This window comes from Streptomyces sp. NPDC043952 (assembly GCF_056435325.1).
In genome coordinates, this window is sequence record NZ_JBWKES010000026.1 from 2,969 (window position 1) to 58,373 (window position 55,405).

Sequence of the window (55,405 nt, forward strand, 5' to 3'; positions counted from 1 at the left end):
AACCATCCGAGAACCGCGAGGCGTCACACGCGGCATGCCAGACGCGCCAGCCGACAGCGACCCCACACCAGCCGCACGCGGAGACGCGGACACCGCAGCCATCCGGGAACCGTGGGCGGTCGTACCCGGAGTGGTGGACGCGGCGGCCACCCCGGTACGGCCGTCGCCCGTACCGGAAGTCGCGGACGCGGCGGGCGCCCGAGTGCCCTCACCGGTCGTACCCGAAGTCACGGACGCCCCGGCCCTCCTGGGCCCGCCACCGCTTGTACCCGGAGTCGCGGAGGCGGCGGGCACCCGGCTGCCTTCGCCGGAGGTGCCCGGAGTCGCGGACGCGGTGGGCGCCCGACCGCCCTCGCCGGTCGGGCCCGGAATGGTGGGCCGATCGGCGGCCCGGTTTCCGCTCCCGGTCGCAGCGCCGGGCGCAGCGGTCACCCGTCCGTCCGCCCCGTGTCCCCCGTGTCCAGCGGTCGCGGCGGGGTGTGGGCCGGTGTCCGGTTTGTCGCCGGGGTGGGGGGCCGTGGCCCGTTTCGCGGACCTCGGGCTGCGCTCCCGCTGTCCCTTGCCGCTCCCGTCCGCACGGCCCCCGTGTCCTTCGTCCCGCCCGTCATCGCGCCCCCGCCGCGGTGCCACCCGCCCGGTGTCGATGAGCGCTCCCCCGATCTCGCCCGTCGCCGTGCCCGACCGGCTTGCCCGTGGGCTGGGGTCCCCGGTGTCCGGCCGGGGCGAGGGGGGCAGGCCGGTGTGTCCCGGATCGGGGGGCGAGGTGGCGGAGACGGGCGGCGGGGCCACGAGACGGTCGCGGCGGACGTCGGGCCCGATCCGGCGCTGGATCCAGGTGTTCGTCCCGGCGTCCAGCAGGATGAGGCTTGACACCGCCTGGGGCGCCGGGGTCACCACGATGACCTGGGCCGGCCGGTAACCCGACCAGCCGGTGCCGCGCGCGCCGACCCCGCCGCGGGCCTCCTCGGGCGGGCGCAGCGGGTTGCCGCAGGCGCACCGCACCCGCGGCAGGCCCCGGTCGTCGACCAGCACCGCGGTGCCGGCCTGGAGCACGGCCTGGTACCCGTTCGTCCGCCCGTCGCGGTAGCCGTAGGTGGTGACGCGGGTGTCGGCGCGCAGCAGGACCGGGGTCAGGGCGCGCAGATAGCCGGGCAGATCCGTACGGGGGGCACCGGCCGCGTGGGCGAACGCGTCCGAGCGGGCGGGGTCCGCGGTCAGGTCGCCGATCTGCCGTTCGACATCGCACTCGGCGACGCGGACGCGACCGCTGTAGAGGCCGGGGGTGCCGCCGGACAGGACGCGGGCCGCCGACAGGGGGGCCACGGCGAGACCCGCGGGCGGCGCGCTGACGTCGGCGGTGCGCACGGTGGCGGACGGCCGGGGCATGCCGAGGCCCGTGCGGCCGGTCGCCGTGGAGGCGGTGAAGGGGCTGGGCCCCTGCTCGGCGGCGGGCTGGAGGAAGACCTCCTCGCCCAGTTGAGCCTCTTTGACGGCGGCGCCCGCACACCCGGTGAGGAGCAGCGCCACCGACAGCAGCACGCAGGCCATGACCATCGATCCGGTGGGTATGCGCACCGTGCACTCCGCATCACTGTGGGTGAATTATCCCTATTATTTGCGTTGTCCCCGTTTCGCTGGCAACTCGGGGGGATCGGCGCGAGGGAGACGAACGGTCGTGGACTGGTTCACCGCACCCGACTACTGGCTGAGCCGGCTGGTCCTCCAGCGGGCGCTGGCCGCCGTGTACCTCGTCGCGTTCCTCGCGGCCGCCCTCCAGTTCCGGGCGCTGCTGGGCGAGCGCGGCATGCTGCCGATCCCGCGTTACGTGGCACGGGTCCGCTTCCGGCGGGCGCCGAGCCTGTTCCAGCTGCACTACTCCGACCGGTTCTTCTCGGCCATGGCGTGGACGGGGTGCGCGGTCTCGGTGGCGCTGCTCGCCGGGGCGGACGCGCTGCTGCCGCTGTGGGCGGCGATCGTGCTGTGGCTGGTGCCGTGGGCGCTGTACCTGTCGATCGTGAACGTGGGCCAGACCTGGTACGCGTTCGGCTGGGAGTCGCTGCTGCTGGAGACCGGTTTCCTCGCCGCCTTCCTCGGCAACGACGAGGTGGCGCCGCCGGTGCTGGTGCTGTTCCTGCTGCGCTGGATCCTGTTCCGGGTGGAGTTCGGCGCCGGGCTGATCAAGCTGCGCGGCGACGCGTGCTGGCGCAAGTTGACCTGCCTCTACTACCACCACGAGACCCAGCCGATGCCGGGCCCGCTGAGCTGGTTCTTCCACCATCTGCCCAAGCCGCTGCACCGGGTGGAGGTCGCCGCCAACCATGTCACCCAACTCGTGGTGCCGTTCCTGCTGTTCACGCCGCAGCCGATCGCCTCGGCGGCCGCCGCGCTGATGATCGTGACCCAGCTGTGGCTGGTGCTCTCCGGCAACTTCTCCTGGCTGAACTGGATCACCATCGTGCTGGCGGTCTCCGCGCTGCGGCTCCCGGCGACGGCACCCGCCCTGCCGGCCGCGCCCCTGTGGTACGAGATCGTGGTGTCGGCGCTGGCCGCGCTGCTGCTGTTCCTCAGCTACCACCCGGTGGTGAACATGGTCTCCCGGCGCCAGGTGATGAACCGCTCCTTCGACCCGCTCCACTTGGTCAACACCTACGGCGCGTTCGGCAGTGTCAGCCGGGTGCGCTACGAGGTGGTCGTGGAGGGCACCCTGGACGAGGTGGCGCGGGAGGACTCGGACTGGCGGGAGTACGAGTTCAAGGGCAAACCCGGTCAACTGCGCCACTGGCCGCGCCAGTTCGCGCCGTACCATCTGCGCCTGGACTGGCTGATGTGGTTCGCCGCGCTGTCGCCCGCGTACGCCGGGGAGTGGTTCGGCGGCCTGGTGGAACGCCTCCTGGAGAACGACCGCGCCACCCTGCGCCTGCTGCGCCGCTCCCCCTTCCCGCCGGACACCCCGCCCCGCTACGTCCGCGCCCGCCTCTTCCGCTACCGCTACACCAGCTGGCGGGAGTTGCGGGAGACGGGGGCGTGCTGGGACCGGACGTTCGTACGCGAGTACCTGCCGCCGACCCGGCTGGCCGCGACGGCGGAGAGTCCGTGAACCGCTCACTCGCCCATAGGTACGGCTCGGGGTTCAGGGCCTGCGCAGTCGCAGCGTCATCAGTTCGAACGGGCGCAGCCGTACGGTGATCCGCTCGTCCTCGCGGACCGGTTGCGGGGCGTCCGCGAGCGGGCGTTCCAGGAGGTCGGTCACCGTGAGGCCGCTGAACGGGAAGCCGGCCGTCAGGGTGGGTCGGGCCCGGCCGCCGTGGGCCTCGTGGAAGCGGATCACCACATCGCCGCTGCCGTCGTCGGCGAGCTTGACCGCCGTGACGACCACCGCGTCGTGGTCCACGGTGACCAGCGGGGCGATGTCGCGGGCGCCGGTCGTCCGGCGTTCGGGCAGATTGATCCGCCAGCCCTCGCGAACGGCGTCGGCGATCTTCGCGCCGGGGACGAGGGCGTGCCGGAAGCGGTGGACGCCCTGGTCGGTCGCCGGGTCGGGGAAGCGCGGGGCGCGCAGCAGGGAGGCGCGGACCGTGGTGGTCGTAGCCCGGTCGCCGTCGGTCCGTACGGTGCGGGTGACGTCGTGTCCGTACGTCGAGTCGTTGACGAGGGCCACACCCCAGCCGGGCTCCTCCAGGTGGACGAAGCGGTGGTTGCAGGCCTCGAACTTGGCGGCCTCCCATGAGGTGTTGGTGTGCGTGGGGCGGTGGACGTGCCCGAACTGGGTCTCGGACGCGTACCGTTCGGCGTGCAGGTCGAGCGGGAAGGCCAGCTTCAGGATCTTCTCCGTCTCGCGCCAGTCCACCTCCGTGTCGATCACCAGCCGCCGCTCCCCCGGCGGCAGCGAGAACACCTGGGTGGCACGGGAGTCGCCGAAGACGCGGACGATCCGTACCGAGGCGCCGTCCTCGCCGATCCCGATCTCCTCGGCGTCGGTGAGATCGGTGACGGTGTTGCGGTAGAAGGAGTCCACGTCCCACGCGTCCCACATGTTCGGCAAGTCCGGGTGGAGTTGGAGGAGGCCGGCCGCCGTGCCGGGGGCGACGGTCTCGCGGTCGGCGGCGAGGTCGCGGGCACAGACGACGAGGCCGCGGGTGTCGATCTCGATGTGCAGCAGCCCGTTGTCGAGCATGTACCCGCCCGCCGCGCGGGGTTCGGGCCCCGTCCCCGGCCCCGTGGCGGGCCGGGTGCCGGCGCCGCCGGCCGGTACCCCGTCGTGTGCGTGCGGCGCCGAATTGAACACCAGTTCGCGGTTCCCGTCTCCTGCCAGCGCCCGCTGCGCCCCGGCGATGATCGCCTCCAGTTCCCCGGCGATCCGCGCGTAGGTCGCCCGTGCCTCCCGGTGCACCCAGGCGATGGAGGAGCCGGGCAGGATGTCGTGGAACTGGTGCAGCAGGACGGTCTTCCAGATCCGGTCCAACCCCTCGTAGGGGTAAGGGTGTCCGGTGCGCACGGCCGCCGTCGCCGCCCACAGCTCGGCCTCGCGCAGCAGGTGTTCGCTGCGCCGGTTGCCCCGCTTGGTCGCGGCCTGGCTGGTGAGGGTGGCGCGGTGCAGTTCCAGGTACAACTCGCCGACGCATACGGGCGGTTCGGGGTATTCGCCCGCCGCCTGCGCGAAGAAGGCGGCCGGGGTCTCCCAGACCACGGTGGGCGAGCCCTCCAGATCGCGCAGCCGGGCCGCCCTGCCGGCCATCTCGCGGGTGGTGCCGCCGCCCCCGTCGCCGTAGCCGGTGGGCGCGAGGGAGCGCCGGGCGCGGCCCTTTTCCCGGAACGTGCGGGCGGTGTGGGCGAGTTCGGCGCCGTGCAGGGCGCAGTTGTAGGTGTCGACGGGCGGGAAGTGGGTGAGGATCCGGGTGCCGTCGATGCCCTCCCAGTGGAAGGTGTGGTGCGGGAAGGTGTTCGTCCTCGACCAGGAGATCTTCTGGGTCAGCAGCCACTTGGCGCCCGCCGCCCGGATGATCTGCGGCAGGCCGGCCGCGAAGCCGAAGGTGTCGGGCAGCCACACCTCCTCGTTCTCGATGCCGAACTCCTGGAGGAAGAACCGCTTTCCGTGCACGAACTGCCGGGCCATCGCCTCCGAGCCGGGCATGTTGGTGTCCGACTCCACCCACATCCCGCCGGCCGGCACGAACCGTCCCTTCGCCACCGCCTCGCGCACCCGGTCCCACACCTCGGGCCGGTGCTCCTTCAGCCAGGCCCACTGCTGGGCCTGCGACATGGCGAACACGAACTCCGGCTCGGTCTCGATCAGCGCGGTCATGCTGGCCGCCGTACGGGCCACCTTGCGCACCGTCTCGCGCAGCGGCCACAGCCACGCCGTGTCGATGTGCGCGTGCCCGACGGCGCTGATCCGGTGGGCGGAAGGGGCGGCGGGCGCGGACAGGACGGCGGTCAGCCGGTCGCGGGCGCGGGCGGCGGTGCCGTTCACGTCCTGGAGGTCGAGGGCGTCCAGGGCCCGTTCGACGGCGCGCAGGATGTCGTACCGGCGCGCGGAGTCGGCCGGCAGCTCGGCCATCAGTTCGCCGAGCACCTCCAGGTCGAGGACCAGTTGCCAGACGGTCTCGTCGAAGACGGCGAGGTCCATGCGGGTGAGCGTGTACTGCGGCGCGCTGCCGGCGGTGTCCTTGTCGCCGAGGGGGGTGGGGCCCGGCCCGAAGACGAGCGGGTTGGCGGCGGCCTCGATGTGCAGCCGCACCCGCTCGCCGCCCGCGACGGGGGCCCCGATCCGCACCCACTGGTTGCGCGGGTTCAGGCCCTTCACCGGGGTGCCGTCGGGCCGGTAGACCAGGCCCTCGCACTGGAATCCGGGCAGGTCCTGCTCGAAGCCGAGGTCGAGCAGGACCTCGACGGTCCGGCCCGCCCAGCCCTCGGGCACGGTCCCGGTCACCCGGAACCAGCTGGTCCCCCAGGGGGCGCCCCACCGGGTGCCCACCCCGACCGGCTCCGGCTCGGCGGCCAGCCCCTCGGCGACCGGCACGGGCTCGCCGGGCGCGTGCCACACCGCGACCTGGAGGGGAACGGACTCGGGATACACGGCGGGGCGGACGCGCTCGGCCAGGACGCGGCGCAGGCGGTCTTCCACCAGAGTGCGGTCGTCATGCATGCGGGATGCTTCCTGCTGGGTTCCGGCGTTCAGGCTCACGTGGACGGTTCGTCGGGCTCGCTCTCGGACGCGCTGAGGAACGCATTCCCCTGTGCCGGCCGCCGGACCCTCGACGTACCGGACTCGACGGGGCACAGTTCTCCCTGCCCCTGTGTGTACCGGCGAGTAGCCGACGAGTGACCGAAGGAGTGCCGTGGGGAACTGGGCCGGGCGGAGCGCCGCCGACATAGCCGCCGCCGTGCGGGAGAAGCGGGTGACGCCACGGGAGGTGGTGGCGGAGCACCTGGCGCGGATCGAGCGGTACGACGGGCGGATCGAGGCGTTCCGCACCGTACGGGCGCGGGCGGCGCTCGCCGAGGCGGACGAGGTGGGCGCGCGCGCCGAGCTGGCCGGGCTGCCGCTGGCGGGCGTGCCGGTGGCGGTGAAGGACAACCTGGCGGTGCGCGGCGAGGCCCACCGCGACGGCTCCGCCGCGACCCCGGACGCCCCGGCGGCCGAGGACCATGTCACGGTGGCGCGCCTGCGGGCGGCGGGCGCGGTGGTGGTGGGCCTGACGAACGTGCCCGAGCTGTGTGTCTTCGGCACCACCGAGGGCCCGTACGGCGCCTCGCGCAACCCCTGGGACACCACGCGGACGGCGGGCGGCTCCTCCGGGGGCAGCGCCGCCGCCGTGGCCGCGGGGTTCGTGCCGCTCGCGCTCGGCAACGACGGCATGGGCTCGCTGCGCATCCCGGCGGCGAACTGCGGCCTCGTCACCCTGAAGCCGGGGTCCGGGGTGGTGCCGGCGGGGATCGGCAACGGGGACTGGTTCGGCATGTCGGAGAACGGCCCGCTGGCCACCACCGTCGGGGATCTGCGGCTGATGCTGGGCGTGCTGGCCGGCCGGGACTTTCCGGCCGCCGCGGAGCCCGCGCGGCGCACCATCGCGGTGGCCCTGCGCAATCCGCTGCCCGTGGCGGGCGTCGGCCGGCCGTACGCGGGCGCGGTCCGGCAGGCGGCGGGGGCGCTGGCGCGGGCGGGCCACCGGGTGCGCCGGGCGGAACCGCCGTACCCCCTGACGATGGGCGTGAGCGCGCTCAAGCACTGGACGGCGGGTACGGCGGTGGACGCCGAGGGCCTGGACGCGGCGCGGCTGGCCCGGCGCACCCGCGTGCACGCGGCGATCGGGCGGCGCTTCGTCGGCCCGGTGCGCACCGGCACCGAACGGGAGCGGCTGCGCGCCCGGTTGACCCCCTTCCTCACCGAGCACGACGTGCTGCTCACCCCGGCGCTGGCCCGCCGCTCCCCCGCCGCCGGGCCCTGGCACCAACGCGGCTGGCTGCGCAACGTCCTCGCCAACGCGGCGTACTCGCCCTTCACCCCGCCCTGGAACCTGACCGGCTGGCCCGCGATGTCCGTCCCGGTCGGCGCCCTCCCCTCGGGCGCTCCCGCCGCCGTGCAACTGGTGGGCCGCCCCGGCACGGAGGCCGTGCTGCTGGAACTGGCGGAGGAACTGGAGCGCTTGCTCCCCTGGCGCCGTACGGCTCCGCTGGGCTCCTGACGCACCACGGCGGTGCCCGGTGCGGGCACCGCCGTCCGCTCTCGGGAGCGGGGTCAGTCCACGCTCGGCAGGATGTGGGGTTCGGCCAGGTCCTCCTCGTAGCCCGCGAGGCGGATGGGGGCGGACCGGGCCCACACGTCGAGGCTGCCGAGTTCTCCGGGCCGGCGGCCCGGACGGTCCAGGTTCTCTTCGGGGCGTTGCTCGCGTTTCGTCTTCTCCGGTGTCACCGCGCACTCCTTATGTGTCGGGTCACCCTCGGGGCGTACCGGACAATCTGCGCTCCGGCGCTCGCCGCCCGCTCGGGTCTGGAGGGAAGGCCAGTTCGGGCGCGGTGGCGCCGGTACTTCGAGTGGAGCGGGCCGATGATCGCCGGCACGCTCCCGAACGGGACGAAACGGGTGTGGGTAGGACCCCTTTTCGCTGTCCGTCCACCCCAGATTAACCAAATGAGCGGACTGCCGCTCGATAGGGAGTGCAAACAAGGGGTAACTATCGCGTTTCGATGAGCAACCCAACACCGTCCAATATGCAGCTATACATAACAAAGCGCCTCGCGGAGACGCCGGTCGACAGCTGGTCGATATCACCCGTTCGGTCTACGCAACGCAGCTCGCGACGCAGCTCGCGACGCAGTTCAAGTGCCGTTGGCCGGGCCGCAAGCTCACCATGGTCTGCTTGGCGCCCGACACGGCCCTGGCGCGGAAGGACGGACGCATGGAGCTGCGCAGCGTGGAGGAGCTGATGGACCTGCTGCACGCCGGGCGGCCCCAGCACGCGCTGCGGACCGCCGCACTGCTGCGCCGCGGCCGACCGGCCGACAAGGAGCTCCAGGTGGCGGGGCTGGTCCAGGGCATCGGACCGCTGCTCGCGCCGGGCGACGAGGCGGACTCGGCCCGCCGCGCCGCCGCGGCGGTACGGCCGCTGCTCGGGGAACGGGTGTACCGGCTGGTGCGCGGGGACGCGGGCGCCGAGGAGGACGTCCTGCGGCTGCGTCTGGCCCGCGAGGAGGGCCGCACCGCGGGCTTCGGCGCCGGGGTGCTGGAGGACTGGCGCACGGTCCTGGAGCTGGTCGCCGCCCGCCACTGCCGGCTCGACGCGGTCGACTGACCTCCGGGGCGGAACCCGGAGGTCAGCGCGCGGCGCCGGTCACCACTTGCCGGGCGCGTAGTCCTTGAGGAAGACGCCGTACACGTCGTCGCCCTCCTCGCCGCGCACGATCGGGTCGTAGACGCGGGCCGCGCCGTCGACCAGGTCGAGGGGCGCGTGGAAACCGGCCTCGGCCAGGCGCAGCTTGTCGTAGTGCGGGCGCTCGTCGGTGATCCAGCCGGTGTCCACGGAGGTCATCAGGATGCCGTCGGTGTCGAACATCTCCTGGGCGCTGGTCCGCGTCACCATGTTCATGGCCGCCTTCGCCGCGTTGGTGTTCGGGTGCCCGGCGCCCTTGTAGCCGCGGCTGAACACTCCTTCCATCGCCGAGACGTTGACGACGTACGACCGTCCGCGCGCCGCCTTGCGGGCCGCTTCGGCCATCGCCGGGCGGAGCTTGCTGATCAGGATGAACGGCGCCGTGTAGTTGCACAGCTGGGTCTCCAGCAGCTCCACCGGGGAGATCTGCTCGATGGACTGCACCCAGGTGTTGGTGTCCACGACGTCCGGGACGAGGCCGCCCGCGTCGATCGCGGTGCCGTCCAGGTGCCGGGCGACGCTGGCGTTGCCCGCGACCAGCGCGAGGTCGGCGACCTGCTGCGCGTCCAGGCCCGGCCGCGCCTCCAGGGCGCCAACGCCGGTGGGCAGCGCGGCGATGCCGTCCACGGCACCGGAGTTGAAGGCGCCGATCACCTCGTGGGCGGGCAGCTCACCGGCGGGCAGCGGGGCGCTCTCGCCCTCGACCAGCGCGGCGTACGCCGAGGGCAGCCGGCGTACCGTCTGCGTCGCGTTGTTGATCAGGATGTCCAGCGGGCCCGCCTCGGCGACCCGCTCGGCCAGGGTCACCGCCTGCGCCGGGTCGCGCAGGTCGATGCCGACGACCTCCAGGCGGTGCAGCCAGTCCGCGGAGTCCTCCATCGCCTTGAAGCGGCGGATGGCGTCCTTGGGGAACCGGGTGGTGATCGTCGTGTGCGCGCCGTCCCGCAGCAGCCGCAGCGCGATGTACATGCCGATCTTGGCACGGCCGCCGGTGAGCAGGGCGCGCTTGCCGGTGAGGTCGGCGCGGGCGTCCCGCTTGGCGCGGTTCAGGGCGGCGCACTGGGGGCAGAGCTGGTGGTAGAAGTAGTCGACCTCGACGTAGCGGGTCTTGCAGGTGTAGCAGGAGCGCGGGCGCTGGAGTATGCCCGCGATGCGGCCGGGCTCGACCTTCGAGGAGGGCAGGATGCCCTCGGTCTCGTCGTCGATGCGCTCGGCGGAGCCGGTGGCCGTGGCCTCGGTGACCGCGCGGTCGTGCGCGGTCTTGGCGGCCCGGCGCTCCTGGCGGCGGCGCTGCTTGACCGTCCGGTAGATGTGCGAGGTGGCCCGGCGCACCCGGATCGCGTCGGGGTGGTCGACGTCGATGGTGTCGAGCTCCTCCAGCACGCTCAGGCAGACGGCCAGGCGCTCGGGGTCGATCCCCGGACCGTGGACGACCTCTTCCGCGGCCATGGGGTCGGTGGCCCTGGGGCCGTCTTCTGTCACCGTCATCGCGCTGCCGTTTCCCTGATCCCGCGCAGCGCTCCGATTCGCGCCACCTTTCGAACGCGGAATTTTACGGAGCGGCGGCCCCGTGAGCCAAACCCGAGTCGATCACGGACGCTCCGCCGCGACCACGGACGCCCCACGGGCACCGCCAGTCCCGTGAAAACGGCTCCCGCCCGCCGCGGCGCCGCCCTTCGCCGCCGTTCCCTTGGCCGCCGCTTCCTTGTCCGCCGCCTCCCCGGCCGCCGAGTCCCCGGCCGCGGCCTTCCTGGGCGGCGTTTTCCCGGCCGCGGAGGACTCCGGGGCCCGGAGCGGGTGGGCGAGGCGCGGGCGGAGGCGCGGGCCGCCCGCGAGGCGGGCCTGGCCTCTTCCGGGCGGCCACCGCGGTCTTCCCGGCCGCCGTAGCCTTCCCGGTCGCCGCCTTCTTCGCCGGCGTCTTGTTGGCCGCCGTCTTCCTCGCCACCGGGTGGGCGGCGGCCTCCTCGGCCCCGCCCGTCTGCTCCAGGACCGGCTTCACGGCGGCTCCCTTCCCGGCCGCGGCCTCGGGTGGCTTCCGTGTCGTGACGGTCAGCACGCGCAGGCCGCCAGCAGCGCCGCCACCTCCGCCGACACCGCGTGCGCGAACCGGTCGAGGTCCGGGACGGCCGCCGCGTCCGCGACCAGGCCGTAGTGCACCCGCCCCCGGTACGTCGAGATGGCGACCGCCAGCGACTGGCCGGGCGCGAGCGGGGCCAGCGGGTAGACCTCGGCCAGCTGGTGGCCGCCGAGCCGCAGCCCGACGCCGGGCAGCGGCACGCTGGTGACCAGGATGTCGAACCACAGCCGCGCGGCCTGCCCGACGAGCGGTCCGCCGAGCCGGTGGCCGAGCGCGGGCACGTGGTCGGCGAGCAGCGCGACCGCGCCGGCGCCCCGGTCGGGGCCCGCGTCCTTGTTGCGGACCATCGCGGTGCGCACGGCGGCGAGCCGGCCGAGCGGGTCGGGCTCGTCCACGGGGAGCCGTATCAGATAGCCGGAGAGCCGGTTGCCGGGTGGCTGGGCGGTGCGCGGGCGGCGCCGGGAGACGGGGATCAGGGCGCGCGGCGCCACCCCGGTGCTGCCGTCGCCGCGTTCGTCGAGCCAGCGGCGCAGCGCCCCGGCGACGACCGCGATGAGGACGTCGTTGACGGTGCCGCCGGCCGTCTTGCGCACCCGGTGCACATCGTCGATGTCCAGGACGACACCGGCGGTGCGGCGGGTGCCGCTGGGCGGGGAGGCGAGCGCGGTGCTGGGGCGCATCCGCAGGGTGGACAGGGCGAGCGAGGCGCCGATGTCCAGGGCTCGGCCCACCTCCGAGAAAGCGCCTTTGACCAGGCCGGGGAGCAGGCCGGGCAGCTCGCGCACGTCCGGCAGGGCGCGGCGGGGCGGCTCGGCGGGGCGGGGCGGCCGCTCGGGCATGTCCACCGGATCGAGGACGCCCGCGGCGAGCTTGAGCGCGCGCAGCCCGTCGGCGAGGGCGTGGTGGAACTTGAACAGCACGGCGAAGGAGACCCCGTCCTCGCCGGGCAGCACATGCGCCTCCCAGGGCGGCCGGTCACGCTCCAGCGGGCGTTCCATCAGCCGCCCGGCGGCCGCGTGGAATTCGCCGGTCGGGGCGTGCAGCCGTACGTGGTTCAGCGGGTCGAAGTCCGGGTCCGCCTCGCGGGCGGCGCCGCCGAAGGCGAGCGGTCCCCAGACGTCGCGGATGCGCAGGCGGAGTCCGGGGACGGCGGCGGCGCGGGCGGCGAGCAGGTCGGCGGCGTGGGCGCCGGCGGTGGGCGAGTGCGCGGCGAAGACGCCGAGCGCGCCCAGGTGCATGGGGTGCCGGTCGGACTCGATGTTCCAGAAGGCCAGGTCCAGGGGAGCGAGCAGATCGGAGGTCACGGGCTTGCCTCGCGCGTCGGCGGAAGGGAACCTCAGTCAATCCCCGTCCGCCGATTACGGTCAAGTTCGATCGATATACGCTCAGTTAACAACGGATAAAGTCCCGCCCCGCCGAACGGGGCGGGACTCAGGAGACATCTGAGGTCACTTCAGTACCGGGGGCGCCGCCTGGGCCGACGTACCCCACCCTGACGGGCGCGGGCCGACCGTGAACGCCAGCGAGCGCAGGGAGCGCAGCGCACGCGTCGTCAGATACGTCCGCCCGTGGGCCCTGCCGTCGACGCGCACGCCCTGCACATAGCGGTCGGCGGCCGAGGTGCCCGGCGCGGTGACGGTCAGTGTGCCGCTCGGCCAGTAGTGGCGGTCCAGGGCGAGGTCGACGCGGTCGAACACCGGCGTGGACAGGCCCCAGGTGTCGTAGCCGGGCTGGATCGGGAACAGCCCGATGGACGACAGCACGTTCCAGGCGGACATGGTGCCGAGGTCGTCGTTGCCGGTCATGCCGGTGGGGCCGTCGGTGAACAGGGTCAGGGCCGCGTGCACCACGTCGGTGGTCTTCCAGGGCTGGCCGGTGGCGAGGTAGGTGTAGGGCGCGATGAGGTCGGGCTCGTTCATCGGGTTGTAGACGGCCGCGTTGTAGTAGGCGTACGGGTCGCCGTGCACCCACACCTCGCGGGCCGTGCGGGCCGGGTCGGCGAGCAGCCGGTCGTAGGCGAAGAAGGAGTCGAGCCGGGCGTTGGCGGCGCGCTTGCCGCCGATCAGCCGGACCATGCCGGCCAGGTCCTGCGGGACCAGCCACTGGTACTGCCAGGCCGTGCCCTCGTGGAAGCCGGTGCCGAGCGCCGGGTCGGGGGAGCCGGTGAAGGCGCCGGAGAAGTCGCGGGCCCGGAAGAAGCCGGTCGAGGGGTCGAAGATGGTCCGGTAGTCACGCGAGCGGGCCGCGTACCGGGCGGCGTCCGCGTCATGCCCGAGGCCACGGGCCATCTGGGCGAGCATGGCGTCGGCGAGGGCGTACTCCAGGGTGACCGAGGCGCCGTGGTGGTAGTCGGAGTCGCCCATCTTGGCGAGTGGCCGGTCCTTGTCGAAGGGGGCGAAGCCGTTCTTGACGTACTCGGCGTTGGCCTCCCGCCCGATCCCCGGATTGGCGGCGGGCGGCACCCCGTCCGCGTTCTTGCGCAGCGCCCGGTAGGCCCGCTCCTCGAACCCCTTCAGCAAGCCCATCTGATAGGCCGTGGTCAGGAACGGGGTGACCGGGTCGCCGCTCATCACGTTCGTCTCGACCGGCCCGTAGCCCCACTTGGGCAGCCAGCCGCCGTCCTCGTCGATCGCCACCACCGAGCGGGCCATGTCCCGCGCCTCGCGCGGCGCGAGCAGGGCGAGCAGCTGGGCCTGGGTGCGGTAGGTGTCCCACAGCGACCAGTTCTGGTAGTACGTGAACCCGCGCGCCCGGTGCACCCGCCGGTCCCAGCCGAAGTAGCGGCCGTCGGCGTCGCCGCCGATGTTGGGCGCGAGGTAGGACCGGTACAGCGAGGAGTAGAACGTACGGCGCAGGGTGTCGCCGCCGCCTTGCACCCGCACCGCCGCGAGGCGCGCCTCCCACCGCTCGCGGGCCGCCCGGCGCACGGCGTCGAAGGACCGGCCGCCCTCGGCCCGCAGATTGCCCGCCGCGCCGTCCGGGCCGACGTACGACAGCGCGGTGGTCGCCTCGACCGTCCGGTCCCCGGTGGTGTCGAAGCGGACGTAGGCACCGCCGCGTCCGCTGCGCGAGCCCGCGGTGACGGTGGCGCCGTCCCAGGTGCCGTAGGCGGTGAAGGGCCGGCTGAAACGGGTGATCGTGTAGACCGTGTACGGACCGGTGTCCCGGCAGAAGCCGTGCCCGGTGATCTCGGTGCGCACGGTGCGGTCGTCGAGGATCTCCACCTTGCTGCCGCTCGTCTTGTGCAGCGACTGGGCCGCGTTCAGCAGGACGTTGGCCTTGGTGGTGGCGGGGAAGGTGTAGCGCTGCACCCCGGTGCGGGCGGAGGCGGTCAGTTCGGCGCGGATGCCGGAGGCGAGGCCGACGCGGTAGTAGCCGGGGCTCGCCGCCTCGTCGGCGTGCGAGAACGCGGTCGCGTACGTGGCGTCGTCGGTCTGTGCGACATCGCCGGTGGTGGGCAGCACGGGCAGGTCGCCGCCGATCCGGCAGCCCACGCCCGACAGGTGGACCAGCGAGAAGCCGCGGATCCGGCTCTGGGTGTAGTCGTAACCGGTGTTGTGCCCGGTGTCGGGCGAGAGCTGCACCATGCCGAAGGGCACGGCGGCGCCGGGGAAGGTGTTGCCCTCGTCCTGGCTCCCGATGAAGGGGTTAACCAGGTCGGTGAGGTGGCCGTCGGTCCGCTCGGTTGCTCCCGCGGCGGGGGTGGCGACCAGCGCGGACGCCGCCATCACCCAGGCCAGGCACAGCCGTGTGCGCCGGGTCCCTCTCATGTCGGATGACCTCCGGAGGTTCGACATCGTTGCCTGCATCGTGGCGGCCGGATGCCGGGAAACCGGGCATTGCGCGACGGGAGGGGGTAAACGCGTCGCGGAGATTGTTATGTGACGGAGTGTAAGAAAGCCGGGCTCGGCGGGGCGGCATCCCGGCGCGGACGGGTCAGCGAGCGGTCCCTTCTCCCTTGCCCGGTACGGCGGTTGGGGAGCGGGGTGCGGCCGGGGGCCGGGGGAAGCAGCAGTCGCCGCACACGCCGCCGCCGGGGACCCGGTAGTACAGGCAGCAGCTGCGGCGGCGGAAGGCGGAGCCGGTGCGGGTGCCGGTGGCCCGCAGCAGGGGGTGGCCGAAGAGTTCACCGGTGAGCGCGCGGGTGCGGGCCACCGCGTCGGAACGGCCGCGGGCGCGGGCCCAGCGCTCCAGTTCCCGTGCGGCTCCGGCGAGCGCGGAGCCCGCGTTGCCCCACAGCAGCCCGGCCGCGATCCCGTAATGGTCTCTCAGGGTCTCCCCCAGGGGCTCCAGATGGCCGCCCAGCACGGCGGCGGCGAGCGCGCCCGCGTCGCCGGGCCCCGGCCGGACTTCGGCGAGCCACAGGTCGTCGGGCGCGGACGCCTCGATGTCCCAGCGCAGCAGGCTCGGGCGCAGGTCGGGCAGCCGGCCGTACAGGACGGCGCAGCCGAGCGCGGCCGACCAGAGCCGGGCGGCCAGGCCCTGCTGGGCGAGGGAGGCGGCGACACGGGGTTCGGGGGTGCCAAGGCGGCGGGCGACGAGGGCCACGCGTGCGGTCAGGGGCCCGTCGGGGCCGTCCGGCGCGTAGGCCGCCGCGAGGGTCGGGAGCCCGGAAGGGTCCCCCTCCGGGGCCGTGCGCAGGGCGAAGAAGGGACCCGGCGGGCGCAGGGCGGCGAGTTCGGGGTCGAGGTCCACGAGGACACTCGTACCAGGCCCGTTCGCACCCCGGACGGCCGGGGCTCCCCCTGGGGTAACCCACCTCAGGGATGATCACCGTACCGGTGTACTCCATCGGCAGTAGGACGCATTGCGTGCTCAGGGACGACGACGGAAACGGCGCGGGCGGGCAGAGTGTGGACCATGGAAGCCGACCGTAGACGGCACCGGGCCCGCGCCCTGTGCCGCACGCACAGGAGACGCCGATGAGCGTGAGAGGCCGATGAGCGGAAGACGCCGATGAGCGCCCTCGCGCTGTCCGTGTTGCTGTCGCTCGTCTCCGCGCTGGGCTACGCGGGCGGCGCGATCGTGCAGGAGCGGGTCGCCGTGTCCTCCCCCGGCAGCGCGTATCTGCCGCTGCGCAGGGCCGGTTGGTGGGGCGCGCTCGCGCTCAACGGCCTCGGCGGGCTGCTGCACGTGGTGGCGCTGGCCTACGGACCGCTGAGCATCGTCCAGCCGCTCGGCGCGCTGACCATCGTCTTCGCCCTGCCGCTGGCCGCGCTGTGCGTCGGCCGCCGGGCCGGGGCGACCGCCTGGCGGGGCGCCGTGATGGCCACCGTCGGGCTCGCGGGGCTGCTGTCCCTGGTCGGCTCCTCCCACGACCACGCGCTCGACGCCCCGCAGCGGCTGGCCGCCGCGGTGGTCACCGGCGGCGCGGTGCTGGCGCTGATGTGCGCGGGCCGGGCCGCCCACCGGCATCCCGCGGTGCGCAGCGTGCTGCTCGCCACGGCGTCCGGCATCGCGTTCGGCATGTCCTCGGTGTTCACCAAGTCCGCCACGGTCGGCTGGGACGGCGGCCCCGGCTCCTCCGGCACCCTGTTCTCGCTGGCGCTGATCGCCGTCTTCTCGGTCGCCGGCGTCCTGCTCTCCCAGGCCTCCTACGGGGGCGGCGGCCTGGCCGCGCCGCTCGCCACCCTGACCGTCGTCAACCCGGTGCTGGCCGCCGCGGTCGGCATCCTCATGTTCGGCGAGACCTTCCGCCACGGCACGACGGGCACCCTGCTCGCCCTGGGCTGCGGGGTGCTGGCGGCGGGCGGGCTGATCATGCTGACGACGGAGCGGATGGAGGAGACGGGGACGGCGGCCCCGGAGCCTTCGGCCACCGGCACGGTGATCGCCTCGGTACCGCGGCAGCGGGTCGACGGGGAGGACGTACGGGTCCCCGCGGACGCGGACGGACGAGTGCCCGCGGAGCCGGGCGAACCGCTCGGGGAACCGGACCTGCGGGAGACGATCCACCACCGGCGGCGGCCGCAGGTCAGATCCTGACGCCGTGGGCCCGCAGGTAGGCGAGCGGGTCGACGTCCGTGCCGAAGCCGGGTCCCGTGCGCACCTCGAAGTGCAGATGGGGCCCGGTGACATTGCCGGTGGCCCCGGAGCGGGCGATGCGCGCGCCGGCGGCGACGTGCTGCCCGATCCGCACGGAGATGGCCGACAGGTGGCCGTACTGGGTGTAGTGCCCGTCGGCGTGCCGGAGCACCACCTGGTAGCCGTACGACCCGCCCCAGCCCGCCGCCACGACTTCCCCGGCCTCGGCCGCGTGCACGGCGGTTCCGGTCGGCACGAGGAAGTCGACGCCGGTGTGGTAGCCCTTCGACCAGTAGGGGCCGGGCACGCGGTACCCGGTGCCGATGGCCGCGTGGACGGGGGCGACGACGCCGTGAGCGCTCGCCCCGGTCTTGGCACTCTTGGCACTCTTGGCGTTCTTCGGGCTCGTGGTGCTCCTGGTCTGGTGGTGGACCTTCGGCTTCGCCGGGTGCGAAGTCGGCTTGTTCTTCGCGGAGTTGGCGGGTCCGGCTGGCGCCTTCGCGGGGTGCAGGGCGAGTCGCTCGCCCGGCAGGATCAGGTCGGGGTCGTCGCCGACGGTGGCGCGGTTGCCCGCGTAGAGCGCGCGCCAGCCGCCCCGGACGTGGTGCTCGCCGGCGATGCCCGAGAGGGTGTCGCCGTGGACCACCGTGTACATCGTGGTACGGCCGGCCCGTGACTGGGGAGTGGTCCCCGGGCGCACGTCACGGGCGGCGGCGTCGAGCGCCTTTCCGGGAACGGGGTCGCGGGTGCCGTCCTGGGAGCCCGTGCGGGAGCCGGTCTCGGCGCCGGTACCGGTGCCGGTGTGGGTGGCCGCCCCGGTGGCCGTTCCCGTGGCTGTCCCCGCGGCGAACAGCGGGAGCGCGAGGCCCGCGCCGCCAGCCGTGACCGTGAGCGAGACGCGGTTGATCCTGTTCGGCTGATACCGGCGGTGCCGGCCACTCAGGGCCATACGCGAGGTCCCCTCATGCGTCAGGAGGGGCAAAACTATGCGCCGCGAACATGCCATGACAAGACGGCGTTTCGGCCGTCGGGGGACGTCAACCGGCCATGATCGTACGGCCGTTGGGCAGAAGCCCACCGGGGCTGCGCGGCCGGGTTCCGCGCCCCGGACCCGAGGATGGCGAGTCTGATGTGCGCTCGCCCAGGGGTCACGTCAGGATGGGCGGGGACCCGTACCCGACGGGGGACGTACTCACCAGGCGATCAGGGAGCAGGCGGTATGAGCACTTCAGCGCAGATCGGCGTCACCGGCCTCGCGGTCATGGGCCGCAATCTCGCCCGGAACTTCGCGCGCAACGGCTACACGGTCGCGTTGCACAACCGCACGGCGTCGCGGACGCGGGATCTGGTGAAGGAGTTCGGGCAGGAGGGCGACTTCATCGCGACCGAGAGCGCCGAGGAGTTCGTGGCCGCTCTGGAACGACCGCGCCGCCTGATGATCATGGTCAAGGCCGGTGACCCCACGGACGCGGTGATCAAGGAGTTCGCGCCGCTCCTTGAGCCCGGCGACATGATCATCGACGGCGGCAACGCGCACTTCGCGGACACCCGGCGCCGGGAACGCGAGCTGCGCGAGCAGGGCATCCACTTCGTCGGCACCGGCATCTCCGGCGGCGAGGAGGGCGCGCTGCACGGGCCGAGCATCATGCCGGGCGGCTCGAAGGAGTCGTACGCCTCGCTGGGCCCGATGCTGGAGAAGATCTCCGCGAAGGCGAAGGACGGCGCGCCCTGTGTGACCCATGTGGGGGCGGACGGCGCCGGGCACTTCGTGAAGATGGTGCACAACGGCATCGAGTACGCCGACATGCAGCTCATCGGCGAGGCGTACCAGTTGCTGCGGGACGTGGCGGGCTACACGCCGGCGGAGATCGCGGACATCTTCCGCACCTGGAACACCGGGCGGCTCGACTCGTACCTGATCGAGATCACCGCCGAGGTGCTGTCCCACGTGGACGCGGCGACCGGGAAGCCGTTCGTGGACGTGGTGGTGGACCAAGCCGAGCAGAAGGGCACCGGCCGCTGGACCGTTCAGATCGCGCTGGACCTCGGGGTACCGGTCTCCGGCATCGCGGAGGCCGTCTTCGCCCGCTCCCTGTCCGGCCACGCCGCGCTGCGGGCGGCCTCCCGCCATCTCGCCGGTCCGCGGCCGGCGCCGCTGAGCGGGGCGGAGGCGGGGGCCTTCGCGGACCGGGTGGAACAGGCGCTGTACGCCTCCAAGATCGTGTCGTACACGCAGGGCTTCCACGAGATCGCGGCGGGCGGCGAGGAGTACGGCTGGGACATCGATCAGGGCGCCGTCTCCGCCATCTGGCGCGCCGGCTGCATCATCCGGGCGGCGTTCCTCGACCGGATCCGCGCCGCGTACGACGCCCGCCCCGATCTGCCGAGCCTGCTGTCCGACGAGACCTTCGCCCGCGAGATCGCGGCGGCCCAGGACGACTGGCGCGAGGTGCTGGCCACGGCGGTCCGGCAAGGGGTCCCGACGCCGGGCTTCGCGGCGGCGCTGTCCTACTACGACGGGCTGCGCGCCCCCCGGCTGCCCGCGGCGCTCACGCAGGGGCAGCGGGACTTCTTCGGTGCGCACACGTATCGGAGGACGGACCGGGAGGGGGCGTTCCACACGCTGTGGGGCGGGGATCGGAGTGAGGTTTCGGCGTAGGGGGTTCGCGGGGGTGGGGGCCGCCGGGGTGATGGGGGCCGGGGTGGCCCGTAAGGGGTGGGGCGCCCCTTAAGGGGTGGGGTGCCCCTTAAGGGCTGGAGTTCGCCCTTAGGGGGTGGGACTTGCCCTTAGGGGGCGGGGCTTGCCCTTAGGGGGCGGGGCTTGCCCTTAGGGGTGGGGCTCGCCCTTAGGGGTGCGGGGGGTGGTTGCGAGGTGTGCCCAAGGGGGTGCGGGGAGCTGTGGTTGCGCGGCTGTGAGGTGGTGGCGTGGCTGGTCGCGCAGTTCCCCGCACCCCCTCGGGGCGCGTTGTCGCCGGGCCTTGTCAGGAGGTCAGGGGTGGGCCCGGTTCGGGGGACGGTACGGGTTCGGGGCCCGGCGGGATCGGCGAGGGGGACGGTTCCGGAGGGCCGGGGGCGGGTGGGGTCGGGCCGGGTCCCGGCGGCTGGGGGGTCGGCTGCGGGCCAGGACCCGGTGGCTGCGGGGTCGGCGTCGGCTCAGGGCCGGGTCCGGGTCCGGGGGCGGGGCCCGGCTCCGGGGGCGGTACCGGGGTGGGGTACGGGTCCGGGGTCGGGGTGGGGCCGGGGGCCGGTGGGGCGGGGTCGGGGTGCGGGTTGGTCATCGCGTCCTCCGCGCGGTCGTCGGTGTCACTGGACGTCGCCTCTGGACTACTCCCGCCTACCCGACCACCGCCAGGCCACTCACCCGAGGACGGCGGCCGGGTGGGCCGACCGGGTTCAGGCCGGCACGGACCGCGGGCTGCGCCGCTGCTCGGTACCGGGGACCGGCTCGGACGGATCGGCACCGAGGGCCACGATCCGGTTGTCCGCGTCGACATGCACCACCCGCGGCGCCATCTCCCGCGCCTCGGCGTCGCTGACCTGCGCATAGCTGATGATGATCACCAGGTCACCGGGTTGCACGAGATGAGCGGCCGCCCCGTTGATCCCGACGACGCCCGATCCCCGCTCCCCCTCGATGACGTACGTCTCCAGCCGGGCACCATTCGTGATGTCCACGATGTGCACCAGCTCGCCGGGCAGCAGATCCGCCGCCTCGAGCAACTCGGCATCGATCGTCACCGATCCCACGTAGTGCAGGTCGGCCTGGGTGACGGTGGCACGGTGGATCTTGGACTTGAACATGGTTCGCAACATCGGGGCACTCCCAGAAGTAGGCTCCCTGCCTGCGTTTTTGCAGGTCAAGGGCTGTTTCCATACCCTACAACGAGTCGCGCGTTCGGGCAGCTTTCCCCAGGGTTTTTCAGGACTCATGCTGACCACTCGCTGACTTTTCTGACGCCTCGCCAGGCGACTGGAGGAGGGCTTCGCCCGCTCTCCCGTCCCCCGGCGGCGACGGTTCAAGCCTACGCAGCACCCCCCGAAGGCATCCGTGATGACCGTCACTCGGGCGTCCTGGAGGGGAGTCAGAGGCGGCGGCGCTCGACCGGGAGCCGGACCACGCACCGCCATGGGTCAGTTGACCGAAGCGCCTGCATATCGCCCAGGAGGTGCCGGCAGCCAAATTCTATCAACCATCCCGAGTGCCGAATGGCGCCGCCACATAGCAGCGAATCGCCGGTTAGCCAAACCGGCGATTCTCATGACCATGGAATAGCTCGTCCGGTGGCTCTCGGCGGTGGCACAGGTCGGGTGTAAGACATTCGAGATTCGGCCAGAGCAGAGCGCGAGCCGAGCCGCGATCACGCTTAGGTCGCGGCCGGCCGGAGCGTGGGCGGGTGACGAATACCGGGGGCTGCTGGTCGGCGGACGGTGTAACCGCCTGCCGCCGCGCCGACCCGTCCACCGGCTCGCTTTCCTCGACGTGCCCTGGAATACAAGGTGCGGAGGGCGATAAGGATGTAGGCGACGAACGCCCGCCCGGCCTTTGCCGAGCTTCGTCCTCCTCATCGTTGCCGGTCAGCCCGCTGACATCCTTCGGACTGCCGAGCGTGGATACAGCCAGCGCGAGAGGCGAAAGGACGGCCTACTCAAAAGAATAGGCCGCCACTCCAAATCAACGGATCACGTCGATACCCCCGGAATACGGCAGACTATCCTCGAAATCGCATGCCGCAACAGCCCGAAAAGGAGCCTTGCACAGAGCATCCAAGCACCTGCCGACAGCGTCCATGAATTCCGCTGCACTGCCCCCTGAAGGCTGCGTGCACTCAAGGACGGTTGGCCAGCAGACGAAATCGGAGCTGCGCACTGAGTCGATCTCGTAGTCGTTGTGTGCGACGTACAGCTCAAGTGCTGAAGTTTCGATCTTTCTGTACGTCTCAGCGCCGCCTCCGAGACTCTGTGCGACGCAATGAAAGATCGCTTCTCGGTTTTCCGAGTCGACGTAGATGGAGCAATCCAGGCTCACATCAGAAAAGCCGTCACTTGACGCCGATGAACGGTCCATTGTCGAAAGCTCCTCCCATCTTGATGATCGACACGTCAACGTGGTCCACTTCGTCGCCCAGAATGCCCCCCCGGCGCGCTTCCGCGACAGAAGGCGCCGTGCGCCTCTTCTCCGCGTAGATCTGTGTGAGGCGATCGATAGTGTCATCCTGCGTGCCGAAACCGCCCTCCTCGACCTGCTTACCCAGACCGTTGCGGAAACGGATCGTGTAGGGGTGCGGGCATCGGGTCGGCTTGGCGCAGCCGCAGTTCTTGAAGAACGACCCCATACCGCGAGCGAGCTGTCGAGCCACGTAGCGGACCTTCCGAGCGGGAGCAAGGCATCTGCGCCCTGGTGACCGCCGCGGCGGTCACCAGGTCAGCAAGGCAGGACGCTTCCGCGCCCGATGCTGACCATTTGCTGACCTGAGCGGTCCCATTATGCCTCTGACCTGCGCAAATGCCCAGATGCTAGATCTTGGACTTGAACATGGTTCGCAGCATCGGGGCACTCCCACACGACGACCGCACAGGCCGCGATCAGCGCCGGCTGATCCTCGCCGGGCGGGGAAATGTTCACACGCGCATCGGAATACGCCTCCCGCCGGTGTCCGTTCGGGATGGCATGACTGTTGGAGTAGCACTCAGTGCCCGTGATGCGCACAACGAGGTCGACGCCAGCGTGCAGTTGGCGCAGGAGGCCGCGGCTGCCGGGCTGCGGTCCGTCTGGTTCGGTCAGACCTTCGGCGTGGACTCGCCCCAGCTCGCCGCGATCGTCGGCCGTGAGGTGCCCGGACTCCAGGTGGGGACCTCCGCGATCCCCGTCTTCGGCCGGCACCCCCTGGTCGTCTCCAGCCAGGCCCAGACCGCCCAGGCCGCGACGCACGGCCGCTACCACCTGGGGCTGGCCCTCGGCACCAAGCTGCTGACGGAGACCGGCTTCGGTCTGCCCTTCGCCCGCCCCATCGCCCTGCTGCGCGAATTCCTCACCGCGCTGCGGCAGTTGACGCAGACCGGCACGGCCGACTTCCACGGTGAGCTGCTCACCGCCACCACCCCGATCCCGGCCCGCGTGCCGGGCGCCGAGGGCGGCGTCCCCCTGCTGGTCGCCGCGATGGGGCCGCAGGCGCTGCGGGTCAGCGGTGAGCTGGCGGACGGGATCCTGCCGTATCTGGCGGGGCCGCGCGCCCTGGCGGAGCACATCGTCCCCGCCCTGACCGCCGCGGCCGAGGCCGCCGGCCGGCCGGCGCCCAGGATCGTGGCCCTCGTGCCCGCGGTGGTCACCGACGACGTGGCCTCGGTGCGGGCGAAGCTGACCGACAGCCTCGCCTTCTACGAGCAGATCCCGTCCTACGCGCGGATCATCGAACTCTCCGGTGGCCGACGGGCCGCCGACGTGGCGGTGGTCGGTGACGAGGAGACCGTCGCGGCCGAGGTGCGGCGCTACCGTGACGCCGGCGCCACCGAGGTGGTGTTCACGACCACCGAGATCGCGGGAGAGGCGGACCGCCGCCGCACCTGGGCGCTCCTCGGCGAACTGGCCGGCTGAGCCGGCCCTCTCGACCAATCCCCCTCGGTTCGTGCCCATCACCGGCGCGGGCCGTGCGAAACGCGCTTCGGTGGGTATCCGCAGCCGCGACCGGGACAAGGCGCCGTCGGCGCACCCCGGTGGCGAGAGGAGACATGGCGCATGGCCACCGATGCGAACTCCGTGCGGATCACGGGGAAGGTCCAGGGCCGGGACATCACCCTGGAGGGAGGGCTGTCGAAGGAGGAGATCCGCGGCCGGCTGTGGTGGTGGCGGACGTCCGGGTCCGAGAGCGCCGGGGCGCGGGGGGACCGTGGTCACGAGTACGACGATTCCCAGCGGGACGTGATCGCCACGCTGGGCGGGTACTACCGAGTCCCCGGCGATCCCCACCGGCAAGAAGCCGAGGAGCTGGTGGAGTTGGTGTACGCGGAGCTCAACCCGGCCGACTGACCTGCCCTGTTGCACCCGAACCGTCGTATCTGCCCCCTCGCCGCCGTACGGCCCCGGATGCATGGGCCGCGGCGGCGCGGGCAACCGGTGATCACGTCTCGACGGAGCGAGAAGGAGATCACCGTGCGCAAGGGACAGTGGATCACAGGCGGCGCGCGCGAGAAGCTGGCCGAAGCCTTCGCCGGGGAGTACCGGCAGGGGCGGTCGATCCGTGCCATAGCCGAGGAGCACGGCCGGTCGTACGGCTTCGTGCACCGCCTGCTCGGCGAGGCGGGCGTGCCGCTGCGGACCCGTGGCGGCGACGTGCGCACCGGCGCCGGCCGGTCGGCGCGGTGACGTACGGTGCCGGTGACGTACGGGCCGGTGACGTACGGACCAGTGGCGTACGGGCAACCGCGGGGCGTGAGGCATGCGGTGGCACTGCGGGGGCAGACGGGATGCCGGGGGGGGAGTCGAGCCCCCTTCCGACCGTCATGTCAGGGAGGACGTCGCTGTGTTGCTGCCCGCGGAGAAGGAAGTGCGTGCGCTGCTGGCCCGGTTCGCCGAGGCCCGCTTCCGCCATGACCTCCAGCCCACCGGACATTCGAGCCGGGAGCTGGAGGACACCTCCTACACGCTGTGTGTGATGACCGGCACCCGGACGGTGGAAGAGGCACTCGCGGCGGCCGACGCGCTCCTGGAACAGTTCCGGGCGAACCGCGGCGCGGGCGCCGAGGTGTCCAGGGCCCTGGCCGCCTGACCTACCGCGGAGAACCGCCGGCGATCTCGGGCACACGTACGTTTCCGATCTTCGTTCCCTGCCCGAAAGAGAGCCAGATGACCATTCCGGTGCGCCCTGGACGGCGAATACGCGGCGAGCGGCGGTTCGATCTGCGGACGACCACATGGTTCTTCGTCCTGCTCGCGGTCGTCCTCTGCCTTTTGGCGCTCGTGGTGCGCCTCGTGGCCCATGTCGTGGAGCGCCGCCCGCTGTGGGCCGCCGTCCTGGCCGTGCTCGGCATCGCCGGGGTCCTGCTGTACCGGCCGGGACGCGGGAGGCTGTCCGCCAGGCGGTGTGCCCGGCGGGCCGCCCGCGCCCTGGAGGTGGGAGCCGAGGCGGCGACCGACAGCCTCGACTCCACGGCGACGGGCGGGACCGTCGCACCGGAGGCCGGGGGCGACGCGGAATTCCTCCGCCCGGAGGTGCCGGCGACCACGATCGCCGTGCCGGGCGGGAACGGCGAGGAGCCCACGGTCGTCCTCGACTCCCCTGACATCTACGCCGAGTTGGACCCGGACGGTTTCGAGCAGGCCATCGCCGAGCTGTGCGTCCGGGAGGGCTGCCGCGAGGTGGAGGTGGTGGGCGGCACCGGCGATCTGGGGGCGGATGTCCTCGCGGTCACGCCGGAAGGGCGGCGCGTGGTCATCCAGTGCAAGCAGTACGGCGACACGCACAAGGTGGGCTCGCAGGACATGCAGCGCTTCGGCGGCACCTGCTTCACCATCCACGAGGCCGACATCGCGGCGCTCGTCACCACCAGCGAGTTCACCACACCCGCCCTCGAATACGCGGCGCAGTGCGGGATCGTCTGCGTGGACGGCCACGACCTCGACGCATGGCGCGCGGGTACCGGACCGAGCCCCTGGGATCTGTGCTAGTGCTGTGACCGTGACCGCATAGGCCCACCGGCCGGCACGAGTCCGGTGCGCGATGATGCTGCCCGCCTCGGTGGGCGGGAAGGACGGCGCCAGAAGGACGACTCAGGAGGCGGACGGTTCGATCTCCCCCGCGAAGACGATGATCTGGTCGATGAGGCTCCGCCGCAGATGGACGACGTCCGTTCCCGCCAGGTGGGGGCCTCCGTCCGGCGTGGTGAAGACCCACTGGTACCGGGCCCACTCGTCAGGCATGTCCACCGCCGAGCAGCGCACCATCGTGCCGGTCCCCGCCGGGTGGCGCCGGATGTCCAGCACGAACCGCTCGACCGCCGCGATTCCTTCGCTGCGGCCCAACGGCCCCCAGAAGACCACGTCCGAGGTCAGGGCCTGGGACAGCAGGGCAGTCACATAGCCGTCCTCCGAGGCGTTGAACGCGGAGATGAACGTGTCGATCGCGGAGCGTGCAATCTCTTCCTGCATGCCCCAGTAATACCAGCCGTTCCGCGCGCGGTGGCGGACACGGTCGGGGCCGGGGTCGGGGTCGGGGTCAACGGTCAGCCGCTCAGGTGCCGTTGCAGCCAGTCCGCGGCGGCGCGGCGGAAGAGCCGGCGGTTGTCGGCGCGCAGGAACTCGTGTCCTTCCTCGCGCAGCATGAGGAGTTCGGCTGCCACACCCCGCTCGCGGGCCGCCCGTACGAACTGCTCCGACTCCGCGGGCGGCACATTGGTGTCGTGCTCCCCGTGCACCGCGAACACCGGTGCCCGCAGCGCGTCGATACGGGTCATCGGGGACAGTTCCCGCAGCAGTTCACGGTCGCGTTCGGGGTGGCCGTACTTGTGGGCCGCGGACTGGGCGAGCCAGGGTTCGGTGCCCTCGAAGAACGTCCCGAGGTCCGACATGCCGCACACCGCCACGCCGGTGCGGAAGAGGTCCGGATGCCAGACCAGCGAGGCGAACGTGAGGTAACCGCCGTACGAGCGGCCCATCACCGCCAGCCGGGCCGGATCGGCCGGGCCGGCCAGCACCGCGTGGGCGGTGCAGTCCGCCACGTCGTCGAAGGCGGCGAACCGGCCCCTGCCCAGGTCCGCGTCGACGAACGACCTGCCGTATCCGGAGGAGCCGCGCACATCGGGGGCGAAGATGTCCAGCCCTCGCCCGAGGATCTCGTGGTAGAGCGGGTCGAGGACGGGGCGTTCCTGGTCCTCGGGACCGCCGTGCAGGTAGATGACGCAGGGCGCGGGTTCGCCGGGCGCGCGCCCCGGTGCCCTGTAGTACCAGCCGTTCAGCGGCAGCCCGTCGCGGGCGGTGGGACGCAGCGGTACGGGCCGTACGGGCGGGCGGCCCGGTGGTACGGCGTCCTCGTCACGGGAGGACCACGGGGTGCGGACCGGTGTCGCGCCGTCGGGCAGCCACCAGATGCCGGGGCGGCGGCGGGACCCCGACAGCGCCAGCGCGAGGCGGGGGCCCGCGTCCGCGATGCGGGTGACCACCTCGTGGGGCAGCGGGATGTGCCGGGACGGCGGGCCGCTCCGCGTCTCCGGCGGGGTGAACGCGTCCGTGCCCCCCTCTGTCCCGGCGGCTGTCTCCGACTCCGTGTCCAGGAGTTCGACGTCGCTCATGCCCCGGACGTTCCAGGCGAGCACGGCGGCGCCGTCGCGGGTGTGGCGCAGCAGTTCCAGGTCGCTGCCCGCGCGCGAGGCGACGGTCGACCAGCGCAGCGGCCGCCCGTCCGGGTCGAGGTCGGCCACCAGCAGGACCGCGAACTCCCGGTGGGCGTTGCTGCGCAGCCGCAGCACGTCCGCTCGGGGGGAGAAGCTGCCGATCCACGGGTCCCCGTCGGCCACCGGCATCACGCAGGTCGTCACATGGTCGGCGGTGCGCAGCACGACCGCCTCGCGCCGGCCGCGGGGTCCCCGGCGCAGCAGCGCGAGCCTGCCGTCCCGGCTGAGGTCGCACACGCGCAGCGTCGCCGCGTCCTTCACGGCGGCGATCAGCACGGGGGCGGTGACCGCGTCGGGGTCCACGAGGTAGGCCGAGAGACCGTCGCCGAAGCCGGTGGCGGGGTGGCCGCCCCTGCCGCCCCTGCCGCCCGGAGCGCCGATCGGCGTCGTCTCCACCGTGACGGCGGGCGAGGGCAGTGCCGGGCCGCGGTCGGTGTGCGGGGCCGGTCCGAGCAGTTCCGTCTCCCCCGCCCGGCCCTGCCAGTGGTCCGGCAGCCGGCCGTCGGCAAGGCCGAGGACGGAGCCGGAGCCGGCCGGACCGGCGCCGCCCCCTGTGTCCTGGGCGGCCGGGGAAGGCGGGGCGGCGGTGGGGACCGCGACGGTGACCGTGACGGCCGAGCCGTCGTGCGCCCAGCAGCCCAGGTGGGCGGAGCTGCCGGGCTCGGCGCCGGCCAGGATCTGCCGGTCGCTGCCGTCGGGGCGGACGCACAGCACGCGGGTGTGTTCGCCGCCGCCGGGCGCGGTGGTGTAGGCGATCCAGCGGCCGTCGGGCGACCAGGACACCTCCCGCACGGGGTCGGGGCCGTCGTCGAGCAGTCGTACGGGCTCGCCGTCCACGGGACCCGTCCACAGCTGCGGTACCCCGCCCCGGTCGCAGATGAAGGCGAGCCGGGTGCCGGCCGGGTCGGCCGAGGGGTACCAGCAGCCGTGCGCGATGAGCCGGATCGTCGCGTCGCGGGGCCCGGAGGCGTCCGGCAGCGCGATGCGGGCGGGCGCGGCGAAGGCGTCGGTGCGGCCGTCGGAGTCCGGCGGAGCCGGGGGCGCGTGCCCGTCCGGGCGCGTCGCGGTAAGCCGTCCGGCGCCGGACGGGCCGTCCGCGACGCGCTCGGCGGCCGGATTCCCCGCAGCCGCGCTCTCCGCGGCCGGGTTCCGTGCGGTCCGGTGCCCTGCGGTCAGATTCCGTGCGTCTGAAGCCATATCTCCAGCAAAGCCACTTGCCACAGCGCGTTCGCCCCGCGCTTGGTGCGGTGTCGGTCGGGGGCCGCCAGGAGCGCGGCGATGCAGGAGTCCTGGAAGACGCCGCGCCGTTTCGCCTCGGGGGCGTTCAGCGCGTCGCGCACCTTGTCCAGCACGGGTCCGGCCATGCGGGTGATCGCCGGGACGGGGAAGTAGCCCTTGGGACGGTCCACCACCTCGGGCGGCAGGAGTTTGCGGCCGGCCTCCTTCAGGACGCCCTTGCCGCCGTCGGCCAGCTTCAGCTCCGGCGGGCACGCGGCCGCCAGTTCCACCAGTTCGTGGTCGAGGAACGGCACGCGGGCCTCCAGGCCCCAGTCCATGGTCATGTTGTCGACCCGCTTGACCGGGTCGTCCGGCAGCATGACATGCGTGTCCAGGCGCAGAGCGGCGTCGAGCGCCGTCTCGGCCCCCGGTGCCGCCATGTGCTCCCGGACAAAACGGCCGGAGACGTCGTCCTTTGGCAGCAGGTCCGGGCGCAGTATGGCGGCGAGGTCCTGGTGCGGCCGGTCGAAGTAGGTCTCGGCGTAGCGCTGCGGCTCCTGTTCGCGGGGCGCGGAGGCCAGGCGCGGGTACCAGTGGTAGCCGGCGAAGACCTCGTCGGCGCCCTGCCCGCTCTGGACGACCTTGACGTGCCGGGAGACCTGCTCGGACAGCAGGTGGAAGGCGACCACGTCATGGCTCATCATGGGCTCGCTCATCGCCGCGACCGCCGCGTCCAGGGCGGACGGGACGTCCCGCGTGGGCACCACCAGCTGGTGGTGGTCGGTGGCGAACTCCCGCGCGACCAGGTCGGAGTACCAGAACTCGTCCCCTTCGTCACCGGCCTCCGCCTCGAACCCCACGCTGAACGTCGCCAGGTCCCGCTGCCCCTCGTCGGCCAGCAGGGCCACGATCAGGCTGGAGTCCAGTCCCCCGGACAGCAGGACCCCGACCGGCACATCGGCGACCATGCGCCGCTGTACGGCGGTGCGCAGCGCGTCCAGCACCGCGTCCCGCCACTCGGCGGCGCCCATGCCGGTGTGCTCGGGGCGGCGCGTGTACGACGGCTGCCAGTAGCGGTGGTCCCGGTGGGTGCCGTCCGGTTCGACGACCCGCACGGTGGCCGGGGGGAGCTTGCGCACCCCGTTCAGCACGGTGCGGGGCGCGGCGACGGTCGCGTGCCAGCTGAGGTACTGGTGCAGGGCGGCCGGGTCCAGCGAGGTGTCGACGTCGCCGGCCGCGAGCAGGGCGGGCAGCGAGGAGGCGAAGCGCAGCCGGCCGGGGGTCCGCGCCAGGTACAGGGGTTTGATGCCGAGCCGGTCGCGGATCAGGATCAGCCGGCCGGTCCGGTGTTCGACGAGGGCGATCGCGAACATGCCGTGGAAGCGGTCGACGCAGGCGGTGCCCCACTGCCGGTAGGCGGCGAGCACGACCTCGGTGTCGGAGGTGGACCGGAACCGGTGGCCGAGGGCGACCAGTTCCGCCCGCAGCTCCCGGTAGTTGTAGATGCAGCCGTTGAAGACGCCGGTCAATTCGTCCTCGGTGTCGGTCAGGGGCTGGGCCCCGCGCTCCGAGAGGTCGATGATCTTCAGCCGGCGGTGCCCGAGGGCCACGGCGTCCCGTGTCCAGATCCCCCGCCCGTCGGGGCCGCGGGGGGCGAGCCGGTCGCCCATCCGCTCGACGGCCGCGAGATCGGGCCGCGTGCCGTCGAACCGCATCTCCCCGCTCAGGCCGCACATCGGGAAGCACCTCCCCGCTGCGCGTACGGGTCGCGCGGGCAGCGCGGCGAGCATGGCGAGTGCGAGTACGGCGGTGAGGTGTGCGGGAGGCCGCCCACCGGCATGGGGCCGGGACTGGTCGACACGGGAATGCTTCTCCTTCGCGACAAGAGGGTGTCCGGGTGTCTCGGGGTCCTGCGTCTGCCGTTCCTGTGTCCTCCTGCTGTCCTGTTTCTCTGCTGTCCTGTTTTTCCTGCTGTCCTGTTTCTCCTGCTGTCCTGCCCCCCTGCTGTGCACCTCTTCGCTGCGCCCGCGCGCCTGTTCGTTACGCGGCGGCCTGCGGCGGGGAGGCGACGCGGTGGGCGGGGGCGGTGCGCCGTGGGGGCGGGCGCTCCTCGCCGCGGGTCTCCGCGATCGCCAGATCCGTGCAGGCCAGCAGGTCGTCGTGGTGTGCGGTACGGCGCAGGCGGCGGGCGGCGCTGCCGTTCGCGAGCGCCCGCTCGGCGAGGCTCCGGACGGTGGGCCAGTCCCCGGCGGCCTCCAGCGCCGGGCGCACCCGGCCCAGCAGGCCCCGGACGACCTGGGCCGCGGGCGCCTCGCGGCGTGTGGCGGGGTCGATCAGGGCGCCTTCCAGACCCGAGCGCGCGGCCCGCCACGACGCGGCGCGCAGCCACTCGTGCCGGCCCTGGCAGCTCGGAGTGCCGCTCGCCGCCAGCCGCGCGCGGGCGTCGGTCACCAGGGCACGGAAGAGGCCGGCGATCAGCACGACCGTCTCCGCGCGGGGACAGGCGTCGCAGATGCGCAGTTCGAGGGTCTGCTGGTGGGCGGAGGGCCGGATGTCGTAGTAGATCATTCCGGCGTCGCTGATGACGCCGGAGCCGACCAGGGCGCGCACGACCGCGTCGTACTCGGCGGCGCCGGCGAAGCAGCCCGGCGGGCCGGCGGTGGGCCAGCGCTGCCACACCATGGTCCGCCAGCTGGCGTATCCGGTGTCGGTGCCCGCCCAGAAGGGGGAACTGGCGGACAGGGCCAGCAGTGTGTGCAGCCAAGGCGACACCTCGCACATGACGCGGACGGCCAGGTCCCGGTCGGGGATGTCGACGTGGACGTGGGTCCCGCAGATCAGCTGCTCGTCGGCGACCAGGCGGTACTCGTCGACCATGTGGCGGTAGCGGCGTCCGGCGGTGGGGCGGGTGTCCGCCGCGCGGGCCAGCGGCACCGTACCGGCGGCCACGACGGCCAGCCCGTGTGCGCTCGCCGCGGCATCGAGCCGACGCCTGGCGCTGGTCACATCGTCGTACAGGTCGGCAAGGGACTCATGCACACCACTGTTCGTCTCGACGGCCGCCTGCTGCAACTCGGTCGTGAAGGTGTACTCCGGGAGGCCCTCCAGCACGGCGGCGGCTCGGGGCGCGAGCCGACCCGTCTCCACTTCGACGATGTGGAACTCTTCTTCCACTCCGATACGAACGGTCACGCGCACTCCTTGGTGACGGGCGAACACCGGCTGCCGCGCCCGGAAACCGTCCCGCCCCGTCCGGCCCCCGGAGGCGAGCTGTGCTCCCCGACTTCCCACCAGGCCCAGTGCTAAGCGTCCGCCACGCCTCGCCCGGCGTCCGGCCACCGCCCGCCGGGCGTCCCGCCGCCGCTCGCCGCGTATGCCGCCGCCACTCGGCACATGTGCCGCCGCGGTACTGCCGCGTTGCCCGTCCGGGCCGCCGACACTGCCCCTGCGTACCTGGCGCCGACACCGCGCCGCCGCGTATCCAGAAGAAGTTGATCATTTCCACTGCTGATCATGTCCACTCCGGAGGAGACCCCTTGCACGATCACCAGGACGCCAAAGCCACCGGGATCGGCAAGGACCGTGTCTCTTCCCGCAGAACCGACTCCGCCCCCGCCGCCCCGCCGGGCGGACTGCTCGGGCTCCAGGCCACGGTCGGCAACGCGGCGGTCGTACAAATGCTCCGCCGGGCCGATCGATCGCCGGTGCAGCGGTCCGCCGTCCACGAGGTCCTGCGCTCCGGGGGCCGGCCGCTCGCCGACGGTGTGCGGGCCGACATGGAGGCGCGGCTGGGCGCGGACTTCTCCGACGTACGCGTCCACAGTGACGCCAGGGCCAGAGCGTCCGCGACCGCCCTGGGGGCGCGCGCCTACACCTCGGGCAACCACATCGTCATCGGCGCGGGCGGCGGGGACGACCACACCCTCGCGCACGAGCTCACCCATGTCATCCAGCAGCGCCGGGGGCCGGTCGCGGGCACGGAGACGGGCGACGGCATCAAGGTGTCCGATCCGTCGGACCGCTTCGAACGGGAGGCGGAGGCGACCGCACACCGTGTCATGCGCGGATCACCGCCCGGCGCGGGGGCGCGCATACCGGGGGATGCCTCCGGGGCGGCATCGTCCGGAGCGGCACCGTCCGGGCGGCCCGCCGTCCAGCGTGTGCTGGTCCTCGGGGGCAAGGGCGAGGCGAAGGAGGCGGAGCCCGCGTTCGCGGACATCCGGGAGGGGCTGACCGACCCGGACCTGATCGGCGCCTGGGAGGACACGAAGCTCAAGCCGGCGATCATGAAGGTGCTCGACGAGTGGATCAAGGCCCCGAAGCAGTCCACGCCCCCGGCGACCGCGAAGAGCAAGCGCGGGACACGGGACGCTCTCGGGCGCTCGTACGCGACGATGGACGAGGCCGCCTCCGCCGTCCTGGACCGGGTCAACGCCCTGCCCGTCGCCGAGGTGGAGAAGGCGATCTCCGACGATGTGGCCGTCGACGCGAAGATCAAGGAGGTACTGGCCGGATACGTCGCGGACAACCTCCGGCCGTGGCTCGCCGAGCGTCGCACGCAGGTGACGGCACTGGGCGACGCGCTCTCGAAGACCATCGCGGAGCTGGCTTCGGTACGGCGGCTCTATCTGCCGTACATCGACTTCGGCGAGAAGACCCTGGACGCCATCCTCGGCAACCCCGAGGCGCAGGGGTTCGCCACGCTCATCAGCGCCGTCCATGACATCGCCGAGATCCTTTACGGCATCAAGGAGCTCGAACAGTACGTCACGGTCTCCGCGGAGCAGTTCAAGGGCTACGTGTTCAAGGACGAGGCGAAACTCGCGGGCCCGCGGAACTCGCCCTCCTGGGCACTGGGCGAAGGGGCGGGCCAGGCGGGCGGGAGCGTCGACGATCTGGAGCGGACCCCGGTCGCCCCCACGTTCCGGGGGCCCATGGCGACGCCGAACCAGCTCAACGACCAGGTGCGGACCGCCGGCCGGCTCGGCTACCCGGTCTCGCTCGGGCCCTCGCGGACCACGGGGAAGCTGATGAAGCTGGCCGACGCGACCGGTGCCGACCCGGCGGTCAAGGAGGCCATCGCGTACTCGCTGCTGGCCCTGTGGTACACGGACTACCGGCGCGACCTCACGGACATCCACCGCTACCACTTCGTGATGGACATGGCCGCCAACTTCGGTGTCGCCTACGACCCGCACAAGGCGCCGCGCAACCCGGCGACGGGCCAGGACTACTCCCAGCTGATCGCCGACACGCTCGACAGGTTCCGCAAGAACCACGAGGAGGAGTCGGCGCGGTACTGGAAGAAGACCGAGGAGCTGAAGCTCGCGCCGCCCGCGGTCCCCGGTCCGGTCAACGGGCCCGCGGCCGCCGCGGGTGAGCCGTCCGACCGGGCGGTGGCGGACGCGGGCCCGGTGTGGAAGGCCGACCCGGTCGCACGGGCGGTCATGGCGGCCCTCAAGTCCGCGCCGAAGGAGTCCAAGTTCAGGATTCCGGGCCAGAAGCAGGACGTGATCGAGGCGCTGCGGGACATGGCGGCGTTCAGGGAGCTGGGGCTGACGGAAGAACGGTTCGACGCGGCGTTCGGCCTCCTGACGCTGAGGGAGCACGTGGGGAACAAGCCGCTGGTGCAGATCGACCGGATGGGGCTGGGGCTCACGAACCCCGGCAGGACCGCGGTCAAGAAGGCGACGGATCTGTGAGGCCCGTCCCGTGACGGCCGGCCCGGTCCGGTCCGGTGTCGACCGGGCCGGGCCAGGATCCAGCGGGCCGGGCTCGCACGCCTCCGAGGCCCCCGGCGGACGGGCGTCTTACGCCGTCTCTCCGACCACCCGTGTCAGGTAGGTGTCGAAGAGGTCCGGCTTGTAGAGGAGTTCGCCGTACTGGACGGGTATCCGGTACCCGTTCACCTCGGCGGTCGGCGTGCCCGGCCCGACGTGCCCGTTGTAGTGACCGGCGGCGGCGAACGTCTTCTCGGCGGAGTTCACGAAGCCCCGGTACTTCATGGTCCGTACCGCGGTGTCGAAGGAGGGCCCCCGCAACCCCTTCACTCTGCCCGCCAGTTGCAGCAGGCGCGCATCGGTGAAGCCGTCCACCTCCTCGGCGGGCTGGTTCTTGTACAGGACGGCGTGGTATTCGGCGAACTTCCCCTGCTCCAGCGCCGCGCGCAGCGCGTTCACCGCCTTCTTCGACCCGCTCCCGCCCAGCCGCGGGTCCAGGAACGACGCCATCGTGTACTCGACCCTGACCTTGCGGCGCAGCACCCATTTGGTCAGGACCGGGCCGCCGCCCGAGGTCTCGAACTGCGCGCAGTACGGGCAGCGCGGGTCCTCGTAGAGGTGCACGGTCACCTTTGCCCTGGGGTCGCCCACCAGAATGTCCGCGCCGTTCGCTTCCACCTTCTCGGGCACGTCGGCCAACCCGGAGTACTCCGCCTCGGCCTGGCCCGGCCCTCCGCCCTCAGCGCCGCTTTCCGTCTGCCGGCCTCCGCCGGCCTGGTGCCGAGGTCCGCACCCCGCCACGGCCGCACCGAGCACGCCCGCCAAGACGACCGCCGCCAGCCGTCTGCTCCCACGCTTCAACCGCATCATGCCCCCCTGTGATCCCGAAAAGGGGAGAGTAAGCCATCCCCCGCGAGGTGGCGGCGGCAGGTCCGGCCGGAAGACGGGGGCAGTGGGCGGCCTCTTCGTCAACGCGTATGCCTGGCACGGGTTTTGGGGGGCATCCGGACTGCAGGAAGGAGGGCTGCCGGATGACGACTCCCCTCGCGCCCCCACCCAGACGCGTCCCCGGCTGGGCGAAGGCCGTGGCCGCCTTCGTGCTGGTGCTCGCGCTGCTGTTCGCCGGCATCCGACTGGCCGTACTGCCGGGCGTCAAGGACCTGTTGGGCACGCGGACACACGACCGCTCCGGCCCCGCGCTCCTCACGTCCCTCAACGACATGAGCCGTTACGACGCCGCCTCGGGCGACTTCCAGGTCGTCGTCGACCTGGAGAAGGACGCCAAGTACCTGCCGTCCGCCCTGCGCGGCACCCGCACCCTGTACGTCGGCGCCGGCACCGTGGACGCCTACGTGGACCTCGGCAGGGTCGGCGACAAGGACGTGACGGTGAACGCGGACCGTACGGCGGCCTCGCTGCGGCTCCCGCACGCGCGACTGGGCGAGCCGGCCCTGGACGCCGACCACTCCTACGCCGTCTCCAAGCAGCGCGGACTGCTCGACCGGCTGGGCGACCTGTTCTCGGACAACCCGGACAGCGAGCACGCCGTGCAGAAACTCGCCGTGTCCCACATCGCCGAGGCCGCCAAGGACAGCGGGCTGACCGCACGGGCCGAGAGCAACACCACGGACATGCTGGAGGGCCTGCTGCACTCCCTCGGCTTCAAGGAAGTGCACGTCTCCTACGGCTCCTGACCCGCCCCCGGCAGACCGCCGGCCGCACCGCCAACCCCTCTCCCCCTCGGGGACATTGACGACTGGAGGACCGAATGGCCCGCACCGCCCTGTTCTCACGCGCCGCCTCTTCCAGCCGCGCGCCCCGGACAAGTCCCCTCGCCTGGTTCACTCGTCGGGGCCGGAGCGGAGCGGCAGCGAAGGTCCGCAAGGGCGACCCCCGCGAGGCCGCCGTGGCGCAGCGTGCCGGGGAGGCGACGCGAGCCCCCGTTCGCCGCCGGCACGTGCTTCCGCTGCCGGTGCGGATCCTGGCGATGGTGTGCGCCTTCGTCCTCATGGTGGCCTTCGCCGTCGTCCTGGCCAAGCTCACCCTGGCGCCGTCCCCGGCTTCGGCCTCCCTCGCGCACAGCAACCTGCATCCCGGCCGCTCCATCAGGGCCTACCTGGACGCGCCAGGACTGCGGGACGCCGTCAAGCAGATCGGCGGCAACATCGCGCTCGGCGTTCCGTTCGGCGTCCTGGTGCCGGTGCTCGCGCCGGGGGCCCGAGGCAGCTGGCGGGTGCTGCTGCTGACCGCGTGCGTCATGCTGCTGGTGGAGCTGGCCCAGGGCGCCCTGGTCACCGGGCGGGCGTTCGACGTGGACGACGTCATCCTCAACACCTCCGGCGCGCTGCTCGGTTACCTGCTGGTGGGCCGGCGGCTGGGACGGGTGCACGCCCGCCGCGAGGGCGCCTGAGGCGGAAGCCGTACCGCCCCTCCCCCGGCCGGGACGCGCCGCCCTCAGGGCGTCAGAGCCGGGGCCGGAGCACGTCGTAGGCCCAGGACGCCAGGGTGGTGGGGGTGGTGCTGCGCACCGTGCGGGGCTGTTCCGGTACGAAGCCGTCGCGCAGCCCGGTCGACATGCCGATGACCGCTTCGACCAGGCCGTCGGGCATGCCGGAGGCGCGCAGCAGGTGCCGCATCGCGTCGTCGTCGACGCGTTCGACGCGCAGCGGGCGGCCGATGGCGGCGGACACGATCCCGGCGGCCTGCGGCCAGGTGAGATCGGCCGGGCCGTGGACCGCCTGGACATGGCGGCCGGACCAGTGGGTCGTCAGCAGGCGCGCGACCGCGACCTCGGCGATGTCGCGCGGCGCGACCCAGGCGAGGGGCTGGTCCAGCGGCAGGATCACCGGGATCGTGCCGGCCCGGATGGCGTCGAGGAGTGCCTCCAGATTGCTGAAGAAGTAGCCGCAGCGCAGGTGGGTGACCGTGGCGCCGAGCGCGTCGAGGGCGGTCTCGGTGCCGGCGAGGCCGTCGATCTCACCTGCTCCGTGGCGCAGTTCGGCGCCGACGCTGCTCTGGAAGACGGTCCGTTCGATGCCGTTGGCCCGGACGGCGCGCACCACGCTGTGCGTGGCCGCCGCGTAGTCGGCGAGCGGGTCCGGGCCCGTCGTCGGGGGGTCGACCCAGAAGAGGGCGTCGGCCCCGGCGGTGGCCGTGACGACCGCGTCCGGGTCCCGCTGGTCGACCGCGACGGCGTCGACCTCGCGGCGCACCGCGGGATCGAGCCGGCCGGGGTCGCGGGCGAGGACCAGGGGCCGGAGCCCGGCCCGGATCAGCTGGGCGACGACGTGACGTCCGACGTTCCCGGTGGGCGTGGTGACCGCGATGCGCATGGCCTGGCGTCCTTTCGTTGACTCGCAACGCGACACTAGGCGCCAAACCGGACATCTTTTGTCACCTTTCCCGTCGCGTCTGCCGGCGGGGCCCACCGACGTGCCGGCGCGTCGGCGGCCCTCCCGGCGACCGGCCGACGGTGACTGGCCGGCGAACGGCTGGCCGGTAGTCGTCGTCGCGTCCTGTTCCGCGCGGCAGCCCTTGCTAACGTGATCACGCCCGTGGGTGTGCGTCACCGTCGGGCGGATCCACGCGACGTCAGAGAGGGCGGAACGATGCGGCAGGCGACCAGGAATCCGGCAGGAAAGGTCCGCATCACGACGCACAGGAATCCGCGCTCTCTCCATGAACAAACTGAATCTGGGCATCCTGGCCCATGTTGACGCCGGCAAGACCAGCCTGACCGAGCGCCTGCTGTACCGCGCCGGAGTGATCGACGAGCCCGGCAGTGTGGACGCCGGCACCACGCAGACCGACTCGCTGGAGCTGGAGCGGCGGCGCGGCATCACCATCCGGTCCGCCGTGGCCACGTTCGTCCTGGACGATCTCAAGGTCAACCTCATCGACACACCGGGGCACTCCGACTTCGTCTCCGAGGTCGATCGGGCGCTCGGGGTGCTCGACGGTGCCGTCCTGGTGGTCTCCGCCGTCGAGGGGGTCCAGCCGCAGACCCGCGTCCTGATGCGCACCCTGCGCAGGCTGAACATCCCCACGCTCGTCTTCGTCAACAAGATCGACCGGGGCGGCGCGCGCCCCGACGGGGTGCTGCGGGAAATCCGCGACCGGCTGACCCCCGCCGCGGTGGCGCTGTCCGCCGTGACGGACCCCGGCACGCGGCAGGCCCGCGCGACCCCGCTCGGTCCGGACACCGACCCGCAGTTCACGGCCCGCGTCGGTGAACTGCTGGCCGACCACGACGATGCCTTCCTCGCCGCCTACCTGGACGAGGAACGCGTGCCGACCGAGAAGGACTGCGCGGCGGAACTGGCCGCGCAGACCGCGCGCTGCCTGGTCCACCCGGTGTTCTTCGGATCCGCGCTGACCGGTGAGGGCCTGGACCAACTGGTGGCCGGCATCCGGGAGTTGCTGCCACCCGCCCCGGACTCGGCGGACGGGCCGCCGCACGCCACCGTGTTCAAGGTGGACCGCGGCGCGCGCGGGGAGGCCGTCGCGTATCTGCGGCTGGTCTCCGGCACGCTGGGCACCCGCGACCCGGTGACGCTGCGCCGCGTCGACCACACCGGCCGGGTCACCGAGCACTCCGGGCGGATCACCGCGCTGCGGGTCTTCGAGCACGGCTCGGACACCCGCGAGACCCGTGCGAGCGCCGGGGACATCGCGCGGGTGTGGGGGCTGAAGGGCGTACGGGTCGGGGACCGGGCCGGGCACCTCGACGCTCCCCCGCCGCGGGCCTTCTTCGCGCCGCCCAGCCTGGAGACCGTGGTCAGGCCGGAGCGCCCGGCGGACGCCGGGCGGCTGCACGCCGCGCTGCGCATGCTGGACGAGCAGGACCCCTCGATCGACCTGCGGCAGGACGAGGAGAACGCGGCCGGCGCGGTGGTGCGCCTGTACGGGGAGGTGCAGAAGGAGATCCTCGGCAGCACGCTCGCGGAGTCCTTCGGCGTGCGGGTCCGCTTCGACCCCACCCGTACGGTCTGCGTCGAGAAGCCCGTGGGACGGGGCGAGGCGCTGATCGAGCTGGACCCGCGCACGCGCGTCTACTTCTGGGCGACCGTGGGTCTGCGCGTCGGCCCCGCCGAGCCGGGCACGGGCATCACCTTCCGCCTGGCGGTGGAACTGGGCTCGCTCCCACTGGCCTTCCACAAGGCCATCGAGGAGGCGGTGCACACCACACTGCGGCACGGTCTGTACGGCTGGCAGGTCACCGACTGCGCCATCACCCTGACCCGCACCGGTTTCGCCAGCCCGGTCAGCGCGGCCGACGACTTCCGCAGGGCCACGCCGCTGGTCCTGATGGACGCCCTCCGGCAGGCCGGGACGCGGGTGTACGAGCCGGTCAGCTCTTTCGAGCTGGAGCTTCCCGCCACCCGGCTCGGCCCGGTGCTGGCGAAACTCGCGGAGCTGGGCGCGACTCCCGGCGTACCCACGGCCGAGGGTGACGTCTTCCGGCTGGAGGGCACGATGCCGACCAGCCTCGTGCACGGCTTCCGGCAACGGGTTCCCGCGCTGACGCGGGGAGAGGGGGTGTTCCTCGCCGAGCACCGGGGCTACCGGCCCGCTGCCGGACGACCGCCCGTGCGGCCGCGGCCCGACGGGCCCGACCCGCTGAACCGGGACGAGTACATCCTGCACGTGCTCAAACGGCTCTGAGGCCACCGGTACCGCTCGGCGGCACCAACCGAAGCCGTACGAAAGGGAGTTGTCAGGACGCCGGGCCTCCCCGGTCCCGCAGTCGGCCGGCGAACGCCCGCGCGGCGGCCAGGTCCCCGGCGTCCGGCCGCTGCTTGTTGATGCCGCCGAGGAGCCTGAAGGGCGCCCACGTGTCGAACGCCCGGCAGGAGAAGCATCCGTCCACCTCGAAGCCCTTGCCTTCGAGGAGCCGGACCAGGGGGCGGGTGAACGGCAGCAGCGGGAACTCGGGGAGCCCGCTGGTGGCGAACACGAACGCCCGGCCCCGCCCGGCGGGAAGCGCCCTGGCGAAGTCGGTCAGACGGGGGTGGAGCCTGCTGTGGAAGACGCCCGACCCGAACCCCACGAGGTCGGCGCAGGCCAGCTCCGCCGGGTCGGCCTGCTCGGGGGTGACGACCTTGGCGCCCAGCACCTGGGCCATGGTGTCGGCGACGCGCCGGGTATTGCCGTGCGACACGGAGGCGCACACGATGACGGTCTTCATCTTCTCGGTCCCTTCTCTCGCTTCCGTAACCAGGACAGCGCGGCGGGGCCGGATGTGACATCTCTCGGGCGTGACGGCGGCCACACAGCGGCGGGCGATGGGTGTGCGGCCACCGGTGATCCCGGTAAGTCGCCCGGAAACACCGGGACTTAGTCCCACTCCCAGGTGATGCCGAGGATGCCCGGCCGTAGCTGCTGTTCCACCAGATGGACCGAGCCGTGGGCGTTGAGGGTCAGGCTGGTGACCGCCTTGCGGGGGGCGGTTGCGGAGGGGCGGGTGAAGCGGCGGCAGTGGACGGGGAAGGCGGCGCGGTCGAAGCCGACCTGGAGCGCGTACTGGCCGCCGCCGTAGGTGAAGCCGCGCACGTACTCCTCGCTGGGCGCGCCGGTCCCGTCCTCGAAGCGGTACCCGAGCACGGCCGTCTCCCCCGCCCGCAGCCGTCCGTCGAAGAGGAGTTCGACGACCACCATGCCCGAGGCGCTGTCGCGCCGGGTCCGCCCGACCCGGCAGTTGACGAGACCGCGCACCCGGACCCGCTCCGTGTCGCAGCCCGCGTCGCCGAGGTGGATGGCGAGATAGCGGTCGACGCCGTCGCGGTGGGCCCGTACGACATGGTGCGAGTCCCGCGCGACCAGTTCCCGGCGGGCGCCGATGTGCACGTGCTCGTAGTGGATCACGGTGTGCAGCCCGCCGTCCTCCGGTGCCGCGAGGCTCGCCAGCATCCTTTCGAGCGCGGCGGCGGGTTCGAGGAGGGCGCGGTACGGGCGGGCCGGGGGACGGTCGCCGGGGACACGTGGTCCTATCAGGCGGGTGAGCGCGTGCGGGGGCAGCTCCAGGACCTCCTCCAGCACGGTGACCGCGCGCAGCGACTCGGCCCGGTCGGGCCGCCGTAGACCGCGCTGCCAGTAGCTGAGGCTGCTCACGCCGACCCGTATGCCCCGCTGGGCGAGCCGGTGCTGCACACGGTGCAGGGCCAGCCCGCGCGCGGCGAGGGCGGCCCGGAGGGCGTCGGCGAACGGGCCGGTGCGCAGCGCTTCGGCGAGTTCGGCCTCGGGGACGGAGCGAGCGGCGGCGCGGCGGGACGGGACGGGGGCCGGGCCACTTGAGCGGGGGGTGACGTGAGGGTCGGTGCCTCGTGCTGCCATCGGGGTCTTCCCTTTCCCGCCCCCGTGCTCGCCTTCCAGTGAACGTTCACTTCCCCGTCCCGGCACGGGGTGCCGCCCGTGGGCCGCCACCTGCCCGGTACCGCGGGGGCGTTCACAACCGTACGCGCGAAGTTTACTTCACCACCATCCGCCGGAGGAGGCCGTTGACCGGGACCTGACGGGTGATCAAAGCTGCTGTCGCAGCGTCCGGACGCGCACCGCCACCCCCACTCCGACTGGGAGCACTGCCATGTCCAACTCCGACCGGGCCCGTATACGGCCGTCCGACCGGGGCCGTATCCGGCTGGCTTCGCTGGCCCTTGCGGCCGTCGCCGTCCTGACGCCCGCGCTCCTGCCGGCGGCCACCGCGCACGCCGTACCCGACTCCGTGCGACAGGCGGCGCCTCGGGCCGCCGCGCCCCCCGCGCTCGCCACCGCCAAGCGCCTGAACATCACCATGCAGGCGCAGCAGAACAGCAATTGGTGCTGGGCGGCGAGCGGCAACACCATCGCCTCGTGGTTCGGGCGCGACTACAACCAGAACCAGTTCTGCGACGCCGCGTTCGGCCGCCCCCAGGGCAGCCCCTGCGGCAACTGGCAGGCATCGCTGGGCAATGTGCAGGACGCCCTCGACTGGATGGGCATCAACCCCGGCACGTACGTGCGGGGTTACCTGCGCTACGCCACCGTGCAGAAGGAGATCGACGCCGGCCGCCCGGTCGAGACCCGCATCGAGTGGAGCTCCGGGGGCGGGCACATGCATGTGCTCTACGGCTACGACCCCGCCGCCGGCCAGGTCTACTGGGGCGACCCCTGGCCCTCCAACTCCCGCTACAACTGGGCCGATTACGACTACTACGTGGACAACGACTCGTTCACGTGGACGCATTCGCTCTACGGGATCGGAGCGTGACCGAGATGACCTCGACCCGCACCCGCACCCGCACGCGCACGGCCGTCGTACTGTTCGCCGCCGCGGCCCTCGGCGCACTCGCCCCCGCCTCCGCCCACGCGGCCTCCGGCCCCGCCGCCTTCCCCGCGCCCTTCACCGCCACGGCCACCGCCCGGGCGCGCGCGGCGGCGACCGCTCCCGCGACCCTCCAGACGCTCTCGCGCTTCTTCGCCCGCGGCGGCGCCATCAGGCCGGCCGCGGCCCGGCCGCACCTGGCCGGTCCCTCGGTGACCGTCTACTCCCTCACCCCCGGATTCGTCGCCGGGGACCCCGGCGCTCCCGTCGCCGCCCCGCGGTTCGTCGCGAGCAAGGCGGTCTCCGCCGACGGCCAGGTCGCCTCCCTGTGGACGGTGCGGACGGCGAAGGGGTGGAAGGTCGTCAACATCGCGACCGGCGGCGACGAGACCGACTACGTCGGCAAGGCGCACGGCCGCGGAACCGTCTTCCAGGAACCGCAGATCGACGCCTGGTACGTGGTGCGCGACGGCCGCGTCCTCCCGCTCGATCCCGACGCGCGCCACGCCGTGGGCAAGGCGGGGGTGTCCCTCGCCGCCTACCAGCACCTGGTCCACCGGAAATACGGCGACAAACTCCCCGGCTCCGCCTACGACCGCGCGGGCAAGGGCGGCGGTTACGACGGCACGTCCGCGACCCCGCCCCGCGCCCACGCGGCCTCCGCCACCGCCTCCGCCACCGGTTCAACGGCGTTGGGTGCGGCTGCGGTTGCCGCCGCCACAGCCGCTGCGGCCGTACTCGCGCTCCTCCGCCTCCGCCACACCCGGCGCCCGCGACGCGTCGTGGGGTGACCGCGCACGAGTAAGGGCGGGGACCGGCACGGTGACGCTCACGCGCCCCGTTTCCGGTCCCCGCTCCAGGCGAACGGGCGGACCGGTCGCCTGGCTCGGCGTTTTGGCCACCGGCGCTTCGCGCCCCGGCCCAAGGGCCGCAAGGGTCGATGCACCCCGCACACTTCGGCGCGCCCTCAATCTCGGGGCTGCCGACACGACCGAAATACATGTGTTCGAAATCCCGGCCGGTTCGTTGACCCCCAGGAGCAGCCGCATACGCGCCGAGGGGGACCACGTTGACTTTGATCAAGGCACCGGCACATACGGACGATCACGGTCGCCCCGGCGCGGTGGCCGGTCACGCCGGCTCTCCGGGAGGCGCGCTGTGAGGAGGTTCTTCGGACGCGTGCGGATGGCGGAGCCGGAGGTCTCCGACGCCGAGCGGGAGCTTTTCGGCGGTCCTTTGCGCTATGACTCGGGCTGGTCGGAACATGAGCGCGCCCGGCTCGACCTGACGACGATGTCGGCGCTGCGCTCCATGCCGAGGCTGGTCGGGGTGACCTTGCGGATGGCCTGGCAGGCGGACCGCCGCGCGCTGCTCACGGTCGCCGTCGGCGAGATCGGCCAGGGCCTCGCCGCGGCCGTCGGGTTGCTCGCGGTCAACGCCGTCATGCGCGCGCTGCTCGGCTCCGGCACCCCCGGACAGCGGCTGCACGCCGTCCTGCCCGGACTGCTCGCCGCCGCCGGAGCCGCCGTCGTCAACTCGGGGCTGGCCGGCTGGTCGACCTCGCGGGCGGGCCGGCTGGAACCGCTGGTGGAGCGGATCGCCACGACCCAGTACCTGGCCGCCGCCGCGTCGGTCGAACTGGAGGCCATCGAGGACCCGGAGTTCCGGCGGCTGATCGACGTCGCACAGTACGGCGCCGGATCCGCCCGCCGCATGATCAGCGCCTGTGTGGCCGCGCTGAACGGGGTCATCTCCCTGATCTCCACGGCTGGCGTGCTCACCATCCTGCACCCGGTCCTGCTGCCGCTGCTGATCCTGATCGCGGCGCCGCGCGGCTGGGGCGCGATGCGGGTGGCGCAGGAGCGGTACGTGTCGGTGATGAGCTGGGTCGAGCACGTGCGGGCCAGCCGCCTCATCGGCAACCTGCTCACCGAGCGCAGCGCGGCACAGGAGGTGCGCATCCACGCCGTCGGGCCGTTCCTGCTCAGCCGCTACGAGCGAATGGCCGAGAGCGCCGAGGCCGAGCAGGAGCGGCTGGCCACCGGCAAGGCCGTCACCGAGTGGGTGGCCGCCGCGCTGTCCGGCCTCGCCATGGCGGCGACGTACGCGGCCATGTTCTTGCTGATCATGAGCGGGCACATGAGTCTGGCCGTGGCCGGGACCGCCGTCATCGCCGTCCGGTCCGGCTCGGCGAGCCTGGGCGCGCTGGTGATGAACGTCAACCAGCTGCACGAGGAATCCCTCTACGTCCGCGACCACTCCCGGTTCCTGGACGAGGCGGCCCGGCGCACCATCCGCAGCGGGGGCGATCCCGTCCCGGCACGGGTGCGGCAGGTCGTCCTGGAGAAAGTGACCTACCGCTATCCGGACCGTGAGGCTCCCGCCCTGGACGGGGTGTCCCTCACGCTGCCCATGGGCTCGGTCACCGCCGTGGTCGGCGAGAACGGCTCCGGCAAGAGCACGCTGATGAAGGTGCTGTCGGGCCTGTTGCTGCCGCAGAGCGGGACCGTGCTGTGGGGTGAGGCCGACATCGCCGCCCTGGACCGCTTCGAGGTCTTCGAGCGCGTTGCGCTGCTCACCCAGGACTTCCAACGCTGGCCCGTGACAGCGGCGTTGAACATCCGGATCGGCCGGCCGGGCCGGGCGGCCGATCCGGAGGACCTTCAGCCGTCCGTCGACTACGCGGGTGCGGGACCGGTCGTCGCGAAACTTCCCGACGGCCTGCGCAGCCTGCTGGCCCGGATGTTCCGCGGCGCGAGTGAACTGTCCGGCGGCGAATGGCAGAAGATCGGCCTCGCCCGGACCCACTGGCGCACTTCCACCTCGGACGCCGACGGCGTGCTCATCGTGGACGAGCCCACCTCCGCCCTCGACCCGGAAGCCGAGATCGCCGCGTTCGACCGCATCCGCCGGCTCGCCGCCCCCAACCGGGCCGTCGTCCTGGTCACCCACCGCATGTCCGGCGTCCGCCACGCCGACCGTATCTACGTCCTGCACCACGGACGGCTCGTCGAGCACGGCAGCCACCGCCAACTCATGGCCGCCCAGGGGCGCTACGCCGCGATGTTCGACGCGCAGGCCGCCCAGTACGCCCCCGCCGCCACCCTCCCCCGCCCCGGCTCCCCCACCGTCACCGACCCCGCATGACCCACTTCCACCGGCGTCAAGGAGCCGTATGACGATCACCCCGGCCGCCGCCGACTACGGGGAGCCGCTGTGGGCCGGCGGACGCCGGTGCCGGGAGGCCACCGGCGCCGAGGCGGCGGGGCTCGCCGGCCGTCCCGGACCGGGCCGCGGGACGCCCGGCTTTCGACCCCGGCACCGGCGAGGGCGCCTCGCGCGCCACCTCCACCGGCCCGGTTACCGCACCACCGGCATCGACTTCGCCCCCAGCGCCATCGCCGCGGCCTGGAACGGCCGGCAGGACGAGCCGCTACGCACTCCGCCCCTGAACCCGCCCCGCGTGCCGGACACCTGGTCCGTGCCTACGGTGCGTCGGCCGAGGGACCGGCAGCGGAACCTCACCGGCCACGGAGCCACCGTGCCCCGGCCGGGGTGAGGGGGTCGTCCGGTGGGCGGGTACGGGGCATGCATACAGTGTGGGCGGGGTGCTTCGGAAGGCAGGCATCACGTGTCGTCATGCGTGCGGGACGCGACCGCCTCGCACAGGTGGGGTCGGACAAGGAGGCCAGTCGGCGACCGCGTTTCAGGAGATGCCCGTACGACGTGAAGCAGCCGCGTCGGGCGGGGAAGCGGAGAGCCGCCCCTGCGCTCCCGGAGTCTCGCTCGCCCTCGAAGACCCGTCCGCCCTCGATGAGCGGAACCGGCAGCTCGCGCACGCCGGGATCGCCCGCGCCGAGGACCTGCTGGTCTCCCGCTACCGGCTCTCGTCCCGGCAGGAGGCGTTCGACCTGCTGCGCCGCACCTCCCAGCGGTTCAACATCAAGCTGCACATCCTCGCCGACGTCGCCGTCCACACGCCCGCCCCGTCGCCGGACGCCCGGAGCTGGCTGCCGGGCCGGCCGCTCGGCGACGCGCCGGCCCTGCCCGCCCTCCGAAGCGGCGTGAAACAGCCGGCCGGCCACGGTGCGGTCCTCACGGCCGCCCTGCACATCACCGGCGCCGAGATGGGCAATGTGCAACTGGTGGACAACGGGATGCTGCGCATGGAGAAGCACACCGGACTCAACAGGCGCTTCACCGACTACTTCACCTTCGTCGAGGGCTCCACGACGTCCTGCGCGCAGGCCGCCGCGGAGGCCCGTCAGGTCACCGTGCAGGACGTCGCCGCCTGCGCCACCTTCGACGAGGGGTCCCGGCAGACGATCCTCCAGGCCGGCAGCCGCGCCTGCCACAGCGTTCCCCTGGTCAGCCCGAACGGCGCCGTGCTCGGCATGATCTCCTCCCACCACGAGCGGACCCTCGGGAGCCTCACCGGCACCCGGCTGAACGCCCTGCACGACCTCGGCGGCCAGGTCGCCCGCTGGCTGATCTGGCACCGGGGCACCGCCGCCCGCGCCCTCAATCACCTCCACGCCCTGGCCACCAGCCGCCGTTGACCGGTCGCCGAGGTGTCGGCCGGGGTCCTCGGGGCACCGGCGGAATATGGATGCATGGTCATGGGCCCGGTCATGGGCACCGCGCGGTCGCGGCGAGGTGCGCCGGGCCGCGGACGGCAAGGCGATGGCGGTGGCAGCCCGCTCCGGCTTCGCCGCCCGTGGGCTGATCCACGTCCTGGTGGGCGTCATCGCGCTGCGGATCGCCTTCGGCGGCGACGGCGGCCGGCAGCAGGCCGACCGGGGCGGCGCCCTGGAGGAGCTGGCCCATCGGCCCTTCGGTGTGGCGCTGCTCTGGATCGTCGGCGCGGCGCTCGCCGGTATGGCGCTGTGGCGGCTGTCGGAGGCGGTGTTCGGCGGGGCCGGGCCAGGGGCGGGAAAGCCGTCGAAGCGCCTGGCGTCGCTGGGCCGGTGCGTCTTCTACGCCTTCCTGTCCTTCTCGGTGCTGGCCTACGCGGTCGGCAGCCGGGGCAGCGGCAGCGGGTCCTCGGACCGCAGCACACGGGATGTCACGGCGATGGCCCTGCGGTGGCCGGCCGGGCAGTGGCTCGTCGGCCTCGGCGGCGCGGCCGTGGTGATCACCGGACTGTGGATGTCGGTACGGGCCCTGCGCAGGAAGTTCCGCCGGCAGCTGCGGACCGACGCCATGTCCCCGCGGGCCAGGCGGTTCACGGACTTCTTCGGTGTGGTCGGCGGTACGGCGCAGGGTGTCGTCTTCGCCGTGGCGGGCGGGTTCGCCGTCATCGCGGCCGCCCGGCACCGACCCGGCGAGGCGAAGGGCGTGGACGACACGCTGCGCTCCTTCCGTGATCTGCCGGCCGGCCCCTGGCTGCTGGCCCTCATCGCGCTGGGCTTGATGGCGTTCGGTGTCTTCTCGTGGTGCGGCGCGCGGTGGCAGCGCCTGTGAGCGCGGGCGCCCCGCAGGTTCCGGCTCCCCCGGTGTCCGCGAGGGCGATCCGGACGGTGATCCGCTTGCCCGGCGGCTCGGGCCGAAGCTCGTACGACTCGGCGACGGCCAGGACGATCTCCAGCCCGTGCTGACCCACCCGGCGGGGCTCGGCGCTCCGGACTACCGGAGCGACGGGAAGGGAGTCCCGCACCGAAATCTCGATCCGGGCACCGGTGAGTCGCAGGTCCATCGCGATCGGCCCCGGAGCGTACTTGCAGGCGTTGGTGACCATTTCGCTGACGACGAGCCGGGTGAGGTCGAGGGCGCGCGCGGAGACCGCGATGCCGTGTTCGGTCCGGGCGCGGGTCAGGAACCGTACCGCCTCCTGCCGTGCCGCGGCGATGCAACCGTGGTTCCCGTCGAACTCGGCGGTGATGGAACACGGTTGGGCGGATACGGGCCGGCCGCCGCAGGTACGGGGGCCGGGCGCCGTGCGGATCGTGGGCGCTGCGTTCACCTGGGCGCCCATACCCCGCGCGCCGGACTCCATGCCCCGGATTCCCGCGGCGTTTCTCACAGGGTGTTCCCGCGGCGTTTCTCACCGGGCGGCCGCGAGCCGCGCTCAGGTCCGCCGGCGGGCCAGCGCGATGCCCCCGGCGCCGAGCGCGCAGGCGATGCCCGCCACCAGGTAGGCCAGGTGGTAGCCGCCGAGCCGGCTGCCGGTGGTCGCCGCGAGGAGGACCAGGGCGGCGACGCCCGCGCTGGAGCCGATCTGCTGGGCGACGACATTGACCGCGCCGGCGACGGCGTGCTGGTCCGGGGGGACCTCGGTGAGGCCGGAGGTGGTCATGGCGGGGAAGTTGAGGCCCTGGCCGAAGCCGCTGATCACCAGGCCGGGCAGCACGTGCAGCAGGTAGTTCCCGTGCGCCGGGGTGGTGATCCACAGGGCCGTTCCCGCGCCGATCAGCAGGAGTCCTGTGACCATCAGGGCGCGCGGGCCGTACCGGGCCAGCAGACGGCCGGTCGCGAAGTTGGCGGTGAGGAAGACCGTCAGGGACATCGGGACCAGGGAGAGGCCGGATTCGACCGGGGAGTACCCGAGCATGCCCTGGAGATAGAGCGGCGCGAAGAACACGATCGCGACCGACGCCGTGTACTGGAGGAACGCCGCCGCCGTGGCGAGCCGTACCGAGGGGACGCGGAAGAGGGCGAGGGGCAACAGCGGGTCGGGCGTGCGGTGTTCGTGGACGGCGAAGATCACCAGGAAGACCGCGGCCGCGGCGATGAGCACCCAGGCCCACATCCCGCCCAGGCTCACGCCGACGACGAGCAGCGCGAGCCCGAGGGTGCCGGATATGGCGCCTGCCATGTCCAGCGGGACCCGGGTGCCCGCCCCGTCGGGCAGTCCGGACCGGGTGACCGCGAGCACGACCGCGCCGAGCAGCACCGAGAACCACAGCACCGAGCGCCAGCCGAGGAATTCGGTCAGTACGCCGCCCAGCAGCATCCCGCCGCTGAAGCTCGCCGCACCGACCGCCGCGTACACGCCCAGTGCCCGGCCCCGGCTCGGCCCCTCCGGGAACACCTCGGTCAGCAGGGCGAGCGCCGCCGGGCCCGACAGGGCCGCGCCGATGCCCTGGACCGCCCGTGCGCCGAGCAGCACCGCGCCGTCCGGCGCCAGCGCCCCGGCCAGCGCGGCCACGGTGAACAGCGCGACCCCGGCCTCGAAGACCCGGCGCCGGCCGAGCACATCGGCCAGCCGGCCGCCCACCAGCAGGAATCCGGCGAAGGTGACGGAGTAGGCCGTCATGACCCACTGGAGCGTGGTGTCGCGCAGGTCGAAGCGTGCCCCGACGGACGGCAGGGCCGCGTTCAGTACGGCCATGCCGCTGAGGTCCAGGGCGAGCGCCCCGGCCAGCACCCCGAGGGCGAGGCCCGGCCGGTACGACAAGGCCCGGCCCTGTGCCGATGTGTTGAGCATGGCGGTGCTGCTCCCTCTCCCGCGCGGGACACGAACTCCCTAAGACGATCACCACGCCTCACCCAGGTCAATCGCCCGCATTCCAAGTGGCTTGAAACACGGCGCAGTTCATGCGGTCCGTCACCGCGCAAGCCGGCGAACCGGCCACGCGGGAGTCAATTCTTGCCAGTGCGGGTTCCGGCCAGCAGGCACTCTTGCCCCACCCGTCACCGGATGGCAGGCTGACGTTCGCCGATCGGGTGAGCACCTCGTCAGGCGGTCCGTCCGGGTGAAGCGGGCCGTGACTCCCGTCGGCGGTGGCCGTGCGGGCGGGGGGTTTCGCCTGCATGTCGCCATAGTCAACGCAACTGACCGTGAGCTGATTCTGTCGGGATGACTCAACGAGGGCGGTTCAGTGCAGTCATTGGGTTCGCGTCGGTTCCGCCGGTGTGTACGGGGCCGCGCGATCCGTCGAGCGTGAGCCGCTAGCCGTCCGCCGACCACGGACGCACGATCGCTCGGACCTTCCTCCAACCCCTTTCCTTTCAACGCCCGTTGGCTGTTTTCGCGTGTGTGGTGACGCGTCGGGCGCGCGGCGCGGCTGAACGAACCTCTGTGTCCGTGATCCATCTCCCGCTTCCGGGCCGGCCGTCCGGCCCCTTCCATCCGCCTTGCCGAGGAGGCGACATGCCCCAAGAGCGCGGGGCGCGCGATGTGCGCGCCGTCACCGATTTCCTGCTTTCCCGCTTCGTGGAGCTGCTGGACGTTTCCAGGGCCGCGGTGGATCGCTGGGCGCCGATGCACCAGTACGGCCTGGATTCGGCCAAGGCGGCGACGCTCGCCGCCTCGTTGTCCGCGTTCCTCGGCCGGCCGGTTCCGGTCACCTGGATGTGGCAGTATCCGACCGTCGACGAGCTGAGCCGGGCACTGGTCGAGGGCCCGCCCGCCGCGCCGGAGGCCACCGCCCCCGGCCGGGATCGCCGTGGCCCCTCGTACGAGCCGGTCGCGATCGTGGGCATCGGCTGCCGGTTCCCCGGCGGCCCCGATCCCACCTCGTTCTGGCGGCTGCTGACCGAGGGGCGTGACGCGGTGGGGCCGGTGCCGGCCGCGCGGCGCGGACTGCTGGGCGACTCGGTGCGCTACGGCGGGTTCATCGACGGCATCGACCGGTTCGACCCGCTGTTCTTCGGCATCTCGCCCACGGAAGCCGTGCAGATGGACCCGCAGCAGCGGCTGATCCTGGAGCTGGCCTGGGAGGCGCTGGAGGACGCGGGTGTGCCGCCGCTCGGCCTGGTCGGCAGCGACACCGGCGTGTTCATGGCCTCCTGCTGGGGCGACTACGCGGCGCTGGCGCACTACCGGGGCCCCGGCAGCCAGATCACCCCGCACACCGCGACCGGCATGCACGACGGCATCATCGCCAACCGGGTCTCCTACGTCCTCGGGCTCCAGGGCCCGAGCATGGCCATCGACGCCGCCTGCGCCGGATCGCTGGTCTCGGTCCACCTCGGCTGCCAGTCCATCTGGATGGGCGAGAGCGAGCTGGTGCTGGCCGGTGGCGTGAATCTGAGCTTCGTCTCCGACTACTACACGGCCATGGACGCGATGGGCGCGCTCGCCCCGGACGGCCGCTGCAAGCCGTTCGACGCGCGCGCCGACGGCTACGTCCGCGGGGAGGGCGCCGGGGTCGTCGTCCTCGCCCCGCTCAGCGTGGCCCTCGAACGCGAACTGCCCGTCTACTGCGTGATCAGGGGGAGTTCGGCCAACAACGACGGGCTGAGCAACGGCATGACCGCGCCGAGTCCCCAGGCGCAGGAGCTGATGCTGCGCACCGCGTACCGGCGGGCCGGGATCGCGCCGGCCCTCGTGGACTACATCGAGTGCCACGGCTCCGCGACGCCGCTGGGCGACCCGATCGAGGCCAACGCCATCGGCGCGGTCCTGGGCGGCGACCGGCCGGTGCCGCTGCGGCTGGGCTCCGTCAAGTCGAACGTCGGGCATCTGGAGGCGGCGGCCGGCATCGTCGGGCTGGTCAAACTGGCGCTGTCGATCCGCAACGGGGTGCTCCCGGCGAGCCTGCACTACGCCGCCCCGAACCCGCAGATCCTCTTCGACGAGTACGGGCTCGCCGTGCAGGACCGGCTGACCGCATGGCCGCGCCGGTCCGACGCCCGGCGCGGGGGCGTCAGCTCGTTCGGGTTCGGCGGCGCGATCTGCCATGTCGCCGTCGAGGAGCTGCCGCGCCCCGAGGGCAGGCTCCTGCTGCTGGCCGGGGACTCCCCCGAGGCGCTGGCCGAACGGGCCCGTGCGCTGCGGGACGAGCACGATCTGCGGGCGGTCTGCGCTCGGATGCCCGGCGAGGGCGGGTTCCGGCTCGCCGCCGCCGCCCGCGACATGGGTGAACTCCGGTCGCAGCTCGACGCGTTCGCCGCCGGTACGACGGCCGCCGGGCTCAGTGCGGGGCAGGCGGACGGGCGCAGGCCGCGGGTGGCGTTCCTGTTCTCCGGAAATGGGTCCCAATGGGTGGGCATGGGGCGGCAGTTGCTCGCCGGGATGCCCGTGTTCCGGCGGTCCATGATGCGCTCCGACCGGCGGATGCGGGAGCTGCTGGGCTTCTCCGTGGTCGACCAACTCCTGGCGCCGGACGGGCGCTTGGACGACATGGACGTCTTCCAGCCGCTGCTGTTCTGCATGCAGGTGGCGCTGGCCGACGCCTGGCGCTCCCTGGGGGTGGAGCCGGACGTCGTCGTGGGCCAGAGCGTCGGCGAGTTCGCCGCCTCGCACATCGCCGGGGCGCTCGACTTCGAGGACGCCTCGCGCCTCGCCGCCTGCCACGGCCGGCTGCTCCAGCAGCTGGCCGTCGGCCGCGGCGAGGGCATCGTCGTCACGACCGACGCGGCGTCCGTCCAGCCGTACCTGACCGGGCGGCTCACCGTGTCCGGGCACAACGGGCCGGACGCCACGCTGGTCACCGGCACCCCGCAGGAGATCGACGCGCTCGTCCAGCGGCTGTCCGGGGAGGGCGTCACGACCCATCGGGTGCGGATGGGCCACGCGCCCCACTCGCCCCTGGTCGACCACGTCCTCGCCCCGCTGCGCGCCGAACTCGACGGACTGCGGCCGCGAACCAACCGTGTCCCGATGATCTCGACGGTCACCGGTGAACGCGTCGACGGCGCCGAACTCGGGCCCGACTACTGGGCGGACAACCTGCGCCGCGAGATCCAGGTGGTGCGCGCCCTGACGGCGCTGCGCGGGTACGACATCGACGCGGTGGTCGAACTCTCTCCGCATCCGCTCCTGCTCAAGGCCGCCTCGCAGCTCCTCGACGCGGCCACCCTGCCCTCGCTGCGGCGCGGCGCCGACGAGGCCCAGACGCTGCTGGGTTCGCTCGGCGCGCTGTACGCCGCCGGGCATCCCGTCACGCCGAGTCCGTTCCTCGCGGGTGACCGGGGACGGCACGCCGCACCGGTCCAGGGCGCTCCCGCCCGGACCTTGGCCCCGGTCGAGGGCGCCCCCGCCGGTGGCGGGGCCCTGTGTCTCGTACCGGTCTCGGCGCACTCGGCGGCCGCGCTCGCCGACACCTGCCGGGTGCTGTCCAACCATGTCGAACGCGACGCGGGCCTGAGGGTGGCCGACCTCGCCTACACGCTCGCGACCCGGCGCACCCACCTCAACCACCGGGTGGCGCTGCTCGCCGCCGGCCGTCAGGACGTGCTGGACGGGCTCGCGCACATTGCCGCCGGTCGCCCGCACCCCGGTGTCCGCACCGGCGCGGTGTCCGGCAACGCCGACCGGCGGGTGGCGCTGGTGTTCTCCGGCGGCGGGACCCAATGGGTGGGCATGGGCCGGGAGTTGCTGCGCACGCACGCCGGGTTCCGCACCTGGATGCGCGCCTGCGACACCGCCGTGCGCGCGGCCGGCGGCTGCTCGGTGCTCGAACAGCTCGACGCGCCGGAGGAGGCGGCCCGGTTCGCGGAGATGGACTTCCAGCAGCCGGTCCTGTTCGCCCTCCAGGTGTCGCTGGCGCGGGTCTGGCTGGGGCTCGGCATCCGGCCGGCCGCCGTCGTCGGGCACAGCCTGGGCGAGGTCGCGGCCGCGTGTGTCGCGGGAGCGCTGTCGCTGGACGACGCCGCGCGGGTCGTCGTGGCGCGGTCGCGTCTGCTCGAACACAAGGCGGCCCCCGGTGCCATGATCTCGGTCGACCTGCCGGAGCGGGAGCTGCTGCCGTGGCTCGCGTCGTACGCCGGGCACGCGGCCGTCGCCGTGGTCAACAGCCCGACCAGCGCGGCGGTTTCGGGTTCGGCGGAGGCGGTCCGCGCCCTGGAGGCGGACCTGGGGGCGGCCGGGATCTCGACCAGGAACATCCGGGTCGAACGCCCGGTGCACAGCCCCGGCATGGACCCGCTGACCGGGCCGCTGCGTGAACTCCTCGACGGCATCACCCCGTCGACCGGCAGCATCGACTTCCACTCCACGGCACTCGCCGGGGCCGTCAACCCGGTCCTGGACGCCGACTACTGGGCGCACAACCTGCGCGACCAGGTCCGGTTCGACGGGACGATCGGCGCGCTGGTCGAGGACGGTGTCGGCGTCTTCGTGGAGATCGGCCCGCACGAGACGCTGCGCGGCGCGGTCGAGGAGATCGCGCTGACCCGCGGCGCGCGGGTGCACGCGGTCAATTCCCTGCGGCGCGGCGAGAGCGACACGCGCTGTCTGCTGGAGGCGGTCGCGTCGCTGCACGTCCGGGGCGTCCCGCTGACCTTCGACGCGCTGTTCGCCGACGATGCCGAGGTCGTGGAGACCCCGCTGGTGCAGTGGCAGAAGGAGAGCTACTGGCTGGACACCGCGCCGCGCGTCGACGCCGCCGTACCCGCACCGGCCACATCAGCCGTACCGGATGCATCTGCCGTACCGGCTGCGGCGAGTGCGCCGGCTCACCCGGCTCCCGCCGCAGCGGCCGTGGCGGCCGGGCCGGTGGGTACGAGCGGGCCGGGCAGGTCGGCGGAGGAGTTGATCCTCGCCGAGATCGCCGAGGTGCTGGGCGTGCCGGAGGACCGGTTCGACGCGGGGTCGAGCCTGCGCGACTTCGGCCTCGACTCGATGCTGGCCATCCGGCTGGTCAACCGGGTGCAGTCGCTGTTCGGGCAGCGGGTGTCGCCGGTGGTGTTCCTGGACGGGCGGACCATCTCCGAGATCGTGGGCCATCTCGGTGAGGTGGTCGGCGGGGCGGGCGCGGGTGCGGAGGCGAGCGCGGGTGCGGGTGCGGAGGCGGGTGCGGGCGTGGAGGCGGGTGCGGGCGCGAAGGCGGACGCGGGTGCGGGCGCGAAGGCGGACGCGGGTGCGGGCGCGAAGGCGGACGCGGGTGCGGGCGCGAAGGCGGACGCGGGTGCGGGCGCGAAGGCGGAA

General features: G+C 73.0%; 41 protein-coding genes. 21 read left to right on the plus strand and 20 right to left on the minus strand.

Annotation, left to right across the window (positions count from 1 at the left end; all coding sequences use genetic code 11):
• Nucleotides 1-1,575 (minus strand): DUF6777 domain-containing protein (locus AC069R_RS25075; RefSeq protein WP_478769060.1); only part of this gene is annotated, 1,575 nt, incomplete at its 3' end.
• A 100-nt stretch (nt 1,576-1,675) separates the two neighbouring features.
• Here AC069R_RS25075 and AC069R_RS25080 point away from each other — a divergent pair.
• A complete protein-coding gene (locus tag AC069R_RS25080) occupies nt 1,676-3,097 on the plus strand; it encodes a lipase maturation factor family protein (RefSeq protein WP_478769061.1) in 1,422 nt (473 codons plus the stop codon).
• A gap of 33 nt (nt 3,098-3,130) precedes the next feature.
• Here AC069R_RS25080 and AC069R_RS25085 read toward each other — a convergent pair whose 3' ends face one another.
• Nucleotides 3,131-6,145 (minus strand): alpha-mannosidase, encoded by a 3,015-nt coding sequence (locus tag AC069R_RS25085; RefSeq protein WP_478769062.1) that lies wholly within the window; start codon nt 6,143-6,145, stop codon nt 3,131-3,133.
• A gap of 193 nt (nt 6,146-6,338) precedes the next feature.
• On the opposite strand from AC069R_RS25085, the gene AC069R_RS25090 reads away from it, so the two are divergent.
• Nucleotides 6,339-7,685, plus strand: coding sequence for an amidase (locus AC069R_RS25090; RefSeq protein WP_478769063.1), 1,347 nt, complete (start codon nt 6,339-6,341; stop codon nt 7,683-7,685).
• A gap of 53 nt (nt 7,686-7,738) precedes the next feature.
• On the opposite strand, the gene AC069R_RS25095 is transcribed toward AC069R_RS25090, so the two are convergent.
• Nucleotides 7,739-7,912, minus strand: a complete 174-nt coding sequence (locus AC069R_RS25095; RefSeq protein WP_397982779.1) for a hypothetical protein — start codon at nt 7,910-7,912, stop codon at nt 7,739-7,741.
• A 487-nt stretch (nt 7,913-8,399) separates the two neighbouring features.
• On the opposite strand from AC069R_RS25095, the gene AC069R_RS25100 reads away from it, so the two are divergent.
• Entirely contained in the window at nt 8,400-8,792 is a 393-nt protein-coding gene (locus AC069R_RS25100) for a hypothetical protein (protein WP_478769116.1), read from the plus strand.
• A 39-nt stretch (nt 8,793-8,831) separates the two neighbouring features.
• Here the strand turns inward: AC069R_RS25100 and AC069R_RS25105 are convergent, their stop codons facing one another.
• The 4 genes from AC069R_RS25105 to AC069R_RS25120 form a co-directional block, all read right to left on the minus strand.
• Nucleotides 8,832-10,358 carry an SDR family NAD(P)-dependent oxidoreductase gene (locus AC069R_RS25105; protein ID WP_478769064.1) on the minus strand — a complete coding sequence of 509 codons (1,527 nt, stop codon included), beginning with the start codon at nt 10,356-10,358 and terminating at the stop codon, nt 8,832-8,834.
• 561 nt (nt 10,359-10,919) lie between these two features.
• Nucleotides 10,920-12,251: a wax ester/triacylglycerol synthase family O-acyltransferase gene (locus tag AC069R_RS25110; protein WP_478769065.1), complete on the minus strand. Its 1,332-nt coding sequence runs from the start codon at nt 12,249-12,251 to the stop codon at nt 10,920-10,922.
• Between the two features lie 144 nt (nt 12,252-12,395).
• Nucleotides 12,396-14,717 (minus strand): GH92 family glycosyl hydrolase, encoded by a 2,322-nt coding sequence (locus AC069R_RS25115; protein ID WP_478769066.1) that lies wholly within the window; start codon nt 14,715-14,717, stop codon nt 12,396-12,398.
• Between the two features lie 166 nt (nt 14,718-14,883).
• Nucleotides 14,884-15,642, minus strand: coding sequence for a (2Fe-2S)-binding protein (locus AC069R_RS25120; RefSeq protein ID WP_478769067.1), 759 nt, complete (start codon nt 15,640-15,642; stop codon nt 14,884-14,886).
• A gap of 261 nt (nt 15,643-15,903) precedes the next feature.
• Between AC069R_RS25120 and AC069R_RS25125 the strand changes: the two genes are divergently transcribed.
• Nucleotides 15,904-16,932: a DMT family transporter gene (locus AC069R_RS25125; RefSeq protein ID WP_478769068.1), complete on the plus strand. Its 1,029-nt coding sequence runs from the start codon at nt 15,904-15,906 to the stop codon at nt 16,930-16,932.
• On the opposite strand, the gene AC069R_RS25130 is transcribed toward AC069R_RS25125, so the two are convergent.
• Nucleotides 16,922-17,920 carry a M23 family metallopeptidase gene (locus AC069R_RS25130; RefSeq protein ID WP_478769069.1) on the minus strand — a complete coding sequence of 333 codons (999 nt, stop codon included), beginning with the start codon at nt 17,918-17,920 and terminating at the stop codon, nt 16,922-16,924. The two genes, AC069R_RS25125 and AC069R_RS25130, sit on opposite strands and share 11 nt — an antisense overlap.
• A 270-nt stretch (nt 17,921-18,190) precedes the next feature.
• On the opposite strand from AC069R_RS25130, the gene gndA reads away from it, so the two are divergent.
• A complete protein-coding gene (gene gndA / locus AC069R_RS25135; protein ID WP_478769070.1) occupies nt 18,191-19,630 on the plus strand; it encodes an NADP-dependent phosphogluconate dehydrogenase in 1,440 nt (479 codons plus the stop codon).
• A 734-nt stretch (nt 19,631-20,364) separates the two neighbouring features.
• Here the strand turns inward: gndA and panD are convergent.
• Together panD and AC069R_RS25145 are read right to left on the minus strand one after the other, a co-directional pair.
• A complete protein-coding gene (panD, locus tag AC069R_RS25140) occupies nt 20,365-20,784 on the minus strand; it encodes an aspartate 1-decarboxylase (RefSeq protein ID WP_478769071.1) in 420 nt (139 codons plus the stop codon).
• Nucleotides 20,785-22,010: 1,226 nt separating this feature from the next.
• Nucleotides 22,011-22,328, minus strand: coding sequence for a hypothetical protein (locus tag AC069R_RS25145; RefSeq protein ID WP_478769072.1), 318 nt, complete (start codon nt 22,326-22,328; stop codon nt 22,011-22,013).
• A gap of 311 nt (nt 22,329-22,639) precedes the next feature.
• On the opposite strand from AC069R_RS25145, the gene AC069R_RS25150 reads away from it, so the two are divergent.
• From AC069R_RS25150 to AC069R_RS25170, 5 genes are all read left to right on the plus strand, one after another.
• Complete coding sequence (locus AC069R_RS25150; protein WP_478769073.1) at nt 22,640-23,563, plus strand: LLM class F420-dependent oxidoreductase; 924 nt, start codon at nt 22,640-22,642, stop codon at nt 23,561-23,563.
• Between the two features lie 141 nt (nt 23,564-23,704).
• The gene (locus tag AC069R_RS25155) at nt 23,705-23,995 is read left to right on the plus strand and encodes a hypothetical protein (protein ID WP_478769074.1); all 291 of its coding nucleotides are present in this window, start codon (nt 23,705-23,707) and stop codon (nt 23,993-23,995) included.
• Nucleotides 23,996-24,118: 123 nt separating this feature from the next.
• Nucleotides 24,119-24,331: a helix-turn-helix domain-containing protein gene (locus AC069R_RS25160; protein ID WP_478769075.1), complete on the plus strand. Its 213-nt coding sequence runs from the start codon at nt 24,119-24,121 to the stop codon at nt 24,329-24,331.
• Nucleotides 24,332-24,488: 157 nt separating this feature from the next.
• Nucleotides 24,489-24,734: a DUF5133 domain-containing protein gene (locus tag AC069R_RS25165; RefSeq protein WP_478769076.1), complete on the plus strand. Its 246-nt coding sequence runs from the start codon at nt 24,489-24,491 to the stop codon at nt 24,732-24,734.
• A 77-nt stretch (nt 24,735-24,811) separates the two neighbouring features.
• Nucleotides 24,812-25,633 (plus strand): restriction endonuclease, encoded by an 822-nt coding sequence (locus AC069R_RS25170; protein WP_478769077.1) that lies wholly within the window; start codon nt 24,812-24,814, stop codon nt 25,631-25,633.
• A gap of 102 nt (nt 25,634-25,735) precedes the next feature.
• On the opposite strand, the gene AC069R_RS25175 is transcribed toward AC069R_RS25170, so the two are convergent.
• The 4 genes from AC069R_RS25175 to AC069R_RS25190 all read right to left on the minus strand — a co-directional run bounded on the left by AC069R_RS25175 (nt 25,736) and on the right by AC069R_RS25190 (nt 31,764).
• A complete protein-coding gene (locus AC069R_RS25175) occupies nt 25,736-26,113 on the minus strand; it encodes a nuclear transport factor 2 family protein (RefSeq protein WP_478769078.1) in 378 nt (125 codons plus the stop codon).
• Nucleotides 26,114-26,187: 74 nt separating this feature from the next.
• Complete coding sequence (locus AC069R_RS25180; protein ID WP_478769079.1) at nt 26,188-28,551, minus strand: prolyl oligopeptidase family serine peptidase; 2,364 nt, start codon at nt 28,549-28,551, stop codon at nt 26,188-26,190.
• Nucleotides 28,527-30,308, minus strand: coding sequence for an N-acetylglutaminylglutamine amidotransferase (locus AC069R_RS25185; RefSeq protein ID WP_478769080.1), 1,782 nt, complete (start codon nt 30,306-30,308; stop codon nt 28,527-28,529). Before AC069R_RS25185 ends, AC069R_RS25180 begins: the two co-directional genes overlap by 25 nt.
• A 304-nt stretch (nt 30,309-30,612) precedes the next feature.
• The gene (locus AC069R_RS25190) at nt 30,613-31,764 is read right to left on the minus strand and encodes a carboxylate-amine ligase (protein WP_478769081.1); all 1,152 of its coding nucleotides are present in this window, start codon (nt 31,762-31,764) and stop codon (nt 30,613-30,615) included.
• 344 nt (nt 31,765-32,108) lie between these two features.
• Between AC069R_RS25190 and AC069R_RS25195 the strand changes: the two genes are divergently transcribed.
• The gene (locus tag AC069R_RS25195; protein WP_478769082.1) at nt 32,109-34,274 is read left to right on the plus strand and encodes an eCIS core domain-containing protein; all 2,166 of its coding nucleotides are present in this window, start codon (nt 32,109-32,111) and stop codon (nt 34,272-34,274) included.
• Nucleotides 34,275-34,382: 108 nt separating this feature from the next.
• Here the strand turns inward: AC069R_RS25195 and AC069R_RS25200 are convergent, their stop codons facing one another.
• The gene (locus tag AC069R_RS25200) at nt 34,383-34,982 is read right to left on the minus strand and encodes a DsbA family protein (RefSeq protein WP_478769117.1); all 600 of its coding nucleotides are present in this window, start codon (nt 34,980-34,982) and stop codon (nt 34,383-34,385) included.
• Nucleotides 34,983-35,323: 341 nt separating this feature from the next.
• On the opposite strand from AC069R_RS25200, the gene AC069R_RS25205 reads away from it, so the two are divergent.
• Together AC069R_RS25205 and AC069R_RS25210 are read left to right on the plus strand one after the other, a co-directional pair.
• Entirely contained in the window at nt 35,324-35,986 is a 663-nt protein-coding gene (locus AC069R_RS25205; RefSeq protein WP_478769083.1) for a DUF4230 domain-containing protein, read from the plus strand.
• Between the two features lie 74 nt (nt 35,987-36,060).
• The gene (locus AC069R_RS25210) at nt 36,061-36,702 is read left to right on the plus strand and encodes a VanZ family protein (RefSeq protein ID WP_478769084.1); all 642 of its coding nucleotides are present in this window, start codon (nt 36,061-36,063) and stop codon (nt 36,700-36,702) included.
• A 52-nt stretch (nt 36,703-36,754) separates the two neighbouring features.
• Here the strand turns inward: AC069R_RS25210 and AC069R_RS25215 are convergent, their stop codons facing one another.
• Entirely contained in the window at nt 36,755-37,624 is an 870-nt protein-coding gene (locus tag AC069R_RS25215) for an NmrA family NAD(P)-binding protein (RefSeq protein ID WP_478769085.1), read from the minus strand.
• A gap of 346 nt (nt 37,625-37,970) precedes the next feature.
• Here AC069R_RS25215 and otr(A) point away from each other — a divergent pair, with 346 nt between their 5' ends.
• Nucleotides 37,971-39,956: a tetracycline resistance ribosomal protection protein Otr(A) gene (gene otr(A) / locus AC069R_RS25220; protein WP_478769086.1), complete on the plus strand. Its 1,986-nt coding sequence runs from the start codon at nt 37,971-37,973 to the stop codon at nt 39,954-39,956.
• A 52-nt stretch (nt 39,957-40,008) separates the two neighbouring features.
• Here the strand turns inward: otr(A) and AC069R_RS25225 are convergent, their stop codons facing one another.
• Together AC069R_RS25225 and AC069R_RS25230 are read right to left on the minus strand one after the other, a co-directional pair.
• Entirely contained in the window at nt 40,009-40,479 is a 471-nt protein-coding gene (locus AC069R_RS25225) for a flavodoxin family protein (protein ID WP_478769087.1), read from the minus strand.
• A gap of 149 nt (nt 40,480-40,628) precedes the next feature.
• On the minus strand, nt 40,629-41,624 hold the full coding sequence (locus tag AC069R_RS25230) for a hypothetical protein (protein WP_478769088.1): 996 nt from the start codon (nt 41,622-41,624) through the stop codon (nt 40,629-40,631).
• 250 nt (nt 41,625-41,874) lie between these two features.
• Here AC069R_RS25230 and AC069R_RS25235 point away from each other — a divergent pair, with 250 nt between their 5' ends.
• The 6 genes from AC069R_RS25235 (at nt 41,875) to AC069R_RS25260 (ending at nt 48,054) form a co-directional block, all read left to right on the plus strand.
• Nucleotides 41,875-42,537: a papain-like cysteine protease family protein gene (locus AC069R_RS25235; RefSeq protein ID WP_478769089.1), complete on the plus strand. Its 663-nt coding sequence runs from the start codon at nt 41,875-41,877 to the stop codon at nt 42,535-42,537.
• A gap of 5 nt (nt 42,538-42,542) precedes the next feature.
• On the plus strand, nt 42,543-43,382 hold the full coding sequence (locus AC069R_RS25240) for a hypothetical protein (protein WP_478769118.1): 840 nt from the start codon (nt 42,543-42,545) through the stop codon (nt 43,380-43,382).
• 367 nt (nt 43,383-43,749) lie between these two features.
• Entirely contained in the window at nt 43,750-45,738 is a 1,989-nt protein-coding gene (locus AC069R_RS25245; RefSeq protein ID WP_478769090.1) for an ATP-binding cassette domain-containing protein, read from the plus strand.
• 28 nt (nt 45,739-45,766) lie between these two features.
• Entirely contained in the window at nt 45,767-46,150 is a 384-nt protein-coding gene (locus AC069R_RS25250; protein WP_478769091.1) for a hypothetical protein, read from the plus strand.
• Between the two features lie 154 nt (nt 46,151-46,304).
• On the plus strand, nt 46,305-47,150 hold the full coding sequence (locus tag AC069R_RS25255) for an ANTAR domain-containing protein (protein ID WP_478769092.1): 846 nt from the start codon (nt 46,305-46,307) through the stop codon (nt 47,148-47,150).
• A gap of 124 nt (nt 47,151-47,274) precedes the next feature.
• Entirely contained in the window at nt 47,275-48,054 is a 780-nt protein-coding gene (locus tag AC069R_RS25260) for a DUF1206 domain-containing protein (RefSeq protein WP_478769093.1), read from the plus strand.
• Here AC069R_RS25260 and AC069R_RS25265 read toward each other — a convergent pair.
• Both AC069R_RS25265 and AC069R_RS25270 read right to left on the minus strand, forming a co-directional pair.
• Entirely contained in the window at nt 47,987-48,553 is a 567-nt protein-coding gene (locus tag AC069R_RS25265; RefSeq protein WP_478769094.1) for an ATP-binding protein, read from the minus strand. The two genes, AC069R_RS25260 and AC069R_RS25265, sit on opposite strands and share 68 nt — an antisense overlap.
• A gap of 105 nt (nt 48,554-48,658) precedes the next feature.
• Complete coding sequence (locus AC069R_RS25270; RefSeq protein ID WP_478769095.1) at nt 48,659-50,017, minus strand: MFS transporter; 1,359 nt, start codon at nt 50,015-50,017, stop codon at nt 48,659-48,661.
• Between the two features lie 666 nt (nt 50,018-50,683).
• Here AC069R_RS25270 and AC069R_RS25275 point away from each other — a divergent pair.
• On the plus strand, nt 50,684-55,405 hold a 4,722-nt coding region (locus tag AC069R_RS25275), incomplete at its 3' end, for an acyltransferase domain-containing protein (RefSeq protein ID WP_478769096.1).

What these genes read in the sequence shown, in the direction of transcription:
- AC069R_RS25085 (WP_478769062.1), bottom strand. Translation starts at nt 6,145, where the DNA reads ATGCATGACGACCGCACTCTGGTGGAAGACCGCCTGCGCCGCGTCCTG.
- AC069R_RS25100 (WP_478769116.1), top strand. Translation starts at nt 8,400, where the DNA reads ATGGAGCTGCGCAGCGTGGAGGAGCTGATGGACCTGCTGCACGCCGGG.
- AC069R_RS25105 (WP_478769064.1), bottom strand. Translation starts at nt 10,358, where the DNA reads ATGACGGTGACAGAAGACGGCCCCAGGGCCACCGACCCCATGGCCGCG.
- AC069R_RS25115 (WP_478769066.1), bottom strand. Translation starts at nt 14,717, where the DNA reads ATGAGAGGGACCCGGCGCACACGGCTGTGCCTGGCCTGGGTGATGGCG.
- AC069R_RS25125 (WP_478769068.1), top strand. Translation starts at nt 15,904, where the DNA reads ATGAGCGCCCTCGCGCTGTCCGTGTTGCTGTCGCTCGTCTCCGCGCTG.
- AC069R_RS25130 (WP_478769069.1), bottom strand. Translation starts at nt 17,920, where the DNA reads ATGGCCCTGAGTGGCCGGCACCGCCGGTATCAGCCGAACAGGATCAAC.
- gndA (WP_478769070.1), top strand. Translation starts at nt 18,191, where the DNA reads ATGAGCACTTCAGCGCAGATCGGCGTCACCGGCCTCGCGGTCATGGGC.
- panD (WP_478769071.1), bottom strand. Translation starts at nt 20,784, where the DNA reads ATGTTGCGAACCATGTTCAAGTCCAAGATCCACCGTGCCACCGTCACC.
- AC069R_RS25150 (WP_478769073.1), top strand. Translation starts at nt 22,640, where the DNA reads ATGACTGTTGGAGTAGCACTCAGTGCCCGTGATGCGCACAACGAGGTC.
- AC069R_RS25155 (WP_478769074.1), top strand. Translation starts at nt 23,705, where the DNA reads ATGGCCACCGATGCGAACTCCGTGCGGATCACGGGGAAGGTCCAGGGC.
- AC069R_RS25170 (WP_478769077.1), top strand. Translation starts at nt 24,812, where the DNA reads ATGACCATTCCGGTGCGCCCTGGACGGCGAATACGCGGCGAGCGGCGG.
- AC069R_RS25175 (WP_478769078.1), bottom strand. Translation starts at nt 26,113, where the DNA reads ATGCAGGAAGAGATTGCACGCTCCGCGATCGACACGTTCATCTCCGCG.
- AC069R_RS25180 (WP_478769079.1), bottom strand. Translation starts at nt 28,551, where the DNA reads ATGGCTTCAGACGCACGGAATCTGACCGCAGGGCACCGGACCGCACGG.
- AC069R_RS25185 (WP_478769080.1), bottom strand. Translation starts at nt 30,308, where the DNA reads ATGTGCGGCCTGAGCGGGGAGATGCGGTTCGACGGCACGCGGCCCGAT.
- AC069R_RS25205 (WP_478769083.1), top strand. Translation starts at nt 35,324, where the DNA reads ATGACGACTCCCCTCGCGCCCCCACCCAGACGCGTCCCCGGCTGGGCG.
- AC069R_RS25210 (WP_478769084.1), top strand. Translation starts at nt 36,061, where the DNA reads ATGGCCCGCACCGCCCTGTTCTCACGCGCCGCCTCTTCCAGCCGCGCG.
- AC069R_RS25215 (WP_478769085.1), bottom strand. Translation starts at nt 37,624, where the DNA reads ATGCGCATCGCGGTCACCACGCCCACCGGGAACGTCGGACGTCACGTC.
- AC069R_RS25225 (WP_478769087.1), bottom strand. Translation starts at nt 40,479, where the DNA reads ATGAAGACCGTCATCGTGTGCGCCTCCGTGTCGCACGGCAATACCCGG.
- AC069R_RS25230 (WP_478769088.1), bottom strand. Translation starts at nt 41,624, where the DNA reads ATGGCAGCACGAGGCACCGACCCTCACGTCACCCCCCGCTCAAGTGGC.
- AC069R_RS25235 (WP_478769089.1), top strand. Translation starts at nt 41,875, where the DNA reads ATGTCCAACTCCGACCGGGCCCGTATACGGCCGTCCGACCGGGGCCGT.
- AC069R_RS25240 (WP_478769118.1), top strand. Translation starts at nt 42,543, where the DNA reads ATGACCTCGACCCGCACCCGCACCCGCACGCGCACGGCCGTCGTACTG.
- AC069R_RS25250 (WP_478769091.1), top strand. Translation starts at nt 45,767, where the DNA reads ATGACGATCACCCCGGCCGCCGCCGACTACGGGGAGCCGCTGTGGGCC.
- AC069R_RS25255 (WP_478769092.1), top strand. Translation starts at nt 46,305, where the DNA reads ATGCCCGTACGACGTGAAGCAGCCGCGTCGGGCGGGGAAGCGGAGAGC.
- AC069R_RS25260 (WP_478769093.1), top strand. Translation starts at nt 47,275, where the DNA reads ATGGCGGTGGCAGCCCGCTCCGGCTTCGCCGCCCGTGGGCTGATCCAC.
- AC069R_RS25270 (WP_478769095.1), bottom strand. Translation starts at nt 50,017, where the DNA reads ATGCTCAACACATCGGCACAGGGCCGGGCCTTGTCGTACCGGCCGGGC.